The organism is Nonomuraea sp. KM90 (genome assembly GCF_052246675.1).
Lineage (GTDB): Bacteria > Actinomycetota > Actinomycetes > Streptosporangiales > Streptosporangiaceae > Nonomuraea.
In genome coordinates this window covers 1-48,037 of record NZ_JBQQCB010000085.1, presented here as the reverse complement: position 1 = coordinate 48,037, position 48,037 = coordinate 1, and the positions used below count along the sequence as shown (strand labels likewise).

Here is a 48,037-nt window from a genome sequence, read left to right as displayed (position 1 = left end):
CCGCGGTCATCGCCGTTCTCCTTCTTGGAATCGTTGCTACGAAGGATCACGCGATGGCCGTTCTCATTTCACGGCACCACACCCGCTGACCAGGTCAAACTCGTACACCACTTCCGTGGACGCAACCCCCCGCGGCAGCCTGAATTTCCGCTTTCCAGGCGAGGCAATCCCCCTGCTCGGCTCATCGAGACCGTGGTCAGGTGCATGGGCACAGTGGCGCGTGCGGGTCGGCGGGTGCGGGTGTTGCTGTCAGCACAGCCTCAGTCATCCGGTGGCATGGCTTGATGGGAGGCCGCAGCAGCCGATCACCCTAGTCCGAGACGCGAGAACCGAAGCCGGTGATCGTCCCCCGCCTCAGCCGAACACTTCAATACAGATGCTGTGGTCCACCCAGCTCTGCCAGTGTCTTGTGAATCCACGAGATATCGTCGGGACCATGTCTGACGCGTTACCGCTCCGCATTTTCCTGGCCTCGCCCGGCGACCTCCTGGACGAGCGCAAGGTTGTTCGCTCCTGCATCGACGAGTACAACGCTCGTTGCAGAGGCGAGAGCAACGTGACCTACGAAGTCGTCGGCGGGGAGCGTGTGCGTGGAACTGCCCGGCGGCCACAGGAGGCGATCAATGAACTGATCGGGGAGAGCCACTTTCTGATCGCGCTGTTCAAGGGATCTTGGGGTAGTGAGTCGGGCAGTCCATGGGAATACACGTCCGGTAGTGAGGAGGAGCTCTTCACAGGCTTGCTTGAGCTCGGCCGCACCGAGCAGCCAATGCGGGACGTATGGGTGGCCTTTCTCGATCACCCTTCGCCCGCCGAGCGGATCGTGAAGCTTCGAGAGCAGATGTCCTGGCACCACGCGGTGATGTACGAGTCCATCGCGGACATGCGTGAGCTCAAGACAAGGCTAACTGAGCGTCTCGGTACCTGGGAGGCCCTGGCCGGATTGAAGGTCCATAGGTATGTCGACCTGCTGCCGTCGTCAGGAAAAGACGTCTTGCGCGCTGCGAACCTGCGCCTGCGCGGCGAGAAGTTGGTCGACCTTGGCCAAGCTGAGGCGGGACGAGCGAGCCTCCGAGAGGCAGCCGCGTTGGGCGGTCCATCCGAACAGCTGGCCTACGCCCGGTTCCTGGCTCGGCACGGCGAGCTCGACGAGGCGTACGCCGCGACGCAGCGCGCCATCGACCACTTCGTCAATACAGCCTCGCACCTCTACTCACCGCTCGCGGCAGAAGCCTTCGCTGCCCAAGCGGGGGTGCTGCGCCGGCAGGGACGCGACATTGATGCAATCGGAAGGCTCGAGCAGGCAGTGACACTCCTCAACGAGAGTGACGCCTACGCACAAAAAGTCCACTGTCGGATCCTCGACGACCTCGGCCTTGCGCATCAGAAGATCGGCGACCTGGTATCGGCTCAGCGTGCCTTCCAAAAATCTCTCGATTCTAGGCGCGGTTCAGACAACCGCCTGGACGTGTGCCAGTCCCTCGTCAACCTGGCCAGGCTTGAGGTTCGCATGGGGGACTTGGAGACCGCGGCTTCTCATGCGGACGAAGTGATCCATACTCTGCGCGGCACACCACCGGCCGCGCTGCACGCCAATGCCGAGGTACTGGCCGCGCAGGTGCGCCTCCGCCAAGGGCGACCTGATGAGGGTGTGCCGTATGCCGAGCGGGCTTTGTCTCTGAATCGCCAGATCGCGAGCAGACGGGGGGAAGCCATCTCCCTGCTTCTGCTTGCGCAGTGCTGCCGTGCGGCCGGCATGAGACGCGAGGCAGGAGAGTACGCACGCGCCTGTTTAGAAGTGAACAAGGCGATGGCGAATAAGGAGGGCATACAGCGAGCCGAGTGGCTTCTCGATCAGCTGGACGAGTGACCGAGCGCTGGTGCTCCCGGTCAGCCGGTCACGATGGAGCCATGGGCGTCAACCTGGACATAGTCGAGACTGGGCCACAACAGAGCCGTCAGGCGACCGTCATCGGACCCACAGCCGGTATCCAGCTGCGCCGAGCTGGGGCCGATCCTCGGGAGCTTGCCGACTACAAGATGTGCACTGATTCGGTACTTGCGCGTCGAGGCAGACGGAGGAGTGTGCCGGGCGATGAAGTCGTTCGACTCGCATGTCTCGGGCATATGCCGCATCCCGTCCAAATGCTCGTTCGGGAAACTTGCCCGGAAGTCGCTAAGCACGTCAGGCCCAACTTTCGCCCCGACATACGAGCGAATGGTCATCGCTCCGCCCATCTTAAGGAAAGCCGTCAAGTCCCCGGTGTCCAATGCGTCAAGCAACGCTGCCTCGTGGTTCCCCCTGAGGAGGGTCGCGTGTCCGGATCCGGCATACCCAAGGAGCTCTTTCACCACCTCGGCAGATTGCGCACCTTTGTTAATGTAGTCACCGAGAAAGATTGCGTGCGGTCCACCTCTCGCAGTTAGGACATCACATAGTCCTCGGAGTGCGCTCAAATTCCCATGAATGTCGCCCACGAACGCGATATCAGCACTCACAGTAAAATCTTCTCCACCTCGGCGTAGTCGGATGTCTTCCCGGTGACGCCCAAGGCCATAAACGCCATCGAAAGGATGTCGCTGGGACGTCCCCATTCGTTGACGACTGTGGCCTCAAGGGAACCATGTTCGCTGGGCGGGAACTCACCAATAATCCCGCGCAGCCGGGACAAGCATTGCGCTAGGTCTGCTGCCGTCGCCTTACCTGGCTGCCGTGAGGCTAGGAGGTGGGTCAAATAAGGATCTCCATGCCGAACGGCCAGCTCCCGCACCGAGAAGCAGGGGGCACCGCCCGCGATGGCCTGCGCGTACAGGCAGCTGCGGAGCAGGTATCGGGCTTGCCGCAAGAGACCGGAAAGATACTTCGGCAAGTCTCGATCCAAGCTGGTGAAGAGCTCAGACAGCCCCCGAGCACGGGCAAGGAGTCGCTTGGTGTCTACCTCGCCCATGTCCTCCACAGCGCGGGTCAGATGGCCGTATCTGTCCCAAACAATCTTGGCGTCACGCTTGAGATGGGCTCCAAAGAGAGTGCCGATGCCCGTCGAGAGCTGCTTCTGGGTGTAGTAGCTCACGTGCACGTAACCGGAGTCAGTGCTGGGACGCTGAGCTGTCACTAGGGCCAGCACATCCAGGTCCGAACCCGGCACGGCGTCTCGGCGAGCCTGGCTCCCGTAGACCAACACCCCCTCAACATCCGCAGGTAGCTCAGGAAAGTCCTCTAAGACGCCGGCCGGAACATCCATCCCCACCAGGACGTCGACAACATCATCACGGATCACGTTTCCCCAACCTATGCGACCTGCCTGCGCTCCTGAGACAAACGACATCCAGCCCTACGGTCGTGTGCAACTAGCTCCCGACGAGGCGACAGAGGCAGCTAGCTGGTCCGGGCAGTATCTCTGAAATGACCTACCTTTGCTCGCTCGCTAGATCGTCGCTCGCTGCCCGCAGTTTGTCAGCGAGAACTTTCGTCTCGCTGATGGGTAGCTCGGGCACGTCGCCCCACTCAGTTCGCCCACCGGGCAGTGTGCCAGCCACATGGAAGTGAACATGACTAATCGACTGCCCCGCAGGCACTCCATTGTTCTGCCAGACAGCGATGCCCGGCCGTCTTTCGGCGCGGTCGATCACGCGAGCCGCCTCACGCACGGCGATCATCACGGTACGTGCCTCCTCGTCACTCAAATCGAGGATGGTCTCGACATGGCGGACGGGGATGACGAGCAAGTGGGCCACACCGCGCTGTTCCCGTGTAACCAACATGGCCGTGACCTCATCGCGGGCCAGGATGGTGTACGGGCGTTCGCCGTTGAGGTAAGCGCAGAAGGCGCAAGAACCATCGTCTGGGAGCTGAATTGAAGCCGCCATCACGACGCCCTCAGCGACATAAGGAAGGCCTGGATCTCCAGACGGTCGATCCGGTCGTACTGCTCCGATTGCACTACGATTTTGAGCTCATCGCATACTCGCTCCCGGCGGCAAGCGAACATAAACGACAAAATGGTAAACCGAACCGAATCCTGAGCAGGCAGAATTTGCGACAGCCTCGCTAGCCCGCCGCCAAGAACCGGGACAGCAACCGTACCGCCATTCGCGTGATCGGCAACCTCGCGCCAGAGCTGATCGAGACCTCGCCAGATATGCTCAATTGAGCTCCGGGCCACGTTCTTTGCGTCCATTTCCGAATACGCGACGCAAAAGAAGCTCCGGGTGGCCTGCTCCAGCACTGCCACCGTTCCGACCTCATAAGTTTTCGTCTTCCCCGGTTTCGTGATCGTGCCCACCGGGGCTTTACCGCTGAGCGCCTGATCCAGCTCACTATCAAGGCGCTTCACGTCCCCACCGTAAATCTTGTCGACGAACTGGGCCTGGAGGCTTGTCCGAGCGATAATTCGCGGCGTCTCCGTATCGAAGGTTGTCTGCATACCGATCACCAGGTGATCTGAATCCTGCTCGAGGATGTCTCCCCGAACTAGGCTTATTTTCACATTCGGCGCCTCGTACTGCTGCTCAATCGGCCGAGGCCAAGACCTGACCGTGGCGTAAATCAGCGCAGTTACGACCGTTATGATGGTCATCCATGTCCCGACGCCTTCAGCCACGTCAGGGAAGAAGACATCGTAGAGGCCCGCGAGCACCGCTATGAGACCGACCGCCGACAGGGCATGGACCGCGAAGTGTTGCCAGAAGCGCTGACTCTTCAGGTCATGAAGCAGTGCCCCGCTCATATACCGAGCTGCTTGTATACGCTGGGCTTGTACTGATAGCACCCTGTATAGGAGCTGAGGGCGTACTCCTCGGCGTAGTTATCCAAGGCGTACCTGATGATTGCCGGCTGGAACGACACTGACATGGCGTAGTAGTCGACATCCAATAGCGGCTTGGGAATGAAGTTCCGATCAATTGTCCGATCACCATTAAGGTTGGTGACCACTACTGGCAGGTCGAGGTCGACCATCGTCTCGACCTCATATGCCAAGAATGAATAGCCGTCCCCACCCTTCCTCTTGGCGATAGTGCTGCCGAGCAGGACGAACTGCTTGGCGTTCTTCATCCGCTCCCGTAGGTTACGCTTGATCGTCTCGCGACTACTAGAGTCGCGCGAGACGTACAGATCATGCGCATCATAGAAGTTGAAATCGATATTCTTGTTATCGCGCCAGGCTTCCATCAGTCTATAGGATCTGATGTCTTCGCTGGCGAAGGCGACATACGTCTTATTGCGGTAACTCACGGAATGCCTCACCTTTTATTTTATCACCAGCAATAGCTCAACTGCTAGATTATTCCAACTCGATACCGCAAAAGTGCCTTGTTCCACTGGTCCTCCTTGCGATGCTTGGGTCTTTCGTCGGATTTGACTCCTTTAGCAGCTAGATTCCGGATACATAGATCCGGGAAGGAACCTTTCAGTGACACAGACGGCATCGGCAAGGTGAACACTCGGACGAGTGGCCAGGCACGGGCTCAACCGTGGACGGGCGCATTGGGTGGCGCTGACCGCGACCAGCCGGAGAACCGCAGCTCGGCCAGCGACCGCCCACGCGCGGCAGTCTGCCGGACGAGCTGCCGTTGACCTCTGTGGCGATATCGCTCATCCACGCATGTGTCGGCGCTTCGAGCTGGGCGGGTGGTGGAACGCTCCCTGTGGATGAGCGGCGGGTCGGTTGAGGGCGCCGGGTGACCTTGCTGCTGAGGCTTCGGCGGGAGGCCGGGAAAGCAAGGTGTCAGAGTCCAGGCGGATAAACGGCGGACGATGACGAGGCGGCTGCGGTGACAGGGAAGTACCTGGCGTTTGAACGCCGCCGGCACGGCAGAAGCGAGGAAAGCGTAGATGCAGTCTAAGCATCAAGCTTCTCTGTAATAGCAGCTATCAGTCGTGGCTTACGCATCTCAGCAGCATCGGCGATCCCTAACCCTGTAGCAACTATCTGCAATTCAGGGGGTGTTAATAGAGCCCCTATGCCTGATACGCCCCGACTCCTCAGTTCCGCTGCTAACGCAGACGATGGTACGTCCGTGAACGAGACTGTGGCCGGTTGAGACTCAACCATGGATCGCTGGATCTCGCGTGTGCGCTCTAAGATTTCTCCGACTATGTCAGAAACTTCGCGACTCGGCTGTTCAGTGACTGGAGAGGATGATGCTGATATTGATTCCAACTCAGTCTCGAATTCATGCCATGCTCGCTGAAACGAACGCTCTAGGCGCGATTCGTCCAGCGGCGCCTCACAAGCATCGTTAAGGGACTTTATAAGCCGTAGCATGTCTTTCTGATCGCTAGCTACTGTAGCTTGAAATTGCGTCAAAGGCCCAGTTACATCAGCCGGCTGCAAATCAAAGAGTACTGGACGGACCGAGGCGTCCTTGAGAGACTTAGCCAGAGCACCCGCTTCAAAATTCAACCAAGACTCTTTCACATTCTCGCGCGTTACACAAATAATTCCCTGATGCGTGGCGTCTAGCCGACTGCCGATTTCTACCCCCCAGCGCTGCCCCTTTCTGATATTTTCACTTGACATCCAAGGTTCCAGTCGATGGATGACCTCTGGCAGCCAGCTATGCAGTGCAATTGCTAAACTTTGGCCCGTCGCCTTTGACCAACTGATAAATACATCCATTATTACCCTTGTATCATTACGCTAGAATTCAAGATGTAAAACCTCTTCGCGAACACTTGCGCTAAGACGCCCCCACATCTTCTCGTCTCGGGCAAGGTTGTACTCAATCTGTACACCGCCTCTTGCGGCAACTAGTTGTTTCCATTCGTAGCGGAGAATTCGTCGGGCAGCCCCAATTATGGGTTCAACCCATTTGTCAAAATTAGCACTAGACGATATCAGATCTCGATATGTCTCAAACCCTCCATCCTTAACTTCACGGAGACCTTCTGCGGTAAGCCCAGTAACATAGCGAGCTAGCCGATACAGGTATCGGGCCTCGTCAGAAGCCTTAGTCCTCTCGTCGGTACGCAGCTTTCGCCCTAGGTCCTGAATACGATGATGGATAGCAATGGCGGTGGCTCCGCATGCGAGGTGCTCAGAAGTCCATGTTTTGGCCTCCTTGCCATCGATGCCGAAAGCCTCCCAATAGCGCTGTTGGCGATCAAAGAATTGCTGCGGCTCTCGATAGCTAATGATAGGCCCGTACAGAAAACAGTGTCGGATGCCAGCGAACTGCTCTATCTTGAGACCTCTACCAGTTGCACCCTTTGGCTTATGGCCGGATTTGTGTGCATAGTAGAAAGCTGGTATTGGACCTTTTCCTGACAGCTTTGCTAGATTATAGCTGAGCCAGACCTGTATATCGTCGTTAGCGTAGAAGTCGGACGCCTTGACCGGGTTCTGTGTGTTGTTGAATCGGATTATATTTTCGGTGAGACTTCCACCATATTCTTGGGTTGTCTCGGTTAGGCGAAAGAGCACATATACGTCAGTGTTGGCCGCTGTCGCTCTTGCCTTTACCAGAGCACTCACTGTCTGCGCGCCGTTAATTATTTGGAACCGGTTCGCGGTAAGCTTTGTTCCATCAAGTGAATAGCTGCTACAAACTGCGGAAACTCCGTTGTTGTAGTAGAAGAAATGGGAACTTTCTTGAGGGTCAACCGCAGTCTCAACTATTTTCGAGTTGACTTTCTTGCTCCCTAGAGGCATCCTAATATTAAGATTGAAGAGCCTGTTCCCGACGCCCCGCCGCCTATATAGATCAACCAGTTCATTTGCTTTAATCGCAGCCACGATAGTTCTATATGGATCTGTAAGCTCGATAAACTTATCCTTCTGGAGATTGAGCCGCACGGTCTCGACGAACCCTCCATCGATCGCGGGGTCTAGTTCGTCTGTATGCTTGGCCAATTCCGCCAGGCCGACGAGCTCGCAGATGATCAGCCGGTCATTCGTTTCATAGAATTGATTCTTCGCCTCAACGACTTCTAGCAGACGATTCTTATCTCCTACTCTTAAGTTCGTGACGAACCGGAGACAGATCTCGTAACCATCGTCCTCCTTTTCTTTGAAGCCCGACAAAAGATCCTGTATTTGTGCATCACTTGCGCGGATGTAGTCGGGGGACCGCAGCCTTGCTGGAACGTCAAAAAATGAAGATAGCCTGTCCTCTTCGAGAACACGCTTCGATCTCCATGCAGCTTGAACAAGTAGAATTCTTCGGTTGATTTCATCCTCTAAAACGACGTCTATGCCCAGGTCGTTTGGTTGGCAGATGTACTCGCCGAGATCTGCTTCAGCGGCTGGTTCACCATCAAGCACCGCGTCATAGCCGGCTTCTTGCGCATACAAATGCGCAGCATAACACTTAAGGCCACGCTCTAACTCGGTGATCCTGTGTCCATATTTGGCAGCATAGTGTTCACAGCTGTGACGCAGCGTCTTCTCGTCAAGCACTGCCAAATCTCCTCGACGTGTCGCAACAGCGGTAGGAAGACCGTAGATCGAACCAATATGCAGGTCAACCCATGCATCCGAACTTACTCCAGATTGTGTGATAGTTGCATACTTCGACAGTATGTGAAGATTGTGTCCATATATCCGAAAAGCCCAGTGTTGCTCTGCATGATGCGGTGGTGAGTGCTATCCATGTGCTGCCCGCATCGACTACAGAGGCTGGTTCGAGTCCAGAGTGATGTCTCTGCGGGCCGGAGATCGCCGCCGGTTACAACCTCGCTCCTACCCCAACCCATGCACGTCTGCGGCATAGTCCACAATGGCCGTCCTTCAACTGTTTGTCTTGGCACTGGTTGGCGCGTGCCCTCTGCTGGCCGCGACCGGCCGAAGAGCCGCAGCGCGGCCAGCAGAGGACCGGAACGCGCCGCGGACCGCCAGAGGCGGGCCGCCCTTGATGACGTGCAGATAAGTTGCTTTCTGGGCTGCCCGTAGCTGTGTCTGATGGTGTCTGAGCTAGTCCTGACAAGGCATTGCGATGGTCCAGACGCGCGCCATACTGGTGAGGTAGGTAGCTGCCGGCCCTTGGTCATGGGCTCCAGGCAGATGCATGACCGGGGCGTTGGCTGCTGGTGTGCCGTAGGCGTGGGTGTTGACGAGCAGTTCGTCGTCGGCCCGGTAGATGGAGTTGTAGAGCACTGTGCGGTGGAGGCGGATCTCTACGCCTTGGACTCGGAGCAGCGGCCGGTACAGCGCGAGCGCGTTCTTGACCCTGGCCGCCATCACCTCCGCACCGATGCCCTCATCGGCTCCACGCGCGGCCACCTCCTGCCCGTCCGGATCTCCGAGGAGGACACGGACCTTCACCCCTGCCTCGGCACGGGCGGTGAGGATGTCGAGAACTGCCCGATCCTCCGCGAGAAACAACGCGCTGTAGGCCAAGATGCCGATCTCCCGCCTTGCGCGGCTGAAGTGGTTGCGCCAGACCGCCTGGGGGACGGCCCAGCGATGCGGATAGATCGCGGTGACGCCATCGGTGAGTGCCTGGTGTCGTGACGCGATGTCGGGCCACAGGTCGGCCTCGTCGACCTGGAGGAGGTCGGCGACGGCCCAGCGGTGGCGGGGGTACGGGATACGGCCTTGGAGCCATCGGGCGACGGTCTTGGGGTCGACGGCCAGGGCGGCGGCGACGTCGGTGGGGTTGAGCCGGGAGGCAGCCAGTGCGTAGCGGAGGTTGTTGTTCATGTCCGGGCTGCTCCTCTCGCAGAACGACCCTGTGCTGCGACGTTAGCATCAGACGTCCCTAGACGTCCCCAAGTTGTGGTGTTCCCGCCCCTGGCCGCGGGGCGAAGCTCGACGCACGGAACCGCACGAGACGTCAGGGAGGACGAGGGTGCGCAACAGCCAGACCATCAAGGAGCAGCAGCGAGCGTATGCGGAGCGGCTGCTGGTCGCGCTGGGCGAGCAGCTCGGCGCGCAGGGCGTCCCGCACGTGTTGGTCGTCACCCAGGACGGGCGGCCGGCGCTGGATGTGACCGACAGCCGGTGCCGGGTGCGGCGGGTGTTCGTGCACCTGCCGTTCTGCTGGTTCTACTGGGGTGATCAGCAGAACGAGCGGGTGTCGTTCCTGCAGATGGCCGTCGCGGTGGACCGGATCGAGGAGGCCGCGCAGGAGGGGTGGGCGGACGGGGAGCAGGGGGATCTCAGCGTCGATCTGAACAAGCTGCTCGATGCCTACCGCGGCTGAGCCTGTGGCTACGGGGCGGTGGCTGACCGGCGGGCAGGTCTACCTCCAGATCGCCGATCGGATGCGGGAACGGATCCAGTCAGGTGAGTTCGCCCCTGGTCAGGCGCTGCCCTCGGAGGCGGAGCTATGCCGGGAGTTCGGGGTGGCGCGGAACACGGTGCGGCGCGGGTTGGCGATCCTGGAGGAGGAGGGGTTGCTGATCACGGTGCCATCCAAGGGGCGCGTAACCCCCGGGAAGAATACCGATGCCCCCTACCGCTACCAGGTGGTCGCCGCATGGCTGCGCGAGCAGATCGAGCGGGGTGACCTCGCTCCAGGCGCGACGCTGCCCAGCGAGGCCAGGCTCCGGCGGGAGCTCACGATCTCGCGCAATACCGTGCGGCAGGCGATGGCCGTGCTGGAGCGCGAAGGTCTGATCGTGACGGAGCAGGGCCGGGGGCGGTTCGTCCGGCATGAACCACCGTCAGGAAGGACGTCCCAGGACGTCTAACCGGCCCACGGCGTTTTCCGCCGCATTTCATGCCTATCGTGAGGCACGTGGGACATACCGAATGGGCATATGGCCTGGCCAAGGACCTGCTGGCGACGACGTTGCCCCGGCGGTGGGCACACACCCAGGGGGTCGCCGACCAGGCCGAGTCCCTGTCTGCGGTTCTCGGGGAGGACACCGACACGCTGATCGCCGCCTGCCTGTTGCATGACATCGGCTACGCCCCGGACCTGGTCGACACCGGCATGCACCAGCTCGACGGTGCCCGCTACCTGCGCGATGTGGCCGGGGCGGACGAGCGGTTGTGCCGTCTGGTGGCCTACCACTCGTGTGCGGACAACGAGGCCCGGCAGCGTGACCTGCTCGACGTCCTGGCCAAGGAGTTCGACCAGGAACGGCCGGACCTGGCCAGGGCGCTCACCTACTGCGACATGACCACAGGCCCGGACGGCTGGCATATGGATGTGCTCGACCGGCTGGCCGAGATCCACTCACGGTACGGACCTGAGCATGTGGTCAGTAGGTCGATCACGGATGCCACACCGTGCATCGTGTCCTCGGTGCGGTCGGTGGAGGCCGCGCTATCCGATGTACGGCAGGCCGGCGCCGGTTAGGTAGTGCTCGATCCGCATCCGCATCGACCGGTCCATCGGCAGCGCCATGACCTCGCCCTGGGGCACCCAGCGGACCTCTCGGGACTCCTCGCTAAGGGTCGGCTCGCCCTGGAGGGCGCGGCCGGTCAGGACGATGGAGAACTCTTGGCGGGCCTCGCCGTCGCTGGTGTAGAGGATCACGTGCCGGGGGTCGCTGTAGGTGCCGACCAGGCCGGTGATCTCGCACGTGATGCCGGTCTCCTCGGCCGTCTCGCGGATGGCTGCCTCTGGGATGGACTCGCCGAGGTCGATGGCGCCGCCGGGGACGGCCCAGTTGTCGTTGTCGCTGCGGCGGATCATCAAGACGTCCCCGGCCGTGTTGGTGACGATGACGTTCACGGACGGGACCAAGCTGTTCGGCTCGGGTGCGGCGGGGTCGTCGTAGAAGTCGATGCGCTTGGCCATGGTCAGGACTCCACCGGGACGGCCCCGGCCCAGACCTTCTCGAAACTGTCAGCGTAGGTGGTGACCATCTCCCCGCCGGCCACCCTGCGCAGATGGAGCACGGGCGCGTTCCCGGCACGCATGCCGTACACGTGCATGTTGATCAGGTGGTCGTCATCGGCCCGGTAGATCGAGTTGTACAGGATCGTCTGGTGCAGCCGCAGCTCGAAGTTGTCCACGCCGAACAGCGGCCGGTAGAGCACCAGAGCGGTACGGATCTCCGAGGCCATGCCGTCCCCCACGCCCTCGTCCTGCCCACGCTGGGCGACCTCGGCACAATCCGGGTCGCCGAGCAGGATGCGAACCCGCACGCCTGCCCGCGCCTTGTCGCCGAGCAGGCGCACCATGGCGGCGTCGTCGGCGAGGAACAGCCCGCTGTAGACCAGGACGCCGATCTCCTCGGACGCGGCGGTGAACAGACGTCCCCACGCGTCCCGGGGCACGGCCCAGCGGTGTGGATAGATCGCCAGGACTTCGCTTTCGGATGCGGCGACCACCTGTTCACGGGACAGGGCTTGCGGCCACAGGTACGTCTCGTCCACGCCCAGATAGGAAGCTGTGGCAAAGCGGTGCTTTCGGTACGGCTCGCGGCCCTTGGTGATCCACCGCTCGACGGTCTTGGGATCGACTTCGATCGCCTCGGCCAGGTCCGCGATGCTCGCGCCCTTCTGCAACAGCGCCGCGCGTAGCCGTTCGTTCGCCATTTCACCTGCTCCCAAGGACGTCCGGGGACCTGGCCATCGTAGGCCGGACGTCTTGAACATGTCCCGTCGTGTAGTGATCTCGTCCTGACTCTGCGTCGCATTCTCGGTTGCACAACGCCACAACGGCACCGACCGAAGGAGGAGATGCACTCATGAACAACGAGATCACCATCCTGGGCGAGACGCCCGCCTGCGAGTGCGGCAACGCCCTGGCCGAGGGACAGACCCGCTGCTCCAAGTGCCTGGCGCGGGACCGGTGGGCGCGCAAGGAGCGGGCCAGGAACCGGCGCAACCGGCGCTCGGAGACCCGTCGTCCCCCGCGCGGTCCCGCGCCTCGGCCGCGATGGGGGTGAGCTGGACGTGAGCTGGCTTCCGCTGATCATCGCCGTCCTGCTCAGCATCACCCTGCTCGCTGGCTACGTCATGGTCCTCATCGGCATCCGCCGCGAGGACAAGGCCCTGAGCCTGCGCAGGCACCCCGGCGGGGCTTCGGCGTCGCTGGCCCGGAAGGTTACCGGCTGCTACGTCCGGGACGGCGTGACGTGGACGTAGCCAACTGCTCCTCGACCTTCGCCAGCCGTACAGACAGGTTCCGCACGGTGGCGCGCAGCTCGGCCAGGTCGGCCTGCTCGTCGCCGGCGGGGCGCTCCTCGGCGTCGCGGACGAAGACGCCCTTGCCCTGCTGGCCGATCACGAGGCCTTCGTTGCGCAGGATGCCGACGGCCATCTTCACCACGCTCAGCGAGGCGTCGTACTGCTCGGCGAGCTGGGCGGTGGAGGGCAGCGGGGTTCCGGGCGCGAGGGAGCCGCCGCGGATCTGCGTGCGGAGATCGTCGGCGATCTGGAGGTAGCCGGGGCGCCCGGTGTTCTGAACCATCGCCACCCCATCACATCACGAAACGAAGACCAAGCCAACCGGGAACACATTGACAACCAAGCCAACTAGGTTAACTATGTTGGTGAACGGTGAAAGAGGAGGTCACAGCCCATGCGTTCCGTCCCGATCCCTGTGGATGTCAGCAAGCTCGCCATCACCTGCGTCAAGGGCCCGCGCCCGCGCGTCCTCAACAAGGACACCGGCGAGATCAAGACCGACAAGAACGGCAACACCGTCTACGAGGTCACCGTCTCCGTCGAAGACGAGTTCGGCCGCATCGAACTCGTCAAGATCGGCATCACCGGAGAACCGCCCATCACCGTCGGCGACCAGATCAACGCCATCGGCCTGCTCGGCTACGTCTGGGAGATCGCCGGCCGATGGGGCATCGCCTACCGCGCCAACGCCCTGCTCCCGATCAAGGAGACGGCCGATGCCTGACGCGCTGCAGATGCTCGCAGTCCTGGCCGCTCTCGCGGCCGGGCTGTGGGCCTGGCGCCACTACCACTACCCGTCCTTCTGGCTCGCGCTCGGCTTCCCGCTCGTCTCCCTGTCAGTACGCGCCTCGTGGCGGCGGGTCGCCCTCGGCTGCAACCTGACCAAGAAGCGGCAGCGCTTCTGGTTCACCACCGTCCCCGGCCTGGTCGCCTCGACCGGCATCGTCCGCGTCAAGCGCAAGTGGCAGCGCATCGCCGTGGACACCAAACCGTTCATGTGGCTGCCCCTGCCGACCCGGCACGGCTGGCGCGTCACCCTGCACACCCTGGAAGGCCAGACCCCCGCCGACTACGCCGACGCCGCCGAACGCCTCGCCCACTCCTGGGGTGTGCACGCCATCCGCGTCTCCTCACCCGGCCCTGGCCGCGTCGTCCTCATGGCCACCATGCGCGACCCTCTGGTCAAGGTCGATGAGTTGCCGCCCTCTCCTGAGCTGCTCAAGGTTACCGTGGGGCGGCTAGAGACCGGCAAGCCCTGGACCATCGACTTCCGTACCGTGCCGCACTGGATCAATGCAGGAGCCACCCAGTCCGGAAAGTCCAACCTGGCTAACGCCCTCATCGTCGGCCTCGCACCGCAACCGGTGGCACTGGTCGGCTTCGACCTCAAGGGCGGCGTGGAGTTCACCCCGTACGCGCCTCGGCTGTCGGCGCTGGCCACCTGCCGCGCCGAGTCCGTCGGCCTCCTGGATGACCTGGTCGCCTTGATGATCGACCGGATGGGGCTGTGCCGCCAGGCCGGCGCCCGCAACATCTGGCAACTCCCGCCCGGCGTCCGCCCGGTCCCGGTCGTGGTCCTGGTGGACGAGCTGGCCGAGCTCTACCTGATGGCCGACAAGTCCGAGAAGGACGAGATCGCCAAGACCTCAACCGCGTTGCTGCGGGTCGCCCAGCTTGGGCGGGCGTTCGGCATCTACCTGTTCTGCTGCGGCCAGCGCATCGGCTCCGACCTCGGCCCCGGCGTCACCGCCCTGCGCGCCCAGTGCTCGGGACGGATCTGCCACCGCGTCAACGACCCCGAGACCGCCACCATGACCCTTGGCGACCTCGACCCCGCCGCCCTCGCCTCGGCCCGCTCCATCGCCGCCGAGACACCCGGCGTCGCCATCGTCGCCTCACAAGACGGCCAGTGGTACCGCGCCCGCTCCTTCTACGTCACCGAGCAGACCGCCGAACACGCCGCCCGCACTCATGCCCACCTCGCCCCGTCCTGGGACGAGATCACCGCTCACCTGCCCGAACCTGTCAACGCCTGAACCCATGAAGGGAGGAACGATGCGACGCTTCGCCTGCTGGATGCTCGACACCGGCCCGGTCCTCGTCCTGGCCACCATCGCGGGTGCCGGATCGTTCACCCACATCCGCGACACCGCCAGCCAGCACGGCCAAACCGGCTGGATGTCCTGGGCCATCGCCGTCTGCATCGACCTGACCTGCGTCATGGCCGCCCGCGAACGCCAACGCGACAAGAAGACCGGCCGCACCCAGCGCAGCCCGCTCTCCTGGCCCGTCCTTGTCCTGACCGGCGGCATCATCCTGTCCCTGGCCGCCAACCTCGCCCAAGCCGACCCGACCGTCTGGGGCTGGATCACCGCCGCCACCCCGGCCGGCGCCTTCCTCATCGCCGTCTCGATGCTCGAACGCCGCGCCACTCGCCTCGAACCGTCCACACCCGCGCCCGCACCGGTCCTGACCTCGCCCCCGGTCCCTGAACTCATCCCGACCCAAGCCCAGGACGATGACGACACCCAGGACGAGCAGGCTGACCCTCTCGCGCCCGCGCTCATCGACTACGCCCAGCGGGTCGCCGACGAACACCACGCCCGGCACGGCAAGCCCATCACCGGTGACGCCCTGCGTACCCGCCTGGGCGTCTCCAGCCAGCTCGCCACCGACCTGCTGCGCACCCTGCGCACCGCCTGAAGGGAGAACCCAACTCATGACGTACGACCACCGCACCGCCCTCATCAACGGCCTGCTCGACCTGGCCGCATTCCTCGAAGCTCATCCCGACGTGCCCGTCTCCTCCAGCGTCACCGTCCACCACTTCCCCGGCCAGGCCAGCGACGCCGACCAGTGCGCCGAGATCGACCAGATCGCCGCCCTCGTCGGCTCACAGATCGACTTCGAGGACTCTCCGTACGGCCACTACGCCACCTCGTGCCTGTTCGGACCGGTGGAATACCGCGCCGTCGCCATCCTGGCCGCCGCCCGCGCCCGCCACGACGCCGAAACCAGCTACCGCGGCTGCATCCAACCCGACCCCACGCCCGCCACCTGACCAGGAGAGGACCCGACCATGCGCATCCGCATCGACGGCACCCGCGCCGAGATCATCGACGCCCTGTTCCGCCTGCGCCTGCACTTCACCGTCATCGGTGTCTCACGCGCCTACCCCGACCGCACCCGCCCCCACCACTGGCGCGTCTACCTCACCACCGCCCGCAACAGGCAGAAATGACCGAGATGAACGAGGTGATCCACTACTGCTGCTGCACCTGCAACGGTACCGGCATTGACCTTGAAGACGCCCGCTGCCGCGACTGCGACGGCACCGGCATCGACAACCACGGCGCCTGAAACGCGCAGCGCCCCCGGCCTGGCCGCACATCCGCCAAGACGCCTGCCAGGTCGAGGGCCATCCCTTCACCCGAACGAGCGAAAGGAGGACACCATCTTGCCCACAACCCACGCCACCGCGCACGCCAAAGCGGGCATGGTCGCCCGACTCAACCACCCCGACTACGACCGCTGGGCCACCCAGATCCGTGCCACCGGCGGCTGCCGCCAGCCCATCCACCTACGCGGCAAGGTCGACCACTACGACCAGGCCACCGGCCAACTCCTGCACCGCTACACCACCAAGCACGAGCCCGACGGCATCCTGCGCGTCCCATGCAAGACCCGCCGCGCCTCCCGCTGCCCGGCCTGCGCCGAGACCTACCGCGCCGACACCTACCACCTCATCCGGGCCGGCCTCGTCGGAGGCAAAGGCGTCCCGGACACGGTCACGGGCCACCCGACCCTGTTCATCACCCTCACCGCACCCAGCTTTGGAGCGGTCCACGCACGGCACGAGAAGAACGGCAGGGTCCAGCCCTGCCACGCCCGCCGCGACGCCGCCACCTGCCCGCACGGCCGCGTCATGTCCTGCACCCAGCGCCACAGCAAAGACGACCCGCGCCTCGGCGAACCGCTGTGCTCCGACTGCTACGACTACACCGGCTCCGTCCTGTTCAACGCGCTCGCCCCGCTGCTGTGGAAGCGCTTCGCCGACTCCGTACGCCGCCACCTCGCCAAAATCGGCGGCCTGTTCCTCAAGGATCTCCGCCACCACCTCACCCTCTCCTTCGCCAAGGTCGCCGAATACCAGCGCCGTGGCGTTGTCCACTTCCACGCCGTCATACGCCTCGACGGCCCCGGCGGCCCCGAAGCACCCCCACCGCCCTGGGCCACCGCCGAAGCCCTGGCCCAAGCCATCCAGCACGCAGTCAAGGCCGTGTCCGCCAAGGCTCCCGCCTACGCCGACCAGCCCGAACGCCCGCTGCGCTGGGGCGGCCAGCTCGACATCCGCCCGATCACCCTGAACGGCGACCTCACCGACCAAGCCGTCGCTGGCTACATCGCCAAGTACGCCACCAAGGCCGCCGAATGCGTCGGCACCCTCGACCGCCGCATCAACCCACTCGACAACCTCGACGCCTACAACCTGCGCGACCACGCCCGCCGTCTCATCACCACCTGCCTGCACCTGGGTATCGAACCCGGCCTGGCTGAACTTCGGCTCGCCGACTGGGCCCACATGCTCGGCTTCCGCGGCCACTTCTCCACCCGCTCCCGCCACTACTCCACCACCCTCGGCGACATCCGAGCAGATCGCCAACAGCACGTACGAGACAGCGAGATCACCACCGGCCGCCTGCCGTTCTTCGACGAGGACACCGTCCTGGTGATCAGCGAATGGACCTACGCGGGCAAGGGCTACAGCCTCGGCGACCAACTCGTCGCCGCCGCCATCACAGGAACCCCGCTCGGAGACCCACATGATCTCTGAGCTGCTCACCGTTCCGCAGGCCATGGCGGCGCTGCAGGTCAGCCGCTGGACCGTCTACAACCTCATCCGCTCCGGCGAACTCGGCTCCATCGTCGTCGGTGCCCGCTGCCGTCGGATCCCCACAACCGCGCTGAACGACTACATCACCCGACTCTGCGAGGAGGCAGCCTGATGCCCACCAAGACCGCGCTCGCCTCCCCGGAGGAGCCCAAGCGCCCGCGTAAAAACGGACGCACCCGCGCCAACAACGAGGGCTCGATCTTCCCGTACAAGAACGGCTGGGCAGGATACGTCTGGGTCACCACGCCGGAAGGCAAGAAGACCCGCAAGTGGGCGTACGGCAAGACCCGCGAGGAGACCCATGAGAAGTGGCTCAAGCTTCACGAGCTGGCCCGCAAGGGACCCGTGGTCACCAAGTCGCCGAAGCTCTCGGACTACCTGGCGTACTGGCTCACGAACGTCGTGGAACCCAACCTCGCGCCCAAGACGGTGGCGAACTACGAGATGTTCGCCCGGCTCTACATCACGCCAGTACTCGGCTCCAAGCGGCTCGACAAGCTGACCGTTCGGGACGTCCAAGCCTGGCTGAACAAGCTGCGCCGATCCTGCCTCTGCTGCGACCAGGGCAAGGACACCGCCCGGCCCGAGCATCACAGCAACCCGAAGCGGCGTCGGCACTGCTGTGCTGTCGGCAAGTGCTGCCGGTCGCTGCCCTCGGAGTGGACGGTTCATGACGCCTACATGACGCTGCGGGCCGCGCTGAGCAACGCAGTGCGGGAGGAGACGTTGGCCCGCAACGTCGCAGCCAACGTCAAGATGTCGGTCCCTCGCAAGCGCAAGGTCAAACCCTGGTCCGTTGAGGAGGCGCGGGCCTTCTTGGAGTCGGCTCGTAAGAACGAGGACGCGATGTACCCGGCTTACGTCCTGGTGCTCGTTCTCGGGCTGCGCCTGGGTGAGACGCTCGGGCTGCGCTGGGAAGACGTCGATCTCGACCAGGCCGAGATGACGATCGGCTGGCAACTCCAGCGCGTCGGGGGCAAGCTGCTGCACCGCCAGACGAAGACCGACGCGTCCGATGCCACTCTGCCCTTCCCTGAGATCGTCACAGCGGCTCTCCGTGCCCGTCAACGAGTGCGCGACACCGCCCGGGAAGCGGCTGGAGACGACTGGCAGGACACCGGGCTCGTCTTCACCACCGCCAGTGGCCGGCCGATCGAACCGTCCAACTTCCGCCGCAGCTTCGCGAACGCCTGCGCCAAGGCCGGAGTGCGCAAGGTCCACGTCCACGCGACCCGTAAGACCTGCGCGTCCTTGCTCGTCGCCCTCGACGTCCACCCAAGGGTCGCCATGCAGATCCTTCGCCACTCACAGATTGCGGTGACCATGAACATCTACAGCGAAGTGTCCTCGGAGGAGACCCGCAAGGCCCTCAGGAAACTCGCTGATCATTTGGATTCATAACCCATGTCGTGGCGCCCAAGCTAGGGCGCCACGACATCAACCGAGGATCGTGTGAAGGAGTCCAACTACAAGGAGAGCTGTGCCAACGCCAGCTGCTAGGTTCGCGGTTGCGGTGCCCAGCCATACGCCAGCGATGGAGCTGACGAAAAGGATGACGGCCCAACGGAGCGGCAGTGGTGATGGACCTCCGCGTGGGGGTTCATCACTGGGCTCCTCGGAGCGTCGTACTAGAATCACGATCGAGTGTCCTTCCTTACCTGATGGGTTGGGGCATGAGAGCGGCTCCCTGTTGCTGCAGGGGGCCGTTCGCTTTCGCTGTAGGCCAGAGCTCTCATTCGCTGCATCTCTTGGATCCCTCAGGTCCGTGTGGACCTCGTTACAGGGAAAGCCGCCACTGAGCACGCAGATCAGCGGGAGGCCTCCACCACGGAGATCCCAGAATTGAATCTATTTCTACCACTTTGATCACTCGCGCATCAAGAGAACCAACTTGCAATCGAGAGGAACTATAAAGAGGCATTTGCAAGTAAAATGTTCACGTTGCGCGCCCTAGGGCCGGCGCTTTGGCGGCCCGGCAGAGGATGACGGCAGGGGGGACCGCCACGGTCTGCATGTCCCGCCATGCATGGTTTCTCGCCCGCAGCCACGGCTTCCATGGTCAGCATCTCTACGACCAGAGTCGATCAGTGAAGCGCGGAGAAGACAGAAGCGCTTGGGCTGTTTGACTGCGGCTGCGCCTGTAGCTGTACTTTGCAGCTGTACAAGATCGAAAAGGCCACTTCCTGACCTGAGGAAGTGGCCTTTGACCTGGAGTGGAGCCTAGGAGATTCGAACTCCTGACTTCCTGCTTGCAAATCGGTCTGATCTTCGAGTACCACGGCCTCGACCTGGGCGACCGGCAGTCCGCCAGTGACCGTGATTGACCCCTGTTGACCGCCCTTAATGGCACGCTAATGGCATGGCGAACATGTGCATGGTCACGGGGTCTGTTCTGCCGGACCCCTGTTCTACGGTGTGCGGTCACCGTATTTTTCGATGATCGAGCTGAGAGAGCGTGAGGCTGACGGCATCTCCTGCCCCAGTGGATCCGGTGAGGTGACGCCAGTGTGTACGGATCGCATCCATTCGTCGTCGACCACAGCCTGGCATAGCGCTTCGGCGGTGATGAGCGTGGCGAGACCATAACTGTTCTCCCAGGTCTCCCGACCCGCTGGGCTGGCGGCGATCCATTGCTCGACGCTGGCGAGATCAGGAACTGGATACCAGTCCCAATCACTCATGTCGAACTTGACCACCAGGCCGCTCTCCGTCCGATAAGAGACCAAGGCTGGGGCTTCATCGATCCATACAGCACTCAGGCAGGGGCCATACTGCGCCAGAATGGGAAGAGCACCCTCGGTGACAGAATCGACGCGGTAGTCCATGATGACGGTGCCCTTGCCGAGGCGCCCGATGAGCATGTCGACGTCGTCTGCGAGGAAGCGCGCCGGCTGAGTGCTCTCGGGTGAGATGCCATACGCAGCCAGGACGTCGTCAATCTTGGTGGCGGAACACCACGTCAAGTGGACGACAAGCCGGGTTTGCTGGCGAAACCACTTGCTGTAAGTAGAGTCGATCACGGACGTTTCCTCTCAGCTGACACCGGCATGGGCCACGCTCAAGGATCTTTGCGCATCCGCGTGCCGTCCGCCGCCGAACCGCGATCAGCCACGTTGCTCGGTGAGCCAGGGTGAGGAACGAACCCTGGATCGTCGATCGCCCCCGAGCACGTACGGCGTCCAGCCATGCAGTGGCGATCGTAGGGCTGTAGCTGTGCGGCGGCGCGGCAACCCCGGCCGGAGCGTTCGATTGGTACGGCGGGGCCGGCGTGCGGTGCCCGGCCCGGTGTCCCGCCGCCGTCCGGGACCGGCCTCCAGGCCGCACGCCCGGACGGCGGGCGGGCGGAGGGCCGGGGGTACGGCGGCGCGCCGCGCCGCCGCTTGATACCTACAAGAACAATTCGGCAGTGCACTGTACGGGTGATCTCGTCATGCAGACGGCTGGCTCAGGCTCCGGTGTGCCGAGTTGATGGCGGCCAGGAGTTCACGGGCTGAAGCGTCCCGCTTGCCGGTGAGGGCGTTCTCGACTCCGGCGAGTTGTTGGAAGGCCCAGCGGGATTCGGTGCGCTGGGCGGTCTCCAGTGCCCGGCGTCCGCTGGTGAGACCCTCGTTGAGGTCGCCGATGCGGAGTTGGGCGGCGGCGATGTCGGCGTGGACGGCGGCGATCTTCTTGTGGTCGGTCTCGTGGGAGAGGGCGTTGAGGGCGGCTTGGCCTTCGTCGATGACGCGGTGTTCGTCGCCGAGGTTGACGTAGGTCGAGAGCCGGTAGGCGGCCATTCGGCCGGAGTCCAGGAAGCGGGTCCAAGCTCGTTCCCGCTGTGGACGCGCTTCGCCGTACGCGTCCCTCGCCTGCTCCAGGCGGATAAGCGCCTGGCGGTCGCCGAGGTTGGCGAGTTCTTCGGCTTCGCGGGCCAGCAGCCAAGCGCGGGTGGCGTTGTCGCCCTGGGCCGGTAGATGCTGCTGGGCCAGGCGGATGTTCTGCACGGCGGGGGCGCCTCGAACGGCATAGGAGCGGTAGGCGTAGGCGCATGCTTGGATGATCGGGTGTCCGCTCTCCTGCGCCGCCAGCGTGGCGATGCGGTCGAACGCGGCAGACTGGCCGGGCTGCTTGATCTCCCAGGCGATCCACGAGGCCAGGACGGCGGCCTCGCCGGTGGTGGCGGCTAGCCGGCGGCGTAGGCGGTCGGGCAGTCCTGCCTGTAGCAGGGTGCTCAGTTCGTTGAGGTGGGCGGTGAGGCCCTGATAGAGGCTGCGGGCGGGCATGGTCTCTTCGAGGCGGTGAAAGCCGATCGTTCGGGCTTCGAGGCGTTCGACCGTGTCGTCTTGATCGGCGCGGGTGCCAGAGAGGGCCAGGGTGAGGCGCTCCCAGGGGTTGGCGACGGAGGCGGCGCTTTCGGCGGTCAGTCCGGCTGCGATGAGGAGCATCGTTCGGCGGTCCATGTGGCCATCTAGCCTTCCCACAATCCAGGCCAGCGTCAGCATGTCAACGTCGCAAGCGTCGTTCGGCTGGCGCGAGCCGATGACTACTTGTTCCACGCTAAGAAGGCTGCTTGCTGGTGTTCCATCCCGTCGCGGGATGGGTGTGGGCGGGTGGGTGACGCCGGTGAGAATCCGCGGGGCGAGGCCGAGGAGCATGCGGGCGGGGTCGGGCATGTGCAGGCCTTCGGCGATGCGCTCGAAGACGTCGAGTGCGGTGACCTGGGCCTTGCCTTGCATGTACTCGCTGACCTTGCCCTGACTGAAGCCCACAGCGACGCCGATACGGGTCTGGCTGACGCCTGCGTACTGGCGGACGAGTCGGAAGAGGTGGCCGATATCGCGATTTGTGAGGGCGGTATGCATGTCGGGGCGTTGCCACAGGTCGGCCGGTATGACGACCGGTTCGGCCCCGTCTGCGGGCATGTGCCGTTTCCCCTTGCGTCCTTGGACTGCCGGTAACTCCACGCTCACGGTTCGGAGTTATCCCGTCAAGGGATATTGCTGATCCCGTCCGAGGATTCCGGCTCGGGATGGGTTGCTTTGCCGCAGGTGAAGACGCTTGTCCCATGACTCGGAGCGATCAACCGACAAGTGAGAGGTGCCGGGCCTGTCGGGCCCAGGGGTGGCGTTGGGTGCGCAGGAGCCGTGCCGAGGCGCTACGCCGTCTTGACGGGACGGCGGTCGAGCTTGTGCAGGTGACCTGCTTCGAGTGTTCCGGAGTCGGCAGAAAGCGGGCCACGTAGTGAAGATCATCACGGGCTGCCTCAGTCCGCACGTCAGCGAGGTTCAGGAGGGGCACATGCAGTTGGTCTGGCGCCAGGCTGCGAAGCCTGACGATCGTGCCCGGGTGGTGGCCTGGTCGTGCCACTGCCGGTCAACCGTGTACGAGCTGCGTCGCCTGGGTGGTCAGTCGTACATCCGCCGGACGGAGTACGACGGTGACGGTGGGGAGACGATCTACGAGACTCATCGGTGGTCGTACAAGAAGGCTGACGAGGTCTGGCGCACCTTGCTGCAAGGTCAGACGGTGTAGGTGTCGCTTGACGGCGCGGTTCCCTGAATGTGGGGGCCGCGCCGTCGTCATTCTGGGGTAGGCCCATGTGTCGTTAGAAGGGGTTGCCTAAGCAGCATGCGCTGATAGCCTGCTTGGCTAGACAGGCATGTTGAATGTGGAGCCCTGATGTCATTTGAGTACACGCCCCCGAAGTACGCGCAACTGATCGCGGAACTTGAGCGGCGCATCGACTCGGGCGAGTATCCGCCCGGCTCCCCGCTGCCCAGTGAACACCAGCTCATGGCCGAATTCGCGATGGCGCGCCCGACCGTCGTCAAGGCCCTCGGTGTGCTGCGCGATCAGGGCTGGATCGTCACCCACCAGGGCAAGGGCCGGTTCGTGCGCGGTCGCCCGGCCATCCCCACCGGTCAGCAGGCACGGGCCGGACGCGAACTGCTCGACCGCAAGGAAGCCCAGGTCTCCAGCCGCTTGCTGGTGACCGGAGAGGTCGAGGCACCCAATCGGATCGCCTCGTATCTGGGGCTCAAGCCCAAGTCGCCGGTCATGCTGCGGCGATCGCTCACCGAGCACGACGGCGAGCCGACCGAGATCTCCTCCACCTGGCTGCCGGTTGAGGCGGCGCACGGTACGGCGCTGGCTGAGTCGGAGGAGTTGAAGCAAGGCCTTCGGCGCTACGTCGAGAGCGTGGCCGGCGCTTCGCTGGATCACATCATCGAGCACGTCACCGCGCGCAATCCGACCAAGGAGGAGTGTTCCCTCCTCGGGGTCAAGAGTTCGGCTGCGCTGCTCGTCGTCTACGCGGTCGCGTGTGACGCGACGGGCAAGCCGTGGGTGGTGGTGGAGTCTGTTCTACCTGGTGACCGGCACGAATTGGAGGATGCCTACCCAATTCGGTAGCCGGAGTTCCAACTTCTTCGCGAAGCCCGCTTGGTGCACTTGACTGGCCAAGTGGGCTTCGTGCTTAATGGGCTTACAACTTGATCAGTCAAGATGGCTGACCGCTCAAGAGAGAAGTGATTCCACATGGCAATGCAGGGACCCATCCCCGTGACGTTCGCCCAGGTCTTCCCGCACGGCTGCTACAGCGTCGGGGAGGTCGAGCCGGTCAAAGACTTCGAGGCTTCCACGAATGGCAGGTTCGTCCAGGCGCGGGACAAGCAGACGGGCGAACCCGTCTGGCAGATCCCGGTCATGGACGCCGACCCGACGCTCAAGGCGGCTCAGAAGACCGTGGCGGTCAAGATCCTCGCCCCGGTCCAGCCGGTCGCCCCGGCTCCCGTCGCGGGACTGCCGTTCACGCCGGTCGAGTTCGACGGCATGACCGTCACCCCGTACGTCAACGGCTCCGGACGGCTCGCCTACTCCATCAAGGCGCGGCAGATGCTCGCGCCCCGCACCAACACCACCAAGTCCAACGGCAGCAAGGAGGCCGCTGCATGAGCGAGTTCCGTCCCTACACCTACGTCACCTTGTCCATGAAGCCCGAGTCCACGCCTTACGTGGGGGTCTCCTTCCACACGCCGCGCCTGAAGGTCAGCGCCGGGATGTTGCTCAGCAACCCGCGCCCGTACCTGGAGCTCCGCTCCTCGGAGGCCGACGTGCACATCTCCACCACCGGGGCCGGGCCGGTCACCGATGCCGACCTGGCACTCGCCCGCGACATCTTCAACGCCGCCGCCCGCTACCTGGCCGACTGCGAGTGCCTGTACGCCGAACAGTCGGCCCAGGATGCGGCCGAGTCGGCGGCCTGACAAGCAAGCGGGGCCGCTGGAACTGGTCCTTCCGGCGGCCCCTCATCTCCCCTGACGCGAATCACGAGAGGTCTTCAGCCTAATGTTCAAGAGGCTTCCCGGTGACGAGGCGCGCAACCTGGTCACCACCACCCCGGACACCGCCGTCGTCTTCCAACCGGCCGTCGTCCGCACGCCCGCCATCATCACCCTGGTCATCTACCTCTACCGCTTCCTCGTCGCCCTGGTCCGGACGATCTGGCGTCACCCGGTGGCGACGGCCGTACCCGCTGTCCTCGGCTTCATCTGGTATCAGTACGGCTGGCCGCTGGCGGCGTCCCTGTTCGGGATCGTCGTGCTGAGCCTGGTCTCCTGGGCCTTCATCGACCGGGCCTCTTTCGCCCAGCTCATCGGCTGGCGACTGCTGGCCTGGTGGCGGCTCATGTCGGTCTACCGGCGTCACTGGCAGTCCGTCATGGACGTCTCCGGTCTCGGCAAGCGGGTCTCTGGACGCACCTACCTGCCCCGGCTGGTGCGCGTCCAGTGCGATGGCTGGGCCGACCGCATCACCGTGCGCATGCTGCGTGGCCAGGCGGTCAAGGACTGGTCCGATCGCATCGACAACCTCGCCCACGGCTTCGGCGTCACGTCCTGCCGGGTGGCGCTCATCAAGGGCGGCAGACTGCTGCTCATCTTCCCGCGCCGCGATCCGCTGGCGACACCGATCCCAGCGCTACCCGTTCCCGACGAACCGACCGTGGGACCGGTCGAAATCGGCAAGCAGGAGGACGGCCAACCACTGAAGCTCAAGGTACACGGAACCCACGTCCTGATCGCGGGGGCAACCGGGGCCGGTAAGGGCTCCTTCCTGTGGGACACAATCCGCGGTTTGCTCCCCGCCATCCGGGCGGGCCTGGCCGAAGTCTGGGCGCTGGACCCCAAGCTGATGGAGCTGTCCTTCGGCCGCGAACTGTTCCAGGGCCGCTACGCCGCCGATCCCGCCGACTGCGCCGATCTCCTCGACGAGGCGGTCAGCGTCATGCAGAAGCGCGCGGCCCGCTTCGCCGGACTCCAGCGCTCCCACATCCCGACGATCGAGGACCCGTTCGTCCTGGTGCTCGTCGATGAGGTGGCGTTTTTGACCGCCTACCAGCCCGACAAACAACTCCGGCAGCGCATCTCCGCAGCGCTGGCCACGCTCGCCACCCAAGGCCGCTCAGTCGGCGTCGGCGTCATGGCCGCTCTCCAGGACCCGCGCAAGGAGGTCATGAACATCCGCAACCTGTTCCCCGACAAAATCGCCCTCCGGCTGGATGAGTCCGAGCAGGTAGACATGGTCCTCGGCGACGGCGCACGCGACCGGGGCGCCCTGGCCGACCACATCTCACCCATCCCCGAGCAAGGGGCCGGCGTCGCCTACATGCGCCTGGAGACCTCACCCGAACCCATCCGGGTCCGCGCCGCCTACGTCTCCGACACCGACATCCGCGCCATGGTCGCCCAGTTCGGGGAGGCCGCATGACACACCTTCTCGACGGGCTGCGCTGCGCCTCCTGCGGCACGCTCAACGCCCTCTGGCTCGACCCGATCCGCGCCCAGGTCGAATGCTGCGAGTGCGGCCAGACCGCGCTCATCCTCACCGACACCGACGAAGGGAGGCCCCTATGACCCATGCGCACGACCGCGCACTACCCCGAGCGGTACGACTGGCCATGCCTCTGGCCCACGACGTCGTCGAAGAGGTCGCCAAGCTGAACGGCGTCTGCATCCGGCCCGTCCCACTCAAGCGGCTCGACACCCACACCGGCCAGTGGGAGATCATCGACGTCCCGTGCGGCTCGCCGATGGACAGCAAGTGCCCACCGTGCGCCAAGCGCAACAAGCAGCTCCGCAAGGCCCAATGCCGGGAAGGCTGGCACCTCGACGAGGAACCCACCATCACGCCGGACGATCCGAACGAGGAACAGCGCTGGCTGGTCGAGTTCCGCGCCGACATCCAAGCCCAGCGCGACCAGGCCGAACAGTCCGGTGACGACACGACCGACCTGGACGCGGTCATCGAGGGCCTGGACGAGGAGATCAACGCGGCAGGCATGCGCGGCAACGTCCTCGGCCGGACGGCGTCCAAGCGCTCCCGCTCGACCAAGCGCAGGCAGGACGCACCAGACCTGCCCAAGCGCAAGATGGCACACACCACACTGGGCCGGACCTTCCAGGCCCCGGACGGCAAGACCTACCGGCCTTCGCTGTTCGTCACGCTCACCTTGCCCTCGTACGGCAAGGTCCGCGACGGCGTACCGGTCGATCCGGACACCTACGACTACGCTCGCGCTGCCCGGGACGCGCTGCACTTCTCCAAGCTGGTGGATCGGTTCGTGCAGAACCTGCGCCGCGTGGCTGGCTTCGACGTGCAGTACTTCGCAACCGTGGAGCCTCAGAAGCGGCTCGCCCCGCACCTGCACATGGCCATCCGTGGAACGCTCCCACGAGCGGAGATGAAGCAGATCGCGGCGGCGACCTATCACCAGGTGTGGTGGCCCTCCGTCGATCAAGTGATCTTCGAGGGCGAACACCTGCCCATCTGGCAGGAAGGGACCGGCTACCTCGACCCCGCCACCGGAGAGGTCCTGCCCACCTGGGACGAGGCCCTCGACGAGCTGGACGCCGACGAGGACGCCGAACCCCTGCATGTGATCCGCTTCGGTGAGCAGGTGGACGTCAAGGGCGTGCTCGCGGGCACCAAGGACGCCGATCAGTGCATCCGCTACCTGTCCAAGTACCTCACCAAGAGCCTCGGCCACGGGCTCGACAACCAGGCCCAGCACGAGCACGCAGCCCGCTACGTCGATGCCCTGCGCTACGAACCCTGCTCGCCCACCTGCCCGAACTGGCTCCGCTACGGCATCCAGCCCAAGGGCGCCAAAGCCGGAATGGCCCCCGGCCGCTGCCGCTCCAAGGCCCACAAGCCCGAACACCTCGGCTACGCCGGACGCCGCGTCCTGGTCTCCCGCAAGTGGTCCAACAAGACCCTCGCCGAACACAAGCAGGACCGCCGTACTTGGGTCCTGGAAGCCCTCGGCAAGAGCGACGAGCCCGTAGACCCGCACCGCTACGTCTGGCGGCCTATCCCGGCCGGTGACGCCAACGTCGCCCCCTTGGCCGTCCGGCTCCTGCGATCCGTACGCGAGCGGCAACGCTGGCGCGCTCACATGGCCGAACTCCAGGCCAGAGCAGACGGACAAGATCTTTCGGCAACTCCGCAGGCAGCGTGAAGGGAGGCAAACACATGGACCACCTACTGACCGTCGATGAAGCAGCCGAGTTGCTGCACACCTCGGTTCGTTTCGTCCGTCGCCTGATTTCCGAGCGACGCATCGAGTTCGTGAAAGTCGGCCGACACGTCCGCATTCGCGAATCGGCTCTGATCGCCTTCGTCGTCGCGGGCACCGTCACACCACTCACGCGCAGCAACGTCACGGAAAGGGCCGCCTGATGGCCAACGAGGATGGGCACCGGCGTTTCGGTAGTATCCGCAAGCTCCCCTCCGGACGCTTCCAGATTCGCTATCCCGGCCCAGACGGCGTGCTCCACACAGGTACCACGACCTACAGCACCAAGACGGACGCCGATCGAGCTCTGACGCTTATCGAGGCTCAGATGATCTCGGGGGAATGGACCGACCCCGAGCGAGGCAAGGTTGAGTTGGGCGTCTACGCGCGGGACTGGGTCAAGGAGCGTCCGGGGCTTCGGCCGAAGACTCTGGAGCTGTACACGTGGCTGCTGGAACGTCACATCGTCCCGACGCTGGGAAACGTGCCCGTCGGCAAGCTCACGGCGAAGACGGTCCGTGCGTGGCGTGCCGGACTTCTCGACCGTGGGGTCTCCGTTTCGACGGCGGCGAAGGCGTACCGCCTGCTTCGGGCCGTGCTGATGACGGCGGTAGAAGAGGACAAGATGATCAGTCGTAACCCATGCCGGATCAAGGGCGCGGGCAATGAGCACACTCCGGAACGCCCGGTGCTCACCGTGGCCCAGGTCTTCGAGCTGGCCGACAAGATGGCCGACCACCGTTTCCGGGCCATGGTCCTGCTGACCACCTTCGCCAGTCTGCGGTGGGGTGAAGTGACAGCACTTCGCCGGTCGAGCATCGATCTCCAAGCCCGCACCATCAATGTACGGGAACAGCTTCTCGAACTCGACGGCGGCGAGATGCGCCTTGGGCCGCTCAAGTCGAAGGCTGGCCGGCGAACCGTCAGCATCCCCTCGGTGATCATTCCGATCCTCGCCGAACACCTGGCGACGTATGTCGATGAGGCCGAAGACGCCTTCGTGTTTCTCGGCAAGCGCGGGGCGTTCCTCCGGGGGAGCAACTTCCGGCGTGAGGCCAAGTGGGCTGACGCGCTCAAGGAGATGGGCGTGCAAGGGCTGCACTTTCACGATCTCCGGCACACCGGCAACACCCTGGCGGCTCAGTCAGGAGCAAGCCTCGCCGATCTCAAGGCACGCATGGGACACGACAGCGACCGGGCCGCGCTCATCTACCAGCACGCCACCCGAGACGCAGATCAGAAGATCGCCGACGCGCTCTCGGCCCGCGTCAAGGCCGAGCGGAAGAAGACGAAGAAAAAGCCCAAGAAGGGAGATGACGACGGCAGCGCGGGAGCGCTGGTCCCCGCAGGGTAATGGCACGTTAATGGCACGAACGCCCCGTCACAAGATCAGTGGCGGGGCGTTTCCCCTGGTGGAGCCTAGGAGATTCGAACTCCTGACTTCCTGCTTGCAAAGCAGGCGCTCTGCCAACTGAGCTAAGGCCCCTTCGACGAAGATAGCTTACCGGGCGGAAGAAGCCACCTGCGTCGTACCAAGGTCGTCACTAAGGACCAAGCTCGGGAAATCCGCGATCGAGTCCAGGATGTGCGTAGCCCCGCCCTTCAGCAGGCGTTCGCGGCTGTGCACCCCCGTCATCACCCCCGCCACGATCGAGGCTCCCGCGCGCTTGCCGCACAGCATGTCGCTCTCCGAGTCGCCGATGACGGCCACCTGGCGTACGTCATCCACCCCCAGTCGGAGCACCGCGTGCAGGACCATGTCCGGCCAGGGGCGGCCGCGGCCGCCGGCGTCCTCGGGGGAGATGGCCAGGTCGATCTTGTCGTGCCAGCCCAGGACGCTCAGGACCCGGCTCAGGGTCGTGCGGCTGAAGCCGGTGATCAGGGCGAGCTTGATGCCGGTGCCGCGGAGTTTGTCGAGGACCTCCAGGACTCCGGGCATGGGTACGAGACCCGCCCGCCCCAACGCACCCTCGTAGGAGCGTTCGAACGTCAGGTTCGCCGCCTGCGCCTGCGCCTCGTTGCCAGGGAAGATCCCGCGGAAGACATCGATCTTGGGGCAGCCCCGGGACCGGTGCACGTGAACCATGGCACGCGCGTACGCTCCGGTCCCGGGCACTATGCCCTGGGTCGCGATCGCCTCGGCGAAGGCGCGCTCGACCATGGCGATGTCACCGACTGTGGTGCCTGCCAGGTCCAGGCACGCCAGCTTGATGGGGACGACGTCACTCATCGCCTCGCCGGTCGGTTAGTTCTCGCTGCCGGTCGCCTCGGTCCAGAGATCGAGCTCTGCGCGGTCGGCCTGCACCTTACGCCAGATCAGCAACCCCCCAAGGGCGATCAGCGCCAGTACGAGCAGCTTCTTCACGGTGTGACCCCACTTCTTCGACGGCCTCACCTGCCGGGGTGAGACCCAACGGTTGACAAGCAGCCTAGCAAGGTATGGCTGCGCTCCCTGTGTTGCGCACGGACCAGATGTGTGGAATGTGCGAAGGACGGGCGTTCAACCCCTGGTGGGGCCGCTATACCCGTCCCATCTTGGACAACATCCCAGTCAACAACGTTCCGGGCACCCCAACGTGGACAACAGCTCGATCATGCCAAATATCCAGCCGGGATGCGCAGCGCGGGGGTCCGCCAAGGGGGCCGGCTTGCGGGCTTGACATACCCCCTAGGGGTATATTACGTTCCTCGCGATCCAACAGATACCCCCACGGGGTAAGGAAGGAGGGCAAGGAACATGACTGACAACAAGCGCTGGTGGGCCTTGGTCGTGCTGGCCGCCGCCCAGTTCATGGTGATCATGGATACCTCGATCATCGGGGTCGCGTTGCCCGACATGCAGCGTGACCTGGGCTTCTCCCCCGGCGGCCTGCAGTGGGTGTTCAACGCCTACGTGGTCACCTTCGGCGGCCTGCTGCTGCTCGGCGGGCGGCTGGCCGACCTGTTCGGGGCGCGCAGGGTGTTCGTCACGGGATGGGCGGTGCTGATCGGCGGTTCCGTGGTCGCCGCGGCCGCAACGACCGCCTGGGTCGAGGTGGCGGGACGCGCGGTGCAGGGCGTCGGCGGGGCGCTGATCGCGCCGGCCGCGATGACGCTGCTGATGATGCTCTTCGGGCACAACTCGCGCGAGCTGGGCAAGGCCATGGCCCTGTACGGCGCCGCGGCCCCGGCGGGCGGCACCGCGGGCGTGTTCCTGGGCGGCGTGATCACCGAGTACCTGAGCTGGCCCTGGGTGTTCATCATCTACATCCCGATCGGCCTGGCCACCCTGGCCGCGACCAGGCTGCTCCCCGCGGCCGCCGGTCGGCGCGGCTCGGTGGACCTCGTCGGCGCGGTCTCGGTCACGGCCGGCATCGCACTCGTCGTGTACGCCATCGTGGCCACGAACTGGCCCGCCGGGATCGCCGGCGCGGCGCTGCTGGCCCTGTTCCTGCTCGTGCAGCGTACGGCCAGGAACCCCCTCATGCCCCTGCGGATCTGGCGCACCCCCGGCCTGGCCACGGCCAACCTGGCGATGGCCCTGCTCGGCGCCGCCTGGATCCCGATGTGGTACTTCCTCAACCTCTACCTGCAGCAGTCCCTCGGCTACGGCGCCTTCGCCGGCGGCGCGGCGCTGCTGCCGATGACGGTGGCCATCATGATCTTCATGATCGGCATCACGGCCAGGCTGCTGGGCAGGTTCGGGGCCAAGCCGCTCATCGTGACCGGGCTGGCGGTGCTGGCGGCGGGCGTGGCCGGGCTCCAGTTCACCGGCGGCTTCGTCACGAACGTGCTCCCGGCGAGCCTGGTCGCGGCGGTCGGCATGTCCCTGGCGTACATCCCGGCGATGATGTCGGCCATGTCCGGCGCGCGGCCGGAGGAGGCCGGGCTCGCCTCGGGCATCGTCAACACGACCTACCAGGTCGGCTCCGCGCTGGGCCTGGCCGCCATGACCGCCGTCTTCACCTCGCAGACCAGCGGTTTCCAGCCGGCCTTCGCGGGCGCGGCGGTGGTCGCCGTAATCGGTGCCGTGCTCAGTGCCGCCTTCATGCGCAAGCCGGCCGTATCTGAAGTGGAGAGCACGATCTGAAGTGTTGGACCCGGAACGAGGTAGAGACGTGTCGAGGAGACGGACAGCGATGAGCACCGCGGCCAACGGCCACGACATGGCGGGCCGGTCATGAGGACGGCCGCCAAGCTCGGCTCGTACGCCCTGGGGCTTGCCGTCGTCTTCGGCGGCGCCCTGGGCGTGGGCAGGTTGATCACGCCGACGGCGGCCGGCACCACGACGGCGGCGGACACCCGGACCGGTGACGACCAAGCCGCCGGTCACGCCGGTGACGACCACGCCACCGGCCACACCGGTGCCGAGCATTCCACACAGCAACCAGTGACGAGCGATACCCCCGGGGGGCTCCAAGTGTCGCAGAACGGCTACACCCTCAACCCGATCACCTCCATCACGACCGGCGTGCCGACGGACTTCAGGTTCACCGTGATCGGCCCCGACGGCAGGGCGGTCACCGACTACCAGGTCGAGCACGACAAGAAGCTGCACTTCATCGTCGCCTCCCGCGACCTGACGAGTTTCCAGCACGTGCACCCGGACCTGGCCGCCGACGGCACCTGGTCGGTCAGGCTGACGCTCCCCAAGGCGGGGGCGTACAAGGCCTTCGCCGACTTCGTCCCCAAGGGCGGGGAGAAGCTCACGCTCGGCGCGGACCTGCAGGCCGCGGGCGACTACCGGCCCGAGCCCCTGCCCCACGTCAGCCGTACGGCGGCCGTCGACGACTACACCGTCAACCTCGCGGGAGACCTGGTCCCCGGCCGGGCCGGGAAGCTCACCCTGACGGTCAACAAGGACGGCGAGCCGGTCACCGACCTGCAGCCCTACCTGGGCGCGTACGGACACCTGGTCGCCCTCCGCGCCGGTGACCTGGCCTACCTGCACGTGCACCCGGAAAAGAGCGACAAGGCGGGACCGGAGATCACGTTCTACGCCGAGGCCCCCAGCCGGGGCGACTACCGCCTGTTCCTCGACTTCCAGCACGAGGGCAAGGTCCGTACGGCGGCCTTCACGGCCACGGCCACCCTGTCCGACGGGCATGCCCCCTCCGCCACCCATGACCACACGCACTGAGGAGGGGAGAGGTGATGTCCTCCGTCACGGCGACCGCCGAGGGCCGGGCCGTCGAGCCGGCGATCGGCGGCCGGTGGCCGGTGGCCGGTGGCCGATGGCATGACGTGCGCGTCCCGCGCGGACCGGATCGAGCGCACGCTGAACAAGCTGGCCGGCGTGACGGCGACGGTGGACTGCGCGGCGGAGCAGGCGCGGGTCAGCTTTCCGCGCGGGGTGAATCCGGCGGTGCTGGTCGCGGAGGTGCAGAAGGCCGGGTATACGGCGGTGCTGCGGCTACGCCGGCTGAAGTGACCTGGCCCACCTGACGGCCGGTGCCATCGCGGCGCCGGCCGTCGCGAACATGGCGCCGGTCAGCAGCCAGCCCAGCGTCCCGCCGTCCAGCACGAGCGTGGTGAGCACGACGGGCCCGAGCATCCTGGCCACGGCCACGCCGGTGCCGAAGAAGGCCTGGTACTGGCCCTGCCGGTCGTCGGGGGCGAGGGTGAAGCTGATCTCCCAGGCGCCGGAGGCCAGCAGCATCTCGGCGGTCACCTGCAGGACGGTCGCCACGAGCAGGAACGCCCACCCGTACGGGCTCAGCGCAAATACCAGGCAGGCCGCGAACATCACCAGCCCCGCCTGCCGCACCGCCGCCGAGGCGTCCCGCAGCCCGGTCACCCGCTTGGCCGCCCGGACCTGGAAGAGCACGACACCGCCCGTGTTGATCAGCAGCAGGACCGAGACCACCCAGGTGGGGGCGCTGGTACGGGCGGCGATCCAGAGCGGCACGACCAGGCTCAGCAGCGGCATGTAGAACAGCATCACCGCGTTGATCAGCGTGATGAGCGCGTAGGGCCGGTCCCTGAGCACCGCCAGCCGGGGCCCGGACGGAGCCCGCACCGCCCGTACCGGCGGCAGGGCGAGCAGCAGGGCGGCGGCGGCGAGGAAGCTGACGGCGTCGAGCGTGAGCACGGCCAGGTAGCCCTCCCGCGTGCCGAGATGCAGCGCGAGCCCGCCCAGCGCGGCGCCGACGGCCAGGCCGGCGTTGAGCGTGGCCTGCAGGACCGCCCGTACGGCGGTCCGCTCGGCGGGCTCGATCAGGGCGGCGAGCAGCGCCTGGCGGGCGGCCGACAGGCCGGTCTGCGCGGTGCCGTACAGGCAGGCCACCAGGACGAACAGCGCGAACGAGCGTACGAACAGGAACGAGCCGACCGCCGTGGCGGTCGTGAGCGCGAGCAGCACGGCGACGCCGCGCGGGCCGCGCCGGTCGGCCAGGTGGCCGAGCGGTACGCCGGCCACCGCGCCGACGGCCCAGCCCAGCGTCAGGCCGAGGCCGATCTCGGTTGCCGACAGGCCGACGATCGTGGAGAAGTAGAACGCGGAGGTGACGAGGTAGACGCCGTCCCCGATGGAGTTCGCCAGCTGCGCCTGGGCCAAGATGCGCCGATATTTCGACATATGCTCATCATCGAAGCCATCTTGTCCCGGTGTAAGCTCCAATTTCCGGCGAGATGATTGGGCCAAGTTGGACGTTCACATCAGCCTCGAAGGCCGTGGTGACCTGGCCGCACAGGTCTACCGGCAGCTCCTCGACGCCATACTCGACGGCCGGCTCAGATCGGGCGAGCGGCTCCCCCCGACCAGGGAGCTGGCCGGCCGCCTGGAGATCTCCAGGAACACGGTCGCCCTCGCCTACGACCGCCTGGTCGCGGACGGGTTCCTGGTGGGGCGGGCGGGCGCGGGCACGTTCGTGTCGGCGGAGCCGGTCAGAGGCCGGGCCGCGCCGAAGGGCGTCGTACGCCCGCGTGCCGTCTGGCAGGACCTGGAACTCCCGAAGGGCATGACCCCCGCCCGGTACGACTTCCGCGTCGGCGTCCCTGACGCCCGCCTGTTCCCCATGGAGACGTGGCGCCGCCTGGTGGCCCGCGAGCTGCGGGTGAGCGCCGCCGGCTACGGCGACCCGGCCGGGCACGAGCCGCTGCGCGAGGCCATCTCCCGGCACATCGGCCTCAGCCGCTCGGTCCACGCGGGCCCCGGCGACGTGCTGATCACCAACGGCGCGCAGCAGGCGCTGGACCTCGTCGGCCGCGTCCTGATCGAGCCGGGCGCCGTGGTGGCCGTCGAGGAGCCGGGTTACCCGCCGGCGCGACTGCTGTTCCGCTCGCTGGGCGCCCGGGTCGTCGGCGTGCCGGTGGACGGCGAGGGCCTCGACGTCGGGGCCCTCCCGCGCTCGGCCCGCCTGGTGTACGTCACCCCGTCACACCAGTTCCCCCTGGGCACGCCCATGTCGCTGGCCCGCCGCGCCGCCCTGCTCGCCTGGGCCGAAGCCCGCCGGGCGGTGGTGATCGAGGACGACTACGACAGCGAGTTCCGCTTCGGCGAGCGCCCGCTCGAACCCCTCCAGAGCCTCGACCGCGCGGGCCGCGTCGTCTACGTGGGTTCGTTCTCCAAGACCCTGCTCCCCATGCTCAGGCTCGGCTTCCTGGTCGCTCCCGCCTCGCTCGGCCCGGCGCTGCGCGCGGCCAGGCAGCTCTCCGACTGGCACGGCGAGCTGCCCACGCAGGCGGCCCTGGCCCGCTTCATCGACGAGGGCCTGCTGGCCAGGCACATCAGGAAGGCCACCCGCGAGTACGCCGCCCGGCACGCCCTGATCGCCGAGGCCCTGACCGGGGACGAGCGCCTACGCCTTGTCCCGTCCACGGCGGGCCTGCACCTGTGTGCCCGGTTCGCGCCGGGCGTGACCGTACGTCCCGCGCCCGGCCTGGCGGTGGAGCCGCTGGAGGCGTACTGCGGCCAGACCCCGGCCCAGCCGGGCCTGGTCCTGGGCTACGGCGCGATCGGCCGGGACGCCATCCCCGAGGGACTGCGCCTGCTCAGGTCACGGATGTCGGCGGGTCCAGAAGCGGCGGTTGCGCTCCCCTGACATCTCCGGGTCGTCGGGCGGCGAGGGCTGCTGCACGATCACGACCGTCGTGCGCGCGTGGCGTGCGCAGTACATGCTGGTCGAGGGCAGGAAGATGCGGCTCAGCAGGCCGCGCCGCCCCCGGCCGAGCACCAGCAGGTCGCCTTCGCGGGCGAGGTCAACGAGGTGGTATCCAGGATCGCCGACCCGGCCGACGACGGCCACGGTGAGATCCTCGGGCACCCCGCCCGCCACGTCCTCGAACACGCCCGTGATCACCTCGTTGCAACGCGCCTCCTCGCCCAGCCTGACCGCGTGCTGCACGGGCAGCGCCTCGGGGAAGGGATGGACGGGGGCACGGCTGACGTGCACGGCCACGAGAGCCATCCGGTGCAGCCTGGCCGCGCCGATGGCCCAGGCCAGAGCCCAGCGCGCGGCCGGGGACTCGTCGACCCCCACGATGAGCCGCGCACCGCCGGGCAGATCCTGTTCCACGGTGCCTCCTGTCGAAGTACGACCATAGTGCGCCTACCCACCGGTTACCGGGAGGTGGCAATTTGCGAACTCTGGAGTCCCTGACGGACCCCGCGTAGCATGCGGGGGTGGAACGAGGGTGGGTGCATCCCCGTCCCGCCCTCGACCGGCGGCTCGACGGGGCTCTCGCGCACAGGCTCACCTCGCTCGTGGCCACCACGGGCTATGGGAAGACGACCGCGCTGACCGGCTGGAGCCGGGCCGTGGGCGGCGTGCTGCACCGGCTCGGGCCCGCCGACCGCGACCTGCCCACGCTGGCCGGCGCGGTGGCCTCCGCGTTGTCCGGCAAGGTGCCCGAGCTGCCCACCGATCTGGTGACCGCGGCCGCGGCCCCGCTCGGCCCCGACGCCGACGAGCTGTCCAGGGCCGCGGCGCTGGCCGGCGCGCTGGCCCAGGCGCTGGCCGGGCGACTGCGGCGCGGGCTCGTCCTGGTCTTCGACGGCGTCGAGGCGATCGTGGGCGCGCCGGGCCCGGTGCGCTACGTGGAGACGCTGGTCCGGGCCGCGCCCAGGCACCTGCACCTGGTCACCGCGTCACGCGCGCCGCTGCCGTTCCCGACCGCGCGGCTGCGGCAGGACCACGAGGTGCTCGACCTCGACGCCATCGACCTCGCGCTCGCCCCCGACGAGACGGCCGCGTGGGCGCGGAACCTGCTGGGCGAGGCGGGCGCGGCCATCGCCGCCGAGCTGCACCGCACCTGCGGCGGCTGGCCGGCCGCCGTGCAGGCCGCGCTCGACGCCCTGGTCCGGGAGGACCCCGCCACCTGGCCCGGCATCGTGGCGGGCCTGACGGCGGGCTCCGCCACGCTGGAACGCCTGACGCTGGCCGCGTACAAGGACCTGCCCGCCCCCATGCGGGAGCTGCTGCGGGCAGCCACCGTGCTGCCGGTGCTCACCCCGGGCCTGGCCGCCACGCTGGGCGCGCCGCCCGACACGCTCGACTCGCTGGCCGGCCGGGGCATCTTCCTGGAGCCCGGCCAGGACGGCCACCGCCTGACCTCCACCGGCGGGCACGTGCTGGCCAGGCACGCTCCCCTCGACCGGCACGAGGCCCACGACGTGGCGGCGGTCGCCGCCCGCTGGTACGCCGAGCACGACCGGCCCGAGCTGGCCCTGCGCGCCGCCGTCGCGACCGCCCACACCACCCTGGCCGCCTCCCTGCTCGACGCCCACGGCCCGGCCCTGGCCGAGCGCGGGGACGTGCTGGCCGCGCTGGAGCTGTTACCCGAGCCCGCCCGGCGCTCTCCCCCGATGCTCAGGCTGGCCGGCATCGCCGAGCAGAACCGCGGCCACTGGACGAGGGCCCGCGAGCTGCTCGCCCAGGCCGCCGAGGGCCCCGCCTTCGACGCGTACGTGGCCCGGCGGCTGGCCTTCATCGACCACATGCGCGGCGAGCTCGACACCGCCCTGGCCATGTACGAGCGGGGCTACGCGCACGGCCTGCCGCCCGCCGACGCCGCCATGTGCGCCGCGTCCATGGCGTCGGTCCACTGGCTGAAGGGCGACCGTTCCGGCTGCGCCGAGCTGGCGGACAAGGCCATGGAGCAGGCCAGCAGCCTGGGCGATCCGGGCGCGCTGGCCATGGCCAACACGGTCCTGGCCATGCTCGCCGCCCTCGACGGCGACCGTCGCGCGAACGACGCCTACTACCTGCGGGCCCTGGCCTACGCCGAGCGGGCCGGCGACATGGTGCAGCTCATCCGCATCCACGCCAACCGGGCCTCCCGCCACCTGGACGAGGCCGCGTACGCCGAAGCCCTGGCCGAGACGGAGATCGCCGGCCGGCTGTCGGACCTGGTGCCGTTCGCCCCCTTCGCCGCCCTGAACGTGGCCAACCGCGCCAAGGCCCTGATCGGCCTGGGCCGCCTGGAGGAGGCCGCGGCCGAGGCCGCCGACGCGGCGGCCAGGTGGGAGACGATGGGCTCCAGGCTGACCGGCGCCGGCCTGAACCGGCTGGCCACCGTGCACGCCCTGCGCGGCGACCGCGGGACGGCGGCCGCCCTCTACCGGCGGGTCATCGCCGAGTCGGAGCCGTCGGGGGAGGTCCAGGCGCTGTCGCTGGCGCTCAACGGGCTCGCGGAGCTGCTCGCCGACGACGATCCCGAGGAGGCCGCCCGGGTGGCCCGGCGGGCGCTGGAGCACGTGGAGGGCATCGCCGGGGTGTCCGCCAGGGTCGTGGCGGCCCAGGTGGCGCTGGCCGCGGGCCGGCGGGAGGACGCCAGGGCGCTGCTCGACGAGGCCGAACCGGTCGCGGTGAGCCGCCGGGACCACGCCGCCCAGGCCGTCATCGCGGAGCTGCGGGCCGAGCTCGACGGAGACCCCGCGGCGGCCGACGAGGCGGTGCGCCGGTGGGCCCGGCTCGGCGACCCGATCGGGCTGGCCAGGGCCGAGCTGGTCAGGGCCGCCCTGGCCGATCCGGCGACCGGCGGGGAGGTGGCCGCGGCGGTGCGCGAGCGCATGCACGCGATCGGCTGCCGGGCTCTCGACGGCCGGATCGACGCGCTGGTCGCCCGGGCCGCTCCCCCGCGCGGGGCTCGGGTGGCCGTCGAGACCATGGGAACGTTCCGGGTTTCGCGGGGGTCCGTGCCGGTGCCGCGTACGGCCTGGCAGTCGCGCAAGGCCCGTGACCTGCTGAAGATCCTCGTCAGCCGCAGGGGGAGCGGGATCGGCAGGGAGCGGCTGGTCGAGATCCTCTGGCCGGAGCAGGAGGGCGAGGCGGTCGGGCTGCGGCGGCTGAACGTCATGGTGTCCACGCTGCGGGCCGTGCTCGACCCGGAGCACGAGTGGCCGGCCGACGAGATCGTGGTGTCGGACGAGGGGACGTTGCGGCTGGACCTGTCCAACGTCGAGGTCGATGTCGAGAAATTTCTGGATCTGGTGGCTCAGGGCGTCCGGCTCGATCAGGCGGGCAGGGCGGCCGAGGCGCTGGAGCGGTGGGCCGCGGCCGAGAGCGCGTACGGCGGGGAGTTCTGCGAGGAGGACCCGTACGCGGACTGGGCGGTCGGGCTGCGCGAGCAGGCTCGCCTGGCGTATGTGCAGGCGGCCGCGAGGCTCGCCACCGCCAGGACCGACGAGCACCGCTACGACGAGGCCGCCCGCTACTGGCTGCGGCTGCTGGAGCGCGACCGCTACGACGAGCGCGCCCACCTCGGCCTGGTACGCGTCCTCGACCTGGCGGGCCGGCGGGGCGACGCGCGCCGGCGCTACCAGCTGTACGCGGAGCTCATGCGCGAGCTGGAGGTCGAGCCCGCCCCCTATCCGGGCTGACCTGAACCAGACCTGAACCGCCCGGGGAGATCGTGCTCAGATGAGAACGGTCATCGTCCGGCTGGTCGAGCCCGAGCAATCCGGCGGCCAGCTCCGCGGGCTGCTCGAAGAGGTCGGAGGCGAGCCGGTGCCGTTCAGCGGCCCGGAAGCCGTCATCGACCTGCTGATGTCCGCCGCCGGGTTGGACCGGGATCCGGCCTGAACCTCCCGCGAACCTCGCTCGCCACGATGGGTGGCGAGAGGAGGCACGATGAGCGAGCAGGGGAGCTGTTGGCCGTTCGTCGGGCGAGGGGGGCCACTCACGACCGTGCGGGAGGCATTGCGGTCGGGGGCGGGCATGATGATCGCCGGAGCGGCGGGAGTGGGCAAGAGCAGGCTGGCGGCGCAGTCGCTGGCCGGGTTACCGGGGTACTCGGTCGTGCGCGCGCTGGGCACGGAGACCGCGTCGATGATCCCGTTCGGGGCGTTCGCGCACGTCCTGACGGGGCCGCCGCGCAGCGGCGAGAACCTCCTGCGCTGGGCCGCGCGTCACCTGCGCGACCGGGCGGGACGCGACCGGCTGCTGGTGAGCGTGGACGACGCGCACCGGCTGGACCCGGCCTCGGCGGCGCTGGTGCACTACCTGGCCGGGAACGGGCAGGCGCGGCTGCTGGTGACGGTCAGGTCGGGGGAGCCGCAGCCGGACCCGGTGACCGCGCTGTGGAAGGACGAGCTGCTGGAGCGGATCGAGCTCCCGCCGCTGACCGTGGAGGAGGTCGGGGAGGTGCTCGCGGGGGCGCTCGGCGGCGAGGTGGCGGCGGAGACCGTCCGGCATCTGGCGGGGGTCAGCGAGGGGAACGTGCTGTACCTGCGCGAGGTCGTGCACGCGGGGCGCGCCTCCGGCTGCCTGGCCGAGCGGGACGGCGTGTGGCGCTGGCGGGGGGAGGTGTCCATGACGACCCGGCTGCGCGAGCTGGTGGGCGACCGGATCGGGCATCTCGACCCGGCGGAGCGCGAGGTGCTGGAGCTGGTGGCGTTCGGGGAGCCGCTGGGCACCGAGCTGCTGGAGGGGCTGACCTCGGCGGCGGCCGTCGAGCGGGTCGAGGCGCGCGGCCTGGTCGTGGCCATGGGCGAGGGCAGGCGGGAGCACCTGCGGCTCGGCCACCCGCTCTACGGCGAGGTGGTCCGCGGCGACTGCGGCACCCTGCGGGCGCGGCGGCGGCTGCGGATGCTGGCCGGGGCGCTGGAGGCCACCGGGCTGCGGCGGCGCGAGGACGAGCTGCGGGCCGCCGTGTGGCGGCTGGACAGCGGCTCGGTCACCGACCCCGCGATGCTGGCCTCGGCCGCGAAGCTGGCCTGGGGCCGGCAGGACCCCCGGCTGGCCGAGCGGCTGGCCAGGGCCGCCATCGACGCCGGGGCGGGCGTGGCGGCGGTCGCGCTGCTCGGCGAGGTGCTCATGGTGCTGGGCGACGCGGACGTGGCGGTGACCGCGCTGCGGCTGGCGGCCAGGGACGCGGTGACCGAGAGCGAGCGTGCCCAGCACGCCTACAGCCTGGGCGTGAACCTGGCGTGGGCGGGCGCGGACGCCGAGGCGTGCCGGGTGCTCGACGTGGCCGCAGAGACGCTGACCGATCCCGGCTGGCGGCAGGAGGCGTACGTCTACCGCGCCGTCACCGACTGCTTCGCCGGCCGGCTGACCGGGGCGGCCCAGGCGCTGGCCAGGGCCCGCGCGTGCGAGCCGGGGACGCCGCGGGGCGTGGCGCACGCGGCCTCCCTGGAGGCGTGGGTGGACGCGTACGCGGGCCGGACCGAACGCAGCCTGGCCGTGGCCGATCGCACCATGGCGACCGTCGAGGACTGGCAGGACGATGCCCCGCACGCGCTGCCGACGTTCCTGGACGCGCTGTGCGCCGCGCAGACGTTCTCCGGGCGGCTGGAGGCGGCGGCGCGCACCGCGGAGCGCGGCATGGAGCTGCCCGCCGCCGAGCTGTCGGTGACCGGGTTCGCGGCCTACCGGGCGATGGTGGCCAGGTTGCGCGGCGACGCGGAGGAGGCGGTGCGCTGGTGCCGGCAGGACATGGCCCGGCTGCCCGAGCGGGAGCCGTACCTGGGGCGGTGCGTGGCCGAGCAGGCCCACGCGCTCGCGCTGCTGGGGCGGCTCGACGAGGCCAGGGAGTCGCTGGCCGAGGCCGAGGAGCTGACCGCCAGGTGGGCGTTCACCCGGCAGCACGTGCTGCACGCGGCGGTCTGGGTGGCGGCGGCGGCCGGCGACCTGGCCGAGGCGGTGCGGCTGTGCCTGGTGGCGGCCGAGCACGCGGAGCGGCACGAGCTGCGCGGCAACCTGATGTTCGCGCTGCACGACCTGGTGCGGCTGGGCGCTCCGGAGCCGGCGGTGGAGCGGCTCGGGGCGCTGGCCGGGCAGATGGAGGGGCCGCTGGTCGAGGTGCTCGCCCGGCACGGGCACGCGCTCGGGGACGCGTCCGCGCTGCGGGCGGTGGCGGGCGAGTTCGAGCGGCTCGGCCTGCCGCTGTACGCGGCCGAGGCCACGGCGCACGAGGCCGCCGCGCATCGGGAGGCCGGCCGGGGCACCCTGGCCAGGGGCACGCAGACGCGGGCATGGGCGCTGGCCCGGGGTTGCTCGGGGGTCTCGACCCCGGCGCTGGTCGAGCTGGCCGCGCCGGACCTGACGCCGCGGCAGCGGGAGATCGTCCAGCTCGCGGCGGCCGGGTTGACGAACCGGCAGATCGCCGACCGGCTGACGCTGTCCACGCGGACGGCGGCCAACCATCTGCAGGCCGCCTACGACAAGCTCGGCGTGAACGACCGCACGCAGGTGGGCCGCCTGCTCGCGGTGCTCTGACCGAGCCCGGCGACGGGCTGTTCTAGACGAGTTTGAGCAGCCCGTCGTGCAGGGTCTCGCGCTCCCCGGCGGACAGGATCCGGTACGGCGCCGCGGCCCGCCGGTTCGTCTCCGCCTCGATCCCGGCGCGCAGGGGCCCGTCCGCCAGGCCGACGATCTCGGCCGCGGACAACCCCGCCGCCTGCCAGGCCGCGGCGTGGGCGTCGGCGCGGTGGTAGCGGACGGCGGCGAGCCGGTTGAACAGCAGCAACCCGGGCGCCGCCCCGTCCGGCTCGTACGGCGGCGCCACCAGCGCCAGCGCCCCACCCGGCACCCGCTCGGCCCCGTCGAGCACCCTGCCCATCAGCCCGGCCAGCCCTGGCAGGTCGTTGCCCGCCCAGACGCGCTCGGCCGTGGCGGCGTGGATCTCGTACAGCCGGTGGACGAACTCCAGCCCCTTGCCCGTCAGCCGCAGCACCCCGTCGCCGTCCTCGGCCAGGGTGCCCTCGCGCAGGTGCTCCTGGAGGCCGCGCTCGCGGGCGGCCGCGTCGGCGTACCGGTCGATCGTGGCCAGTCCCGGCCGGGTCAGGGGGCGCAGGGGGAGCGTGAACCGCAGGTCGGACAGGAGTCCCGGGGTCACGCCCGACGTCTCGGCGAGCTCGGCGACGGCTCTGGCGGCCGAGGCGTGCACGTTGACGTGGACTGCGCCGGTGATCGGGGCGAGTGCCGCCGCATATTCCGACAGGTCCTGAAATTTCGGCATCGCGTTGATTATGCGGCGATCCGTAGCGGATCCGCAGGGAATCGTAACGCTCCGGCTCCAGGGTGAGCTCAACCGTCCACCGCCTGCCGGTGTTCTCCCACCGCCTTCCTCCGCTGTCTCCCCTTTCCCCTGCCTCCCTGGAGTCCTCGTGACTGCCCGCCGCTGGGCGGCCCTGCCCGTACTGCTGGTCGCGGTGTTCGTGACCACGCTCGACTTCTTCGTCGCAAATCTGGCCGTGCCCTCCATCCGCGCCGACCTGCGCGCGGGCGACGCCGCCGTCCAGCTCGTGATCGCCGGGTACGGGCTGGCGTACGCGGCCGGGCTGATCCTCTCCGGGCGGCTCGGCGACCTGTTCGGGCACCGGCGCGTGTTCGCCGCCGGGCTGGCGCTGTTCACTCTGGCCTCGGCCGGGTGCGGGCTGGCCGGTGACGCGACGGTGCTGGTGGCGGCCAGGGTCGCGCAGGGCGTCGCGGCGGCGCTGCTCGCCCCGCAGGTCCTTGCCCTGCTCGGCGTGCTGTACCAGGGCGCGGACCGGGCCAGGGCGTTCGGCTGGTACGGCACCGCCGTCGGGCTGGCCGGGGTGAGCGGCCAGGTGGTCGGCGGGCTGCTGGTGGCGGCCGATCCCCTGGGGCTGGGCTGGCGGGCCTGCTTCCTGGTCAACGTACCGATCGGTGTGGTGGCGCTGGCGGCGTCCCGGCGGCTGCTCCCCCGTACCGGCGGCTCGCGCGGCGACCTCGACGTGGCCGGGGCGGCGCTGGTCGCGGCCGGGCTGGTGGCGGTGGTGCTGCCGCTGGCCGAGGGGCGGGAGCAGGGCTGGCCGCTGTGGACCTGGCTGTGCCTGGCCACCGCGCCGCCGTTGCTGGCCGCCTTCGTCCGCCGCCAGCGGCACCTGACCGCCTCCGGCCGGGTGCCGCTGCTCGATCTGGCCGTGTTCGCGGAGAAGGGGTTCGTCTGGGGGCTGGTGGCGGTGGGGCTGCTGTTCGGCACGTCGGCGGGGTTGTCGTTCGTGCTCGCCCTGTATCTGCAGGACGGGCTCGGGCTCGGCCCGCTCGCCGCCGGCGCCGTGTGCACCGCGCTGAACGCCGGCTTCTTCGTGGCCTCCCTGCGTCCTGGCCGCTTCGGGGCGCCGGTGCTGGTGCTGGGGCTGGGGCTGCTGTACCTCGTGGTGGCGGGGGCGGCGGAGCCGTACCAGGTGGGGCTGGCGCTGCTGGTGACGGGGGCCGGGATGGGGCGGATGATGTCGCCGCTGCTCTCCTCCGTCCTGTCAGCGGTACGGCCCTCGCGGGCGGGGGCGGCGGCCGGCGTGCTCGGGACCGTGCAGGAGGCCGGGGGAGTGCTCGGCGGCACGGCCACCGGGGCGGTGTTCTTCGGGGCGCTGGGCGGTGGGTGGGACGCGGCGGCGCTGGCCGCACTCACGATGCTCCTCGCGGCGGCACTCGGCCTGCTGGCTCTCCGGCTTCCCCGAACCCCGGCGAACACGGGGTTTCACGTGAAGCACGATCAAAGCCGGGTCTGAGGCCGGGTCTGAGGCTGGGGCGGGGACCTGGGGCGGGGACCTGGTGCGGGGACCCGGGGCGGGGACCCGGGGCGGGATCGGCGCCCGGACCGCGTGGGTGGCGTGGAATGCTGGGCGTATGGCAGTGCCGTTCCGTCTGGCCCGCACCGCGGTGTTCGCCGTGGCGTGTCTCGGGCTGGGCGTGGCGGCGCACCTGCTCGGCGGGGCCTCCGTGCCGGCTCCGGCCATGGTGGCGGCGTTGGGGCTGGCGTTCGCGGCGGCGTACCCGCTGGCCGGGCGCGAGCGGTCGCTGACGGTGATCCTGCCGCTGCTCGCCGGGCTGCAGGTGCTGCTCCACCTGCTGTTCTCCCTGTCACACGCCGCCTCGCCGCAGATGCCGGCGTCCCACCTGCACTCCGGGCTCGTGCCCGGTGCGGGCATGCTCGTCGCCCACGGCTTGGCGGTCGGGTTGACCGCGCTGTGGCTGGCGCGCGGCGAGGCCGCGCTCTGGGCGCTGCTGCGCCGCCTGGCCGTACGGCTGCTGGTCATCTGCCTGCCGCTCCTCACCACACCTTTCTCCACCTCCCTGGGTACGACCGAGCCGCCCGTGCTGCGCTCGGCCGTGCTGCGGCACGTCGTCAGCAGAAGGGGCCCGCCAAGGGCCGTCACCGCCTGACCCCTTCCCCTTTCCGGCCCTCTGGCCACGGGCAGGCAGACGTCCCTCTCTCAGACGACCCCCGCCGCCCGGCAGGGTCTGCTTCGGCATGCCGGGCGGAGAAAGGCATTGCCATGTTCTCTCGTCATGCCCTCGTGCTGGCCGCCGCCGTCGTGGCGCTGGCCGGCTGCGGCTCCCCCGCCGCCGCCCCGACCGCCGCTCCCACGGTGTCCGCCTCGGTCACCGCCGGGCTGAGCATCACCGATCCCTGGGTGAAGACCACCAGGAAGGGGATGACCGCGGCCTTCGGGACGCTGGTCAACAACGGGGACTCGCCGATCACCGTCGTGTCCGGCGCCTCACCCCTCTCCCCGGCCATCGAGCTGCACGAGGTGGTCGAGTCCGACGGCAAGATGGTCATGCGGCCCAAGGAGGGCGGGTTCGTGGTGCCCGCGCACGGCACCCACGAGCTCCAGCCCGGCGGCGACCACATCATGCTGATGGGCGTCACGAAGGAGGTGCTGCCGGGAGCCAGGATCCCGTTCACCCTCCAGGTCAAGGACGGCGAGCCACTGGAGTTCACCGCCGTCGGCAAGGACTTCGCCGGCGGCGAGGAGGACTACCAGCCGGGGCACAAGTGATCAGCCGCAGAGGGCTGTTCGCCGGGGGCGCCGCCACCGCGGCCGGCGCCCTCGCGGCCGAGTCCTCCGCACGGGCCGAGCCGCCCGCCCCGGCACGGCCGCAGGCCCAGGTCCCGTCGCCCGGGCGCGTCGAGCCGTTCCACGGTGCGCACCAGGCGGGCGTGGCCACGACGCCGCAGGCCCACGCCGTGTTCCTGGGCTTCGACCTGCTGCCGGACACCCGCCGGGAGGCGATCGTACGGCTGCTGCGGCTCCTCACCGATGACGCGGCCCGCCTCACCCAGGGGCGACCGGCGCTGGCCGACACCGAGCCCGAGCTGGCCACGAACCCGGCCAGGCTGACGGTCACGTTCGGGTTCGGGCCGGGGCTGTTCACGGCGGCCGGGGTGGGATCGCCGGTCGCCGCGCTGCCCGCGTTCGGGACGGACCGGCTGGAGAAGCGGTGGAGCGGGGGCGATCTGCTCGTCCAGGTGTGCGCGGACGACGCCGTGACCGTCGCGCACGCCGTACGGATGATCGTCAAGGACGCGCGGTCCTTCACCCGCGTACGGTGGACGCAGCGCGGGTTCCGCAGCGGCACGCGGCGCAACCTGATGGGCCAGCTCGAAGGCACGGTCAACCCCACCGACCGGCTGGACCGGGCCGTGTGGATCGGCCAGGGCCCGTTGCGCGGCGGCACCACGATGGTGCTGCGCCGGATCCGGATGAAGCTCGAGACCTGGGACGCGGCCGACCGGGTGGCCAGGGAGTTCACCATCGGCCGCCGCCTCGGCACCGGCGCCCCGCTGACGGGCGCGGCGGAGACCGACGAACCCGACTACGCCCGGAAGAACCACCTCGGGTTCCCGGTCATCTCCGAGTACGCCCACATCAGGCGGGCCCACGTGACCGATCCCGCGCTGCGCCTGCTCCGGCGGCCCTACAACTACGACGAGGGCCTCACCGAGAAGGGCGGGTCGGACTCGGGGCTGCTGTTCGCCTCGTACCAGGCGGACCTTGCCCGGCAGTTCGTCCCCGTACAGCGCCGGCTGGCCGAGGGTGACCTGCTCAACGAGTGGGTCACCACCATCGGGTCGGCCGTCTTCGCCATCCCGCCGGGTTGCGCACCCGGCGGCTGGATCGGGGAGGGCCTCCTGACCTGACAGCCGGGCGGCCGGGGAGAAGGGTCGCCTCCCGCCTCCCCCGGGTCCGCCACCGGACCCGCCTCCCCGGCCATGTCTCCGGCGCCCTCCCCCAGGCCCGCCGCCGGACCACGCCTCGCCGGGCGCCGCTCCCCCGGCCGGACCACGCGACCTCCGGCCGGACCGCACCCCCGGCTGGAGCGCGTCTCCGGCTGGAGCTCGTCTCCGGCTGGTGGGGAGGCGGCAGTCCAGGCTGCGGCGGGCCTGGTC

At 67.8% G+C, this 48,037-nt stretch carries 53 protein-coding genes and 1 tRNA gene; 35 read left to right on the top strand and 19 right to left on the bottom strand.

All coding sequences use genetic code 11. From position 1 onward, the window contains the following. Positions 1-436 precede the first annotated feature (436 nt). Positions 437-1,870: a tetratricopeptide repeat protein gene (locus ACTWPW_RS45690; protein ID WP_443172434.1), complete on the top strand. Its 1,434-nt coding sequence runs from the start codon at positions 437-439 to the stop codon at positions 1,868-1,870. A gap of 20 nt (positions 1,871-1,890) precedes the next feature. On the opposite strand, the gene ACTWPW_RS45685 is transcribed toward ACTWPW_RS45690, so the two are convergent. From ACTWPW_RS45685 to ACTWPW_RS45650, 8 genes are all read right to left on the bottom strand, one after another. Further along, complete coding sequence (locus tag ACTWPW_RS45685; RefSeq protein WP_443172433.1) at positions 1,891-2,595, bottom strand: metallophosphoesterase; 705 nt, start codon at positions 2,593-2,595, stop codon at positions 1,891-1,893. Further along, the gene (locus tag ACTWPW_RS45680) at positions 2,496-3,278 is read right to left on the bottom strand and encodes a hypothetical protein (RefSeq protein WP_443172432.1); all 783 of its coding nucleotides are present in this window, start codon (positions 3,276-3,278) and stop codon (positions 2,496-2,498) included. Before ACTWPW_RS45680 ends, ACTWPW_RS45685 begins: the two co-directional genes overlap by 100 nt. Before the next feature lie 130 nt (positions 3,279-3,408). Next, positions 3,409-3,867: an HIT family protein gene (locus ACTWPW_RS45675; protein ID WP_443172431.1), complete on the bottom strand. Its 459-nt coding sequence runs from the start codon at positions 3,865-3,867 to the stop codon at positions 3,409-3,411. Then, the gene (locus ACTWPW_RS45670) at positions 3,867-4,727 is read right to left on the bottom strand and encodes a macro domain-containing protein (protein WP_443172430.1); all 861 of its coding nucleotides are present in this window, start codon (positions 4,725-4,727) and stop codon (positions 3,867-3,869) included. The genes ACTWPW_RS45675 and ACTWPW_RS45670 overlap by 1 nt, the downstream gene beginning before the upstream one ends. Beyond that, positions 4,724-5,233: a TIR domain-containing protein gene (locus tag ACTWPW_RS45665; protein WP_443172429.1), complete on the bottom strand. Its 510-nt coding sequence runs from the start codon at positions 5,231-5,233 to the stop codon at positions 4,724-4,726. Before ACTWPW_RS45665 ends, ACTWPW_RS45670 begins: the two co-directional genes overlap by 4 nt. 607 nt (positions 5,234-5,840) lie before the next feature. Further along, positions 5,841-6,620 (bottom strand): TIR domain-containing protein, encoded by a 780-nt coding sequence (locus ACTWPW_RS45660; protein WP_443172428.1) that lies wholly within the window; start codon positions 6,618-6,620, stop codon positions 5,841-5,843. 21 nt (positions 6,621-6,641) lie between these two features. Then, the gene (locus tag ACTWPW_RS45655) at positions 6,642-8,399 is read right to left on the bottom strand and encodes an AIPR family protein (protein WP_443172427.1); all 1,758 of its coding nucleotides are present in this window, start codon (positions 8,397-8,399) and stop codon (positions 6,642-6,644) included. A gap of 513 nt (positions 8,400-8,912) precedes the next feature. Beyond that, the gene (locus ACTWPW_RS45650) at positions 8,913-9,641 is read right to left on the bottom strand and encodes an XRE family transcriptional regulator (protein ID WP_443172426.1); all 729 of its coding nucleotides are present in this window, start codon (positions 9,639-9,641) and stop codon (positions 8,913-8,915) included. A 148-nt stretch (positions 9,642-9,789) separates the two neighbouring features. Between ACTWPW_RS45650 and ACTWPW_RS45645 the strand changes: the two genes are divergently transcribed. Genes ACTWPW_RS45645 through ACTWPW_RS45635 form a run of 3 tightly spaced genes read left to right on the top strand, consistent with a single transcriptional unit; the run spans position 9,790 to position 11,247 of the window. Beyond that, positions 9,790-10,143, top strand: coding sequence for a hypothetical protein (locus ACTWPW_RS45645; RefSeq protein ID WP_443172425.1), 354 nt, complete (start codon positions 9,790-9,792; stop codon positions 10,141-10,143). A gap of 4 nt (positions 10,144-10,147) precedes the next feature. Next, positions 10,148-10,633, top strand: a complete 486-nt coding sequence (locus ACTWPW_RS45640; protein WP_443172424.1) for a GntR family transcriptional regulator — start codon at positions 10,148-10,150, stop codon at positions 10,631-10,633. A 47-nt stretch (positions 10,634-10,680) separates the two neighbouring features. Continuing rightward, positions 10,681-11,247: an HD domain-containing protein gene (locus ACTWPW_RS45635; protein WP_443172423.1), complete on the top strand. Its 567-nt coding sequence runs from the start codon at positions 10,681-10,683 to the stop codon at positions 11,245-11,247. Here the strand turns inward: ACTWPW_RS45635 and ACTWPW_RS45630 are convergent. Both ACTWPW_RS45630 and ACTWPW_RS45625 read right to left on the bottom strand, forming a co-directional pair. Then, positions 11,215-11,691: an NUDIX hydrolase gene (locus tag ACTWPW_RS45630; RefSeq protein WP_443172422.1), complete on the bottom strand. Its 477-nt coding sequence runs from the start codon at positions 11,689-11,691 to the stop codon at positions 11,215-11,217. The genes ACTWPW_RS45635 and ACTWPW_RS45630 overlap by 33 nt on opposite strands. A 2-nt stretch (positions 11,692-11,693) precedes the next feature. After that, positions 11,694-12,434 carry an XRE family transcriptional regulator gene (locus ACTWPW_RS45625; RefSeq protein ID WP_443172421.1) on the bottom strand — a complete coding sequence of 247 codons (741 nt, stop codon included), beginning with the start codon at positions 12,432-12,434 and terminating at the stop codon, positions 11,694-11,696. A 152-nt stretch (positions 12,435-12,586) separates the two neighbouring features. Between ACTWPW_RS45625 and ACTWPW_RS45620 the strand changes: the two genes are divergently transcribed. Together ACTWPW_RS45620 and ACTWPW_RS45615 are read left to right on the top strand one after the other, a co-directional pair. After that, entirely contained in the window at positions 12,587-12,787 is a 201-nt protein-coding gene (locus ACTWPW_RS45620) for a hypothetical protein (protein WP_443172420.1), read from the top strand. Positions 12,788-12,794: 7 nt separating this feature from the next. Further along, a complete protein-coding gene (locus ACTWPW_RS45615; RefSeq protein WP_443172419.1) occupies positions 12,795-12,986 on the top strand; it encodes a hypothetical protein in 192 nt (63 codons plus the stop codon). Here the strand turns inward: ACTWPW_RS45615 and ACTWPW_RS45610 are convergent. Continuing rightward, positions 12,946-13,311, bottom strand: coding sequence for a GntR family transcriptional regulator (locus ACTWPW_RS45610; RefSeq protein ID WP_443172418.1), 366 nt, complete (start codon positions 13,309-13,311; stop codon positions 12,946-12,948). The genes ACTWPW_RS45615 and ACTWPW_RS45610 overlap by 41 nt on opposite strands. Positions 13,312-13,422: 111 nt before the next feature. Between ACTWPW_RS45610 and ACTWPW_RS45605 the strand changes: the two genes are divergently transcribed. The 9 genes from ACTWPW_RS45605 (at position 13,423) to ACTWPW_RS45565 (ending at position 19,323) form a co-directional block, all read left to right on the top strand. After that, positions 13,423-13,752 carry an SCO3933 family regulatory protein gene (locus ACTWPW_RS45605; RefSeq protein ID WP_443172417.1) on the top strand — a complete coding sequence of 110 codons (330 nt, stop codon included), beginning with the start codon at positions 13,423-13,425 and terminating at the stop codon, positions 13,750-13,752. Next, positions 13,745-15,064, top strand: a complete 1,320-nt coding sequence (locus ACTWPW_RS45600) for an FtsK/SpoIIIE domain-containing protein (protein ID WP_443172416.1) — start codon at positions 13,745-13,747, stop codon at positions 15,062-15,064. Before ACTWPW_RS45605 ends, ACTWPW_RS45600 begins: the two co-directional genes overlap by 8 nt. Before the next feature lie 19 nt (positions 15,065-15,083). Beyond that, positions 15,084-15,731: a DUF2637 domain-containing protein gene (locus ACTWPW_RS45595; RefSeq protein WP_443172415.1), complete on the top strand. Its 648-nt coding sequence runs from the start codon at positions 15,084-15,086 to the stop codon at positions 15,729-15,731. A gap of 16 nt (positions 15,732-15,747) precedes the next feature. Next, a complete protein-coding gene (locus ACTWPW_RS45590) occupies positions 15,748-16,089 on the top strand; it encodes a hypothetical protein (RefSeq protein WP_443172414.1) in 342 nt (113 codons plus the stop codon). Positions 16,090-16,107: 18 nt separating this feature from the next. After that, the gene (locus tag ACTWPW_RS45585) at positions 16,108-16,269 is read left to right on the top strand and encodes a hypothetical protein (protein ID WP_443172413.1); all 162 of its coding nucleotides are present in this window, start codon (positions 16,108-16,110) and stop codon (positions 16,267-16,269) included. Beyond that, a complete protein-coding gene (locus ACTWPW_RS45580; protein WP_443172412.1) occupies positions 16,266-16,388 on the top strand; it encodes a hypothetical protein in 123 nt (40 codons plus the stop codon). Before ACTWPW_RS45585 ends, ACTWPW_RS45580 begins: the two co-directional genes overlap by 4 nt. Before the next feature lie 136 nt (positions 16,389-16,524). Continuing rightward, on the top strand, positions 16,525-17,862 hold the full coding sequence (locus ACTWPW_RS45575) for a replication initiator (protein ID WP_443172435.1): 1,338 nt from the start codon (positions 16,525-16,527) through the stop codon (positions 17,860-17,862). Further along, positions 17,852-18,034 (top strand): helix-turn-helix domain-containing protein, encoded by a 183-nt coding sequence (locus ACTWPW_RS45570; protein ID WP_443172411.1) that lies wholly within the window; start codon positions 17,852-17,854, stop codon positions 18,032-18,034. Before ACTWPW_RS45575 ends, ACTWPW_RS45570 begins: the two co-directional genes overlap by 11 nt. Next, on the top strand, positions 18,034-19,323 hold the full coding sequence (locus ACTWPW_RS45565) for a site-specific integrase (protein ID WP_443172410.1): 1,290 nt from the start codon (positions 18,034-18,036) through the stop codon (positions 19,321-19,323). Before ACTWPW_RS45570 ends, ACTWPW_RS45565 begins: the two co-directional genes overlap by 1 nt. A gap of 1,007 nt (positions 19,324-20,330) precedes the next feature. Here the strand turns inward: ACTWPW_RS45565 and ACTWPW_RS45560 are convergent. Next, positions 20,331-20,942 carry a hypothetical protein gene (locus ACTWPW_RS45560; protein WP_443172409.1) on the bottom strand — a complete coding sequence of 204 codons (612 nt, stop codon included), beginning with the start codon at positions 20,940-20,942 and terminating at the stop codon, positions 20,331-20,333. A 408-nt stretch (positions 20,943-21,350) separates the two neighbouring features. After that, entirely contained in the window at positions 21,351-22,823 is a 1,473-nt protein-coding gene (locus ACTWPW_RS45555; RefSeq protein ID WP_443172408.1) for a helix-turn-helix domain-containing protein, read from the bottom strand. Positions 22,824-23,142: 319 nt separating this feature from the next. Here ACTWPW_RS45555 and ACTWPW_RS45550 point away from each other — a divergent pair, with 319 nt between their 5' ends. The 9 genes from ACTWPW_RS45550 to ACTWPW_RS45510 all read left to right on the top strand — a co-directional run bounded on the left by ACTWPW_RS45550 (position 23,143) and on the right by ACTWPW_RS45510 (position 29,828). Continuing rightward, positions 23,143-23,433, top strand: a complete 291-nt coding sequence (locus ACTWPW_RS45550) for a hypothetical protein (protein WP_443172407.1) — start codon at positions 23,143-23,145, stop codon at positions 23,431-23,433. Positions 23,434-23,580: 147 nt separating this feature from the next. Beyond that, positions 23,581-24,312: a GntR family transcriptional regulator gene (locus tag ACTWPW_RS45545; RefSeq protein WP_443172406.1), complete on the top strand. Its 732-nt coding sequence runs from the start codon at positions 23,581-23,583 to the stop codon at positions 24,310-24,312. 126 nt (positions 24,313-24,438) lie between these two features. Beyond that, positions 24,439-24,855: a plasmid replication, integration and excision activator gene (locus ACTWPW_RS45540; RefSeq protein WP_443172405.1), complete on the top strand. Its 417-nt coding sequence runs from the start codon at positions 24,439-24,441 to the stop codon at positions 24,853-24,855. Beyond that, positions 24,852-25,166, top strand: coding sequence for a hypothetical protein (locus tag ACTWPW_RS45535; RefSeq protein ID WP_443172404.1), 315 nt, complete (start codon positions 24,852-24,854; stop codon positions 25,164-25,166). The genes ACTWPW_RS45540 and ACTWPW_RS45535 overlap by 4 nt, the downstream gene beginning before the upstream one ends. 82 nt (positions 25,167-25,248) lie before the next feature. Next, positions 25,249-26,667, top strand: coding sequence for an FtsK/SpoIIIE domain-containing protein (locus ACTWPW_RS45530; RefSeq protein WP_443172403.1), 1,419 nt, complete (start codon positions 25,249-25,251; stop codon positions 26,665-26,667). Next, positions 26,664-26,813, top strand: a complete 150-nt coding sequence (locus ACTWPW_RS45525) for a hypothetical protein (protein WP_443172402.1) — start codon at positions 26,664-26,666, stop codon at positions 26,811-26,813. Before ACTWPW_RS45530 ends, ACTWPW_RS45525 begins: the two co-directional genes overlap by 4 nt. Then, complete coding sequence (locus ACTWPW_RS45520) at positions 26,810-28,417, top strand: replication initiator (protein WP_443172401.1); 1,608 nt, start codon at positions 26,810-26,812, stop codon at positions 28,415-28,417. Before ACTWPW_RS45525 ends, ACTWPW_RS45520 begins: the two co-directional genes overlap by 4 nt. A 14-nt stretch (positions 28,418-28,431) precedes the next feature. Next, complete coding sequence (locus ACTWPW_RS45515) at positions 28,432-28,638, top strand: helix-turn-helix domain-containing protein (protein ID WP_443172400.1); 207 nt, start codon at positions 28,432-28,434, stop codon at positions 28,636-28,638. Then, complete coding sequence (locus tag ACTWPW_RS45510; RefSeq protein WP_443172399.1) at positions 28,638-29,828, top strand: tyrosine-type recombinase/integrase; 1,191 nt, start codon at positions 28,638-28,640, stop codon at positions 29,826-29,828. Before ACTWPW_RS45515 ends, ACTWPW_RS45510 begins: the two co-directional genes overlap by 1 nt. A gap of 56 nt (positions 29,829-29,884) precedes the next feature. Here ACTWPW_RS45510 and ACTWPW_RS45505 read toward each other — a convergent pair. From ACTWPW_RS45505 to ACTWPW_RS45495, 3 genes are all read right to left on the bottom strand, one after another. Further along, a tRNA-Ala gene (locus ACTWPW_RS45505) sits at positions 29,885-29,960 on the bottom strand. A 15-nt stretch (positions 29,961-29,975) separates the two neighbouring features. After that, complete coding sequence (locus ACTWPW_RS45500; RefSeq protein ID WP_443172398.1) at positions 29,976-30,704, bottom strand: HAD-IA family hydrolase; 729 nt, start codon at positions 30,702-30,704, stop codon at positions 29,976-29,978. A gap of 15 nt (positions 30,705-30,719) precedes the next feature. Beyond that, positions 30,720-30,839, bottom strand: coding sequence for a DLW-39 family protein (locus ACTWPW_RS45495; RefSeq protein ID WP_020542320.1), 120 nt, complete (start codon positions 30,837-30,839; stop codon positions 30,720-30,722). 372 nt (positions 30,840-31,211) lie between these two features. Between ACTWPW_RS45495 and ACTWPW_RS45490 the strand changes: the two genes are divergently transcribed. The 3 genes from ACTWPW_RS45490 to ACTWPW_RS45480 all read left to right on the top strand — a co-directional run bounded on the left by ACTWPW_RS45490 (position 31,212) and on the right by ACTWPW_RS45480 (position 33,884). Next, positions 31,212-32,543, top strand: a complete 1,332-nt coding sequence (locus ACTWPW_RS45490) for an MFS transporter (protein WP_443172397.1) — start codon at positions 31,212-31,214, stop codon at positions 32,541-32,543. A 90-nt stretch (positions 32,544-32,633) separates the two neighbouring features. After that, positions 32,634-33,593, top strand: a complete 960-nt coding sequence (locus ACTWPW_RS45485; protein ID WP_443172396.1) for a hypothetical protein — start codon at positions 32,634-32,636, stop codon at positions 33,591-33,593. A gap of 99 nt (positions 33,594-33,692) precedes the next feature. Next, positions 33,693-33,884 (top strand): cation transporter, encoded by a 192-nt coding sequence (locus ACTWPW_RS45480; protein WP_443172395.1) that lies wholly within the window; start codon positions 33,693-33,695, stop codon positions 33,882-33,884. On the opposite strand, the gene ACTWPW_RS45475 is transcribed toward ACTWPW_RS45480, so the two are convergent. Continuing rightward, positions 33,867-35,030: an MFS transporter gene (locus ACTWPW_RS45475; protein ID WP_443172394.1), complete on the bottom strand. Its 1,164-nt coding sequence runs from the start codon at positions 35,028-35,030 to the stop codon at positions 33,867-33,869. The genes ACTWPW_RS45480 and ACTWPW_RS45475 overlap by 18 nt on opposite strands. Positions 35,031-35,097: 67 nt before the next feature. Between ACTWPW_RS45475 and pdxR the strand changes: the two genes are divergently transcribed. After that, positions 35,098-36,495, top strand: coding sequence for a MocR-like pyridoxine biosynthesis transcription factor PdxR (gene pdxR / locus ACTWPW_RS45470; protein ID WP_375110404.1), 1,398 nt, complete (start codon positions 35,098-35,100; stop codon positions 36,493-36,495). On the opposite strand, the gene ACTWPW_RS45465 is transcribed toward pdxR, so the two are convergent. Further along, entirely contained in the window at positions 36,451-36,969 is a 519-nt protein-coding gene (locus ACTWPW_RS45465; RefSeq protein WP_364111512.1) for a universal stress protein, read from the bottom strand. The two genes, pdxR and ACTWPW_RS45465, sit on opposite strands and share 45 nt — an antisense overlap. A gap of 107 nt (positions 36,970-37,076) precedes the next feature. Between ACTWPW_RS45465 and ACTWPW_RS45460 the strand changes: the two genes are divergently transcribed. The 3 genes from ACTWPW_RS45460 (at position 37,077) to ACTWPW_RS45450 (ending at position 43,113) form a co-directional block, all read left to right on the top strand. After that, on the top strand, positions 37,077-40,274 hold the full coding sequence (locus tag ACTWPW_RS45460) for a BTAD domain-containing putative transcriptional regulator (protein WP_443172393.1): 3,198 nt from the start codon (positions 37,077-37,079) through the stop codon (positions 40,272-40,274). Between the two features lie 40 nt (positions 40,275-40,314). Next, entirely contained in the window at positions 40,315-40,476 is a 162-nt protein-coding gene (locus tag ACTWPW_RS45455) for a hypothetical protein (protein WP_375110406.1), read from the top strand. A 105-nt stretch (positions 40,477-40,581) separates the two neighbouring features. Continuing rightward, a complete protein-coding gene (locus tag ACTWPW_RS45450) occupies positions 40,582-43,113 on the top strand; it encodes a LuxR C-terminal-related transcriptional regulator (RefSeq protein ID WP_443172392.1) in 2,532 nt (843 codons plus the stop codon). Positions 43,114-43,135: 22 nt separating this feature from the next. Here ACTWPW_RS45450 and ACTWPW_RS45445 read toward each other — a convergent pair whose 3' ends face one another. Next, positions 43,136-43,855, bottom strand: coding sequence for a hypothetical protein (locus tag ACTWPW_RS45445; protein ID WP_375110408.1), 720 nt, complete (start codon positions 43,853-43,855; stop codon positions 43,136-43,138). Positions 43,856-44,003: 148 nt separating this feature from the next. On the opposite strand from ACTWPW_RS45445, the gene ACTWPW_RS45440 reads away from it, so the two are divergent. From ACTWPW_RS45440 to ACTWPW_RS45425, 4 genes are all read left to right on the top strand, one after another. Further along, positions 44,004-45,371, top strand: coding sequence for an MFS transporter (locus ACTWPW_RS45440; RefSeq protein WP_443172391.1), 1,368 nt, complete (start codon positions 44,004-44,006; stop codon positions 45,369-45,371). A gap of 118 nt (positions 45,372-45,489) precedes the next feature. After that, positions 45,490-46,026: an MFS transporter gene (locus ACTWPW_RS45435; protein WP_375110410.1), complete on the top strand. Its 537-nt coding sequence runs from the start codon at positions 45,490-45,492 to the stop codon at positions 46,024-46,026. Positions 46,027-46,139: 113 nt separating this feature from the next. Beyond that, the gene (locus tag ACTWPW_RS45430; RefSeq protein WP_443172390.1) at positions 46,140-46,646 is read left to right on the top strand and encodes a copper chaperone PCu(A)C; all 507 of its coding nucleotides are present in this window, start codon (positions 46,140-46,142) and stop codon (positions 46,644-46,646) included. Continuing rightward, positions 46,643-47,788, top strand: a complete 1,146-nt coding sequence (locus ACTWPW_RS45425; RefSeq protein ID WP_443172389.1) for a Dyp-type peroxidase — start codon at positions 46,643-46,645, stop codon at positions 47,786-47,788. The genes ACTWPW_RS45430 and ACTWPW_RS45425 overlap by 4 nt, the downstream gene beginning before the upstream one ends. Positions 47,789-48,037 lie beyond the last annotated feature (249 nt).

What these genes read in the sequence shown, in the direction of transcription:
- ACTWPW_RS45545 (WP_443172406.1), top strand. Translation starts at nt 23,581, where the DNA reads ATGTCATTTGAGTACACGCCCCCGAAGTACGCGCAACTGATCGCGGAA.
- ACTWPW_RS45565 (WP_443172410.1), top strand. Translation starts at nt 18,034, where the DNA reads ATGCCCACCAAGACCGCGCTCGCCTCCCCGGAGGAGCCCAAGCGCCCG.
- ACTWPW_RS45610 (WP_443172418.1), bottom strand. Translation starts at nt 13,311, where the DNA reads ATGGTTCAGAACACCGGGCGCCCCGGCTACCTCCAGATCGCCGACGAT.
- ACTWPW_RS45650 (WP_443172426.1), bottom strand. Translation starts at nt 9,641, where the DNA reads ATGAACAACAACCTCCGCTACGCACTGGCTGCCTCCCGGCTCAACCCC.
- ACTWPW_RS45595 (WP_443172415.1), top strand. Translation starts at nt 15,084, where the DNA reads ATGCGACGCTTCGCCTGCTGGATGCTCGACACCGGCCCGGTCCTCGTC.
- ACTWPW_RS45685 (WP_443172433.1), bottom strand. Translation starts at nt 2,595, where the DNA reads ATGGGGACGTCCCAGCGACATCCTTTCGATGGCGTTTATGGCCTTGGG.
- ACTWPW_RS45540 (WP_443172405.1), top strand. Translation starts at nt 24,439, where the DNA reads ATGGCAATGCAGGGACCCATCCCCGTGACGTTCGCCCAGGTCTTCCCG.
- ACTWPW_RS45625 (WP_443172421.1), bottom strand. Translation starts at nt 12,434, where the DNA reads ATGGCGAACGAACGGCTACGCGCGGCGCTGTTGCAGAAGGGCGCGAGC.
- ACTWPW_RS45620 (WP_443172420.1), top strand. Translation starts at nt 12,587, where the DNA reads ATGAACAACGAGATCACCATCCTGGGCGAGACGCCCGCCTGCGAGTGC.
- ACTWPW_RS45570 (WP_443172411.1), top strand. Translation starts at nt 17,852, where the DNA reads ATGATCTCTGAGCTGCTCACCGTTCCGCAGGCCATGGCGGCGCTGCAG.
- ACTWPW_RS45475 (WP_443172394.1), bottom strand. Translation starts at nt 35,030, where the DNA reads ATGTCGAAATATCGGCGCATCTTGGCCCAGGCGCAGCTGGCGAACTCC.
- ACTWPW_RS45575 (WP_443172435.1), top strand. Translation starts at nt 16,525, where the DNA reads ATGGTCGCCCGACTCAACCACCCCGACTACGACCGCTGGGCCACCCAG.
- ACTWPW_RS45435 (WP_375110410.1), top strand. Translation starts at nt 45,490, where the DNA reads ATGGCAGTGCCGTTCCGTCTGGCCCGCACCGCGGTGTTCGCCGTGGCG.
- ACTWPW_RS45600 (WP_443172416.1), top strand. Translation starts at nt 13,745, where the DNA reads ATGCCTGACGCGCTGCAGATGCTCGCAGTCCTGGCCGCTCTCGCGGCC.
- ACTWPW_RS45515 (WP_443172400.1), top strand. Translation starts at nt 28,432, where the DNA reads ATGGACCACCTACTGACCGTCGATGAAGCAGCCGAGTTGCTGCACACC.
- ACTWPW_RS45525 (WP_443172402.1), top strand. Translation starts at nt 26,664, where the DNA reads ATGACACACCTTCTCGACGGGCTGCGCTGCGCCTCCTGCGGCACGCTC.
- ACTWPW_RS45660 (WP_443172428.1), bottom strand. Translation starts at nt 6,620, where the DNA reads ATGGATGTATTTATCAGTTGGTCAAAGGCGACGGGCCAAAGTTTAGCA.
- ACTWPW_RS45585 (WP_443172413.1), top strand. Translation starts at nt 16,108, where the DNA reads ATGCGCATCCGCATCGACGGCACCCGCGCCGAGATCATCGACGCCCTG.
- ACTWPW_RS45690 (WP_443172434.1), top strand. Translation starts at nt 437, where the DNA reads ATGTCTGACGCGTTACCGCTCCGCATTTTCCTGGCCTCGCCCGGCGAC.
- ACTWPW_RS45580 (WP_443172412.1), top strand. Translation starts at nt 16,266, where the DNA reads ATGACCGAGATGAACGAGGTGATCCACTACTGCTGCTGCACCTGCAAC.
- ACTWPW_RS45535 (WP_443172404.1), top strand. Translation starts at nt 24,852, where the DNA reads ATGAGCGAGTTCCGTCCCTACACCTACGTCACCTTGTCCATGAAGCCC.
- ACTWPW_RS45510 (WP_443172399.1), top strand. Translation starts at nt 28,638, where the DNA reads ATGGCCAACGAGGATGGGCACCGGCGTTTCGGTAGTATCCGCAAGCTC.
- ACTWPW_RS45455 (WP_375110406.1), top strand. Translation starts at nt 40,315, where the DNA reads ATGAGAACGGTCATCGTCCGGCTGGTCGAGCCCGAGCAATCCGGCGGC.
- ACTWPW_RS45490 (WP_443172397.1), top strand. Translation starts at nt 31,212, where the DNA reads ATGACTGACAACAAGCGCTGGTGGGCCTTGGTCGTGCTGGCCGCCGCC.
- ACTWPW_RS45630 (WP_443172422.1), bottom strand. Translation starts at nt 11,691, where the DNA reads ATGGCCAAGCGCATCGACTTCTACGACGACCCCGCCGCACCCGAGCCG.
- ACTWPW_RS45430 (WP_443172390.1), top strand. Translation starts at nt 46,140, where the DNA reads ATGTTCTCTCGTCATGCCCTCGTGCTGGCCGCCGCCGTCGTGGCGCTG.
- ACTWPW_RS45500 (WP_443172398.1), bottom strand. Translation starts at nt 30,704, where the DNA reads ATGAGTGACGTCGTCCCCATCAAGCTGGCGTGCCTGGACCTGGCAGGC.
- ACTWPW_RS45480 (WP_443172395.1), top strand. Translation starts at nt 33,693, where the DNA reads ATGACGTGCGCGTCCCGCGCGGACCGGATCGAGCGCACGCTGAACAAG.
- ACTWPW_RS45590 (WP_443172414.1), top strand. Translation starts at nt 15,748, where the DNA reads ATGACGTACGACCACCGCACCGCCCTCATCAACGGCCTGCTCGACCTG.
- ACTWPW_RS45485 (WP_443172396.1), top strand. Translation starts at nt 32,634, where the DNA reads ATGAGGACGGCCGCCAAGCTCGGCTCGTACGCCCTGGGGCTTGCCGTC.
- ACTWPW_RS45445 (WP_375110408.1), bottom strand. Translation starts at nt 43,855, where the DNA reads ATGCCGAAATTTCAGGACCTGTCGGAATATGCGGCGGCACTCGCCCCG.
- ACTWPW_RS45530 (WP_443172403.1), top strand. Translation starts at nt 25,249, where the DNA reads ATGTTCAAGAGGCTTCCCGGTGACGAGGCGCGCAACCTGGTCACCACC.
- ACTWPW_RS45520 (WP_443172401.1), top strand. Translation starts at nt 26,810, where the DNA reads ATGACCCATGCGCACGACCGCGCACTACCCCGAGCGGTACGACTGGCC.
- ACTWPW_RS45555 (WP_443172408.1), bottom strand. Translation starts at nt 22,823, where the DNA reads ATGCCCGCAGACGGGGCCGAACCGGTCGTCATACCGGCCGACCTGTGG.
- ACTWPW_RS45605 (WP_443172417.1), top strand. Translation starts at nt 13,423, where the DNA reads ATGCGTTCCGTCCCGATCCCTGTGGATGTCAGCAAGCTCGCCATCACC.
- ACTWPW_RS45670 (WP_443172430.1), bottom strand. Translation starts at nt 4,727, where the DNA reads ATGAGCGGGGCACTGCTTCATGACCTGAAGAGTCAGCGCTTCTGGCAA.
- ACTWPW_RS45675 (WP_443172431.1), bottom strand. Translation starts at nt 3,867, where the DNA reads ATGGCGGCTTCAATTCAGCTCCCAGACGATGGTTCTTGCGCCTTCTGC.